This window comes from Paenibacillus cremeus, assembly GCF_007786445.1.
Taxonomy (GTDB): domain Bacteria; phylum Bacillota; class Bacilli; order Paenibacillales; family NBRC-103111; genus Paenibacillus_G; species Paenibacillus_G cremeus.
In genome coordinates, this window is sequence record NZ_VNJI01000016.1 from 1 (window position 1) to 57671 (window position 57671).

Sequence of the window (57671 nt, forward strand, 5' to 3'; positions counted from 1 at the left end):
TGGCATGCAGTTGCAAGGTGCGATGGCCATATTTGCGGTGAATCTAAAGCGGATATTGAGAATAGCCGACTAAGGATCATTGAGGAATACAACCGAATAGGGTCAAAAAAAGAAGACATCTCCTCTACAAAATGGGAATAAATGTCTTCTTTTTGGTTGAACTCGCCGGCCAGGAAAAAAACGTAAGTTCTTCAGTGGCCTCGAATTGACGAGTAGGCTTTTTCTCCGACAGGACACTGCCGACAAATACAAAGCCTTGATTGATCGCATCCGCAAACGAGTGCATCGCAGAAGCAAACATCGCGCCGCTGCCGCTGTAGGCTGCAGCTACCCCTTTAATGGCCGCAATGACGGCGTTGCCGATCATCGCCACTGCAGAGGATTTATTTCCTTTCTTGATCAGCTGTACTAAACTTTCTTCTTCCGGTTCCGATTCCATAATTCCTCCTAAGCCTTGGTCATGGTTGGGTTAGTTTTCCACCATTGCTCCAGAATATTTACGCCTTGCGCGGAAGACGGTTTCAAGATGTCCGAAATCCTCACTTTTCGAGCCCACAATTGTATTCAAACCGGCCCGCGACTCTTCTAGTATCGATGATAGGGAGGAAGGTGCCTAGCCTCATGAAATTATTTTCCATTAAAAAGCTGATTTCGCCCACGGGCAGCATTCAAGGAAAAATCTTCGTCGCGTTCAGCTTAGTTACGCTGCTCGGAATTGCGGCCGTGACCAGCATCGTTTATTTGTACATGAGAGAAAATGTTAAAAACAACGCGTTTACGTCCGTTACGGACAGCATCCGGCAGGCGGACGAATCGTTAAATCTTCGGCTGGAGGAAATCAATCGGTTAAATACGGTGGTCGCCACTAATAACACGGTGCTCTCCACCTTGCAAAGCGATACCGAGGAGCCTAGCTACGAATGGTTTCAAGAGCAGAAGCGAATCGAGGAATTTCTATCCGCGGTGATAGCCTATAAGCCGTATATTTCGCGGGTAGCCGTCATTGGACTCAGCGGGAAGGTGTTTCACGTCGGGTCCCCTTGGCTCGATAAGAGCATTATCAAGACGCCGATGATGCAATATTTTCTGGAGCATGGCTCAGGCCGCGCTTATTTTCATCAAACCGGCAGCAGCTCCATTGTGACCGGCCGCGAGCTGAGGTATAACATGAAGACGATCGGGATCGTCATGTTTGATCTCAATGATGACTTCATTAAGAAGATCTATGATGTGAAGCCGACACCGGACAGTATGCTGTACGTGGTGGACGAGAAGAACGAGTTCATCTATGAGCCCAAGACCAGCGCAATGGATAAGGATACGATTCTGAAGCTCAATCAGGAGCTGGCCGGCTCGAGCGGCTCGGTGGAACGGGTTATTCACGGGAAAAGCTATCTGGCCGTCAGCCGGACATCGGATTATACCGGATGGTCTACGCTGGCGTTAATTCCGATGAAATCGCTTTTAAATGAAACGGTGCGGATCCGCAATGTGTTGGCTGAGGTCGCCATTATCGTGTTTGTCATTATCGTCATCGGGACGCTGCAGGTCTCCTCCAGAATTACGAAAAATATTCGGATGCTGCGATCCATGATGATGCGGGTGATGGAGGGCAATTTGACGCTGCCGGCAGCCGAAATTCATTCCAGGGACGAAATCGGCCAGCTCTATCAGGCGTTCAAACGAATGGTAGAGGAGCTGAGGCGCTCACTCGAAGGGATTGTGCGAACCGAGAGGGAGAAGCGGGAGGCGGAGCTCGCTGTCCTGCAGGCGCAAATTCGACCGCATTTTCTATACAACACGCTCAATACGGTCAAATATTTGGCCAAGCTCAACGGGGTTCCGAACATTGTGGAGGTATCCGAATCGCTGATCGAGCTGATGCGCGGCGTATTGGGTAATTCGAATGAGTATCTCTCGCTGGAAGACGAGCTTCAGTATGTCCGAAGCTACGTCACGATTGAAAAATACAAATATGTAGAGCCGATCCACCTTCATATCGACGTCGAGCAGGAGGAGCTGCTGCAATGCCGGGTATTAAAGCTGATGCTGCAGCCCATCGTGGAAAATGCCATTATTCACGGCATCTCTTCCTCCGAGCAGAGCGGCTTGGTACACATTCGAATCGAGCGGCAGCACCATGAGCTGAGAATCGAGGTCAGAGATAATGGCAAGGGGATGTCGAAGGAGCAGATCGAGGCGTTGTTTGAGGCGAGAGGCGGCCAGAACAACACGCGCTTCAGCGGGATGGGAGTCCGCAATGTACATGAACGCATCGTCCGATTGCACGGAGAGCCTTACGGTGTGTCCGTCCATAGCGAGCCGGATTTATATACAAAGGTGCTAATTCGTTTTCCATTACTCGAGGAATAGACCATGTTTCAAGTACTATTGGTGGACGACGATGCCTTGGCGCGCAACGACGTCAAGAGCATGCTGAACTGGGAAAAGCACGGGTTCACTCTAAGCGGCGAAGCGCATAACGGCGCGATGGCGCTGTCACTGATGGAGCGGCTGACCCCACAAATTGTCATTATGGATGTGAGCATGCCGGTCATGGATGGCGTGGAGCTTAGCCGAATTATCCACGATCAATACCCCAGGGTAAAAATGATCATGCTGAGCAGCTTCGACGATTACGACTATGTTCGCACTTGTCTCAAGAACGGAGCGATGGACTATTTGCTTAAGCACCGGCTGAACCCGGCGTCCCTGCTGTCGCTGCTGAATCGAGCGGCTCAAGATTTGCAGGTGGAAGAACGGGAGCAGGAAGCCCGCACGGCGCAAACCAAAATGATGGAACGGCTCAGTCCCGTCATGCATCGCGAGCACGTCGCTAAGCTGGCGCGGGCTGGACAGGAAGCGGGAGAAGAGCTGCAGTCTTATGCGCGGGACAACAGGCTTTATACGGATTCCGTGAATTATGGGGCCGCAGCCGTACAGATCGTTCCCTTCTTGCTGTTGACGGAAACGCTTACCGACGTAGAGAAGAACCGGTTCGTAGAGCGGGCGATGGATGTCATGCAGATGGTGATCGGCGACATTCATTCGCGAACGGTAGCCTATGTGGGAGAAGGACGCTATATCATCCTGTTTTCTTCAGCGGATCGAAGCGAGCACACGGTGACGACCCAGATGAATCAGGCGCTCAGCAGCCTTTGTCATTCCCTCGAGAAGTTCCTTAACCTCAAATGTGTCTACGCTACAGGGCCGCTATGCGGAAGCTTGAGGCAGGTCGGAGTCAGCTACAGCAAGGCCGAGCAGTCGATTCAGGAGCTTCTCCACCAAGGCTCGGGGGCAATAGTCCAGCGCGATTCCTTGTTTATGGAAGAGCAGAAGCAGCTGCTGCTGTTCGTGGAGCAATTAAATGAAGAGCGAATCAACCAGATCCTCTCGACGATATTTGCATCGCTTCGCCATCATCCTGTCTACGCGATGACCGTACAGCTGATCGTCAGTGAAATGCTGCACTCGGTCGACATGGTGATGAAGCGTCATCTTCCTCATGCCTTCACAGAAGACAACCGGCTCCTTCCTTCGCGGAGTGAGCTGGGGCGAATGGGAAGCGCGGCCGAGCTGGAGCCATGGCTGCAGCAATACTACGCTCGTGTCGTAGAGGCGCTCAAGCAGCAGCATGCAGGAGGCGCTTATTCGCGGCATATTGCGAAAGCTGTGCAATTCATTACGGACAACTATGCGTCCAATATTTCTTTAGAGCTTACAGCGAGCGCCCTGAGTCTGAGTCCTTCCTACTTAAGCCGATTGTTCAAAGAGGAAACCCAGATGACGTTCACCGAGTTTTTAAACCACGTTCGGATTAAAACCAGCTGCCAGCTCATGGAGTCCGGCTCTTATGCGTTGAAGCAAATTAGCAGTCAGGTCGGCTTTTTGAATTATACGTACTTTTTTAAAGTGTTCAAGCTGATTACAGGGATGACGCCGCAGGCTTACATCGATCACCTGAAACCGTCAAATAAGTAGAATGGAAAGTCAAATATTTGGAATCTCCGCTGGGGGAACATTTTCTATAATAAAATCAACCGATAGAAAGCGCTTTCTTAATATCTTTCTGGAGGGACAACAACTCGATCGGAGGAACAGACAATGAAAAAAAATTGGGGGACGGTACTGCTTTCCACTTTGGTTGTTTCCGGCTTGACGCTTACCGCATGCAATTCGGGTACGGAGAGCAAGGCAAGCGGGGACAAGGGTAAGGCAGATGCCGCAAATAGTGTATCTACAGCAGGCTTTCCGATTGTCAAAGAACCGCTGAAGCTGAAAATGTTCACCCGAATCGCGCCAACCAATGGGCCGTTCAAGGATATGCCGGTGTTCCAGGACTATGAAAAAATGAGCAATATCCAAGTGGAATTCATCGAGGCGCCGACGGACGGCTTTAACGAGAAAAAGAACCTGTTGTTTGCTTCAAACGAGCTGCCTGATGCGTTGTACCGCTCAGGACTGACGCCTCTGGAAGCGATTCGCTATGGCTCCGGCGGTCAACTAATTCCACTGGAAAAGCTAATTGATCAGTACGCCCCGAACCTGAAAAAGCTCATGGACGCCTACCCGGAAATTCGTCCTGCGATTACAACACCGGAAGGTCATATTTATGCCATCCCAGGCATCGTGACCGTGGGCTCTGCAAGAACGGATAAGAAGTGGATCAATCAAGCCTGGCTGAAAAAGCTGAACCTGAAGGAGCCGGAGACGACGGACGACCTGTACGAAGTATTGAAAGCGTTCCGCGACAAAGATCCGAACGGCAACGGCAAGCAAGACGAGATTCCGATGACCGCACGTAACGGCCTCAGCATTGTTCCGATCATGGCCGGCTCGTTTGGTCTGGACTTCCAGCTGGGGTATAACATTAACCTTGAGAACGATAAGGTCAATATTTGGATGGGCAGTGACCGCAATAAAGAGCTGCTGATGTATTTGAACAAGCTGTATTCGGAAAAGCTGCTCGATCAGGAGCTGTTTACTCAGAAGGAAGCTCAATATTTGGCTAAGCAAGGGTCAGGCAATACGGGCTTCTTCTTCGATCAAACGAACAACCCGATGCTGGATGGCAAAGTGGAGAGCCAGTATATCGGGATCGCTCCGCTCAAAGGACCGCACGGCGACCGATTGCAGCTGGCTTCTCCGGTGCCAAGGGATTTTGGCGCGTTTGCGATCACCTCGGTGAACAAGAATCCGGAGGCGACGATGCGTTGGGTGGATTATTTCTTCGGTGACGAAGGCTCCACGATGCTGCGTTTTGGCCGGAAAGGCGACAACTATGAGCTGCGCGACGGCATTCCTTATTATACGGATGCGTTCCTTGCGACGGGCAATCAGTCCAAAATCACTCCGTACGCCGGAGGCGGGGCGCCGCACATCATCAGTGAGAAGGTAGCGTCTTACATCAATCCGCCGCAGGTTCAGGAAGCACAGAAGAAGCTCGATCCGTTCATGCCGAAGGTTCGCTACGCCTCTCCGATGTTCGACGAGCAAACGGCTCAGAAAATAAACGTGCTGCGCAACGATATCGATAAGTATTACGAAGAGCAAAGCACCAAGTTTATCGCAGGCGCGCTTCCGTTCGATAAGTGGGGCGAGTTCCAGGCGACACTCAAAAAAATGAAGATTGACGAGCTGCAAAAGCTGTACCAGGACGCTTACGACAGCCTCAAGAAGCAAAAATAAGAACCCGCGATGGCTGGAGGGTTATAAATGAAAAGTACAGCTAGTACGCTAGGCGCTGCGTCTCGATCCCGATCGAGGCGCTCCAGCCTCTGGAAATCCATTGTCAGTCGCTACGATCTCTACCTGATGCTGCTTATCCCGATTGTTTGGTACCTGGTATTCCACTATGGACCTCTATACGGATTGCAAATCGCGTTTAAAAATTTCAGTCCCGCCAAGGGGATTATGGGCAGCAAATGGGTGGGTCTGGAGCATTTCCAGCGGTTTGTGGAATCCTACTATTTCTGGCGACTGCTCTGGAACACCGTTTCGATTAACTTGTTTTCACTGTTGTTTGCTTTCCCGATTCCGATCATACTGGCTTTGATTATTAGTGAAGTCCGGAACAAGGCCTTTAGCAAACTCGTGCAAAACATCACCTACATTCCCCATTTTATTTCCATCGTCGTTATGGTGGGGATGATCATGCTGTTTTTATCTCCGCGGGGAGGTCCTTTGAATTCGATCATTCATGCGTTCGGCGGGTCACCGGTTCGTTTTCTGGACTCGGCGGCTTGGTTCAAAACGATCTTCATCAGTACGAACATTTGGCAAAATATGGGGTGGCAGTCGATCATCTACATTGCCGCGCTCAGCGGAGTCAATCCGCAGCTGTATGAAGCGGCCAAGATGGACGGCGCCAGCCGGCTCCGGCGCATTTGGCATGTGTCCATCCCGGGCATTCTCCCGGTCATCGTCATCCTGCTCATTCTGGATGTCGGACATTTCATGAATGTCGGCTTCGAGAAGATTTTGTTACTGCAAAATAATTTGAATTTGGAATCCAGCGATGTCATCTCAACCTTCGTGTATACCACAGGGATTCTGAAAGGCGAATACAGCTACACAGCGGCCATCGGCTTGTTTAATTCCTTGGTGAACCTGGCGCTGCTGATTCTTGTCAATCGCTTTGCCCGGAAGAAGGCCGAGACAAGCTTATGGTAAGGAGGGCCAAGGATGAGGGAACAACCAATCAAGAAAAGGAAGTCGGATGAGCAAGTATTCGATGCCGTCGTGAACCTATTAGCCCTGCTAATTTTAGTTGTGGTGCTGTACCCGCTCATTTTCATCGTCAGTGCATCGTTCAGTGATCCTGCCCTCGTATTGAATGGCGAGGTGCTGCTGCTTCCGAAGCAAATTACGCTTGAGGCGTACAAGAACGTGTTTGAGAACGAGAAAATATGGAATGGCTATTTGAACAGCATTATCTATACGACGGTCGGTACGGCGATCAATTTGATTATGACGACCCTAGCCGCTTACCCGCTTTCCAGACCGGATCTGCGTGGGCGGGGCGGCATTATGTTTTTCGTTACGTTGACGATGTTTTTCAGCGGGGGGCTTATTCCGTCGTATCTCCTAGTAAAAAGCTTGGGTATGGTCGATACGATGTGGTCGCTCATTATCCCGGGGGCGATTGCTACCTATAATTTGATCGTCATGCGGACCTATTTTCAAACCAGCATTCCTTGGGAAATTCAAGAAGCCGCTCATATCGACGGCTGCTCGAACTGGAAGCTGCTCACTCATGTGATTCTGCCGCTGTCGAAGCCGATTTTGGCGGTCATGGTGCTCTTCTATGCCGTGGGACATTGGAATTCGTACTTCAATGCGCTGATCTATATTCGCAGCAAAAATTTGTATCCGCTGCAGCTCGTGCTGCGCGAAGTGCTGCTGGTTAGCCAGGCGGATGCGGTGGATAGCAACGTCGGGATGGAATCCAAGATTCTGCTGGCGGAGAGCGTCAAATATGTCGTGATCATCATTTCCAGCTTGCCGGTGCTGCTTATGTATCCGTTTGTGCAGAGGCATTTTGTGAAGGGCGTTATGATCGGTTCGTTAAAAGGATAAAAAATGGAAGGAAGCGTTCCTATATATGTCGCAATCCAGAGCTAGCATCAAGATCAATACGAAGCAAGTCGGTCCCAATCGGATCAACCCTTATATTTTCGGGCATTTTGTGGAAGATATTCGCGATCATATGGATGCCATGCTGGCTTATCCGCTGTCGGATATGGATTTTGAAAGCACGGACGTGACGTACCGAGGGCTTTCTGGAAGCTGGCGTCCTTATACGAACGGGAAAAGCACTCGCTATGCCCTTGAGCCTGCGGCTACGAGGCATTCCGGCCATAGTCAGATGATCCGGATTTTTAGCGATGACGAAGCGTATGCAGGCGTTAGCCAGGCCGTCGCTGTGAAGCAGGATCGGGATGGCTATTCGCTCGAGCTGTATGCCAGAGCTTCGGTGGAAATCAAGTTCGTTGTAGCCGAGCTCGTGGATCGGAACAGCGGAGATGTGTTAGGTTCTACGAGGATCGATCTGGTCAGCCATAACTGGAAGTATTATGAGTCGCGTCTTCCGGTGAAGCGGACTTGTGAGCATGCGGAGTTCAGGCTGTACGTACCTACGGAGCATGAGCGATGGCTGGACCATGTCTCGACCGGGATGCTGTGGCTGGATCATATTTCGCTGCTGCCTTCCGATAGCAAAGGAATCGTTCGCGAAGAAGTCGTGGAGCTGACAAGGGACTTAAACGCCGGGATGATGCGGCTTGCGGGGAACTACATCAGCGCCTATCATTGGCAGCAAGCGATTGGTCCGATGTACGAGCGGCCTTGTGTGATGAATGAGGCATGGGGAGGCTGGACGAGTAAGTATTTCGGTACGGATGAGTTCATTCAATTTTGCCGCGAGCTGAAGGTGGAGCCGCTGATTTGTGTCAATGATGGTTCGGGAACACCGGAGGAAGCTGCCGAGTGGGTTGAATATTGCAACGGCGATGTCGATACGCCGATGGGAAGATTGAGAGCCGCTCATGGGCATGCCGAGCCGTTTGGCGTGAAATATTGGGAGATCGGCAATGAGGTTTGGGGACCTTGGCAGGTCGGCCATTGCAGCGCGGAGCAGTTCGCAGAGCGCTACGTGCAATTTGCGCAAGCGATGAAGGCTGTCGATCCCGAGATCAAGCTGCTGGCCTGCGGACACACCAAGATGGAGTGGAACAAGCCTTTGCTGGAGCAGGGCGCCGAGCATATGGATTACTTAACGCTGCATCTGTATCACGGCTACAATCGGTTTGGGATGAATGCCAGCACTCCGAAGGAGGAGCGCTATAAGGCGATGGTCTCTTATCCGGAATGGACAGGGGAATCGATCCGTCAATTGCGGGAAGTGTTCAGCTCCGATACGCGGTATGCTCATCTGAAATTGGCGATCACGGAATACAACACGATGTACTATCCGAATACGATCCGCAAAGGGCTCCCGAACGAGCACACCTTGGAAGCGGCAGTGGCGAATGCGGCGAATTTGAATGAATTTATCCGCAACAGCGATTTGGTCGAGATTGGCAGCTTCTCCGATCTGGTCAACGGCTGGCTTGGCGGCTGCATTCGAGTAGGCGATTACTTCGCAGATCAGTTCCGCGGCAAATCGGCAGGCTGGAGCGGTCAATCGTTAACCGTGTATGGGACGCCGACCTATGAAGTGATGAAAATGTACGCCAACCGAGATTTGGGATATGTCGTTCCGAGTCAGACGGATTGCGGCAGCTTTAAGGTGAATAGCCATGTGCCAACGGCACCGCAGCTGGAGGATCTGTCCAATCTAGACGTTGTAGCATGCGTGAATGCGGGTGGAGATCGGCTGACGATCTTTATAGTCAATCGAGGCCTCCAACATACGCTGACCGATGTGGCGCTGGGCGGTTTTGCTGAATCGGGTACAGCCCGGCTGCTCGAATTAACCGCGGACGATTATGAAGCGATCAATAGTGTGCAGGCTCCGAACGCTGTGGTCAGCGCAGCCCATGAATTGCCGTTTGCAGAGGGACGAGTGAGCTGTGAGCTTAAGGCCCATTCTGTCTACGTGCTGGAAGTCGCTCGATAAGGTTCGTGGCTGATGAGAGGGAGACTACAGAGTAAAAAAGCATGGATGGGTATAGTCGCTGTTTGTGTTCTTCTTCTGGCGAGTGGCTCGCTTCAGCTTCCATGGGGAAAGAAGGGGGCGAACCGGATGGAGGTCACCTTGAAGCAAACGTATGAAAATCCGTTTGTCTTGAGTGGGGAATGGGAGGATTACGGCATCGGCGATCCGTTCATTCTTCGTTACGACGGCCAATATTATTTATACTGCAGTACGAAGGATCGAAAGGTCGGGGTCAAGGCATGGAGCTCCGACGATCTGGTCCACTGGCGGTACGAAGGCTTGGTTACGGAGGAGCCGATCAGCACCAGCGCTTACGCACCGGAGGTCGTCTATTGGAACGGATCGTTTTATATGTATACGTCTCCTGCGGGCAAAGGGCATTATGTGCTGCAAAGCGATAAGCCGACCGGGCCGTTCGTGAAGAAGACCGACAATCTGGGACTGACGATTGACGGCTCCGTCTTTATCGACGACGACGCGAAGTGGTATTTCACCCACGCCAAATTCGGGGGCATTATGGCGAGCCCGATGACCGATCCGTATACGATGGGACCCGATAAGCAGTTGAATGCCTCGCTCGGGCATTGGACGGAAGGCTCCACGATCATCAAGAGAAACGGCAGGTATTTCATCACCTACACGGGGAACCACGTGTTTAGCGCGGGCTACCGGGTCAATTATGGCGTGAATCACGATTCTCCGACGGGAACCTATACGATACCAGAGAATAACCCGATTCTGATCTCCACCGCGAAGGATTTCAACGGTCTTGGCCACAGCTCGACGGTGATGGGACCGGATATGGACGCTTATTACATCGTGTACCATAACTTGGTCGGTCGTTCCGCAGAAGGGCCTCCCGTGCGCAGACTGAACCTGGATCGGCTCGTATTTAACGGAGACAAAATGTCTGTGCTGGGCCCGACGCATGGCACACCGCAGGAGGCGCCTAGGCTGCCGGAGTTCCGGGACGTGCCGGGTGCAGCGCCAGCCGATGACATGTGGGAGCGTAAGGCTCCGGCCGGGGGAAGCGAAACGCTTCTGACACGTACGGGCACGGGGGACCGATATACGGCCGAATATAACTTCCGATTCGAGGATGCTCAGACACCTTCGCTCGATGCCATCTTTGCCTACAGCGATTCGGAGAATTATCGTGCAGCCCGCGTGGACGCTGCCAAGAAGGAGCTACTGCTGATCGACCGCACGGGTGGCAGTGAGACGGTTATTGCCAGAAAGCCGCTGCCGGATGCGGTTGGAATTGATCTCACCAAGCTGCATACGATCCGCATCGAGTCGGACAGCACCGGCACGAAGCTGTTCTGGGACGGGCTGCTGCGAATCGAGCAAGGCTCTATGGCTGCGAAGCCGGGCCGCATCGGCTATGGTTGGCCGCAAGGGGCGAAGCCGGAGCTGCATTATACGGCTTTTTCCAATGATGCAGGCGGCAGCAGCGATATGAAGGCGATCAAGCCGCTGCCTGGCGCGATGGAAGCCGTACATGGCGATCGCGAAGGCCATGCGAGCGTTCGCTCAGGCATTACACCGGATGGCAGCGATGCCGTCGTTTTGTCGAGCAAGGGGGATGGTGTTTCGTTCCCGGTGAATGTTCGGCAGGACGGCACCTATTTGCTCTCGGCGAACGTTTCCAAAGCTTCAGCGGGAGCCTCGCTGGTGCTTGAAGCCGGCGGAGTGACCAAGGAAATCAAGCTGGATGCCTCCTTGTTCGCAGACCGTGCGGAGTGGATGAAAGTGCCGCTGGGCGAGGTTCAGCTGAAGGCGGGGCCTCAGTGGCTGTCGCTGCACCGGGGCAAGGGCGAGATTTCTCTTCGGTACGTGGAGGCGAGTTTGACGGCGCCAGTGCCGGAGCAGTCGGCCATTAAACCGACGGCTGTCGGCATAGTGAATCGGTTCGGCGGCGACTCGGGCTGGACGGATTATACGGTTAGCTTCGACGTGACGCTGAAAGAAGCGACGAAGGACGAGATCGGCGTGCTGCTGCGGACGTCGAACGAATCCGATCACAAGGATCAGGTCAAGGATGCCTACATGGGCTATGCGCTTTCATTTCGCAGCGATAAGGTCGTGCTGAGCCGAGTGAGCTACGAGAATATCGGGGAAAAGGCATCGGGTACCCTTTCGTTTAAGCCCGGTGAAACGCACCGGCTGACGGTCAAGCTGCAGGGAGCCTCGATGGCGGTTTTCGCAGACAGCAGCAGCGAGCCCCTCCTCAAGTGGACAGATCCGAACGCGTTTCTGCTCGGCCGTGTAGGTCTGCGAGGGGGATCGACGGCGTGGACGGTCTCGCCTTTGACGGTGACCAAAAAATAGACGTAGTGCTTAGGAGCGACGAAACCATATGACAACCAAGAAATATATCAAAAACTATCCCAGACCCCAGTTCGTGAGGGACCAGTGGGTCGATCTCAATGGCGAGTGGCGCTTCGACTTCGACGACGAGGGCGCTGGAGAAGCCAGGGGGTGGCATCGGAGCTTCGGCGGCGAGCGCCAAATCACCGTTCCCTTCACCTATGAAACGAAGGCGAGCGGCATCGGTGAGGAAGCCCACCATCCTTTCGTGTGGTACAACCGATCGCTGGACATTCCTTCGGAAGTGGAGGGCAAACGCATGCTCCTGCATTTCCAAGCGGTCGATTATATCGCAACCGTATGGGTTAACGGCGAGTACGTCGGCAAGCATCGAGGCGGGTATACGGCCTTTTCGTTCGACATCTCCCCTTATGTGAAGATAGGATCGGCTAACGAGCTGACGCTAAAGGTCGAGGACAGCAAGGACGCGACCCAACCACGCGGCAAGCAGCGCTGGGTGGACGATAACTTCGAGTGCTTCTATGTGCAGACGACGGGCATTTGGCAGTCCGTTTGGCTCGAATATGTAGAGCGGGAATACGTCGATTCGGTCAAAATCACCCCGGATCTCGACGCTTCCTCCGTACGTTTCGATTACCAGGTGAAAGGCTTTGAACAAACGGGCAGCAAGCTGCGTCTGGAAACGATCATTTCCATGAAAGGCCGGCAGGTCAAGCAAACCAGCCTGATCATCGACCGCCCATGGCTTACGCTCGAGGTCGATCTCGTTCATGAAATGAACGGGCCGTGGAAGCGATGCTATTGGGCTCCGGGCCGTCCGAATTTGTACGATGTGGAATTTATTTTGTACCGCGACGATGTCGTCATTGACCATGTGTACTCTTACTTTGGAATGAGAAAAATATCGATCGAGAAGGGCAAAGTGCTGCTGAACAATGTGCCGGTCTATCAGCGGCTCATCCTGGATCAGGGCTATTGGCCGGACAGCCACCTGACGCCGCCTTCCGAGGAAGCGCTGATGGAGGATATCGATCTTATCATGCAGATGGGGTATAACGGGGTTCGAAAGCACATGAAGATTGAGGACGCCCGATTCTTGTATTGGTGCGATGTCAAAGGTGTGTTGGTCTGGTCCGAGATGGCGGCGACCTTCGAGTTTAACGATAACGCGGTCCAAACGTTCACCGAAGAGTGGATGGAGATTGTTCGTCAGCAATACAACCATCCTTCGATCATCACGTGGGTTCCTTTCAATGAATCGTGGGGGATCGGGAACATTTACAAGGATCGCAGCCAGCAGAAGTTCACGGAAGCGATCTATCATCTGACCAAAGCGTTTGATCCAAACCGACCTGTCATTACAAACGACGGCTGGGAGCATACGGTGTCCGATATTTTGACGCTGCATGATTACGTGGAAAAAGGGGAGCAGTTCCTTAAGCGCTATGCCAATAAGGACGAAATCGTGAACAACGAGACGACGTGCAACCAGTGGAAATACGCCTTCGCTGATGGCTACAGCTACAAAGGACAGCCGGTCATCGTGAGCGAATTTGGGGGCATCGCCTTCCAAACCGATAAAGGCTGGGGCTACGGCAAGCAGGTCGCATCGGAAGAAGCGTTCCTGGAACGCTTCCGCGGCATCCATGAAGCGATCAAGCAGACGGAATATATCGTAGGCTACTGCTACACGCAAATTACCGACGTTCAGCAGGAGGTCAACGGGCTGCTGACCGAGGAGCGCAAGCCGAAGCTGCCGATCGAGAAGATTCGGGAGATCAATCTCTCCTGAGACGAAAGTTACTCCTGCAATTGATCACTAAAACGGCTGCGAAACGTGGAGGGACGCATGCCGTTTTTTTGCTTAAACAGATTGGAGAAATAGTGGGCGTCGGAATAGCCCAATTGCTCTGAAATTTCGCTGACGGTTAACTGCGTATCGATCAGCATCAGCTTGGCCGACTCCATTTTTCGGGTTAGCACATAATTGTAAATTGTCGTTCCCATTTCTTTTTTGAACAGGCGGTTAAGCTGCTTGGCCGATAGGCCCATCGCTTTCACGAGCTGCTCCGTATGAAACGACTGCAGCAGCTGGTTATCCAGATGAAGCTTGATTTGCCGCACGGGTAAGGACAGCAGCTCCCCCCGGTTCCTCTGAATATCCGACAGACGGATGACAATTTGCATAAAAAGAAGCTGCAGCTCGGCCTGCATCTCCTCGTTCGTCTTGCTGTCGGCCCATGCAATCCCCTGCTGGAACAAAGATTCGAGGGAAGCGTCCGGAACAACGACCGTAGATAAGAGGCGATAAGCCTCCAGCACCTTAAGCGCCCAATGGCTGTGAACGTTATACCAGATGAACACCCAAGGATCATCCTGCTCGGCTACGGATTCGACCTCATGATAGCAGCCGCTTCGCATCAAGAAGACATCGCCTTGCTTTACTGAGATGGATTGCTCATTGACTTGAATCCGCCCGCGCCCTGACAATACGCACCCCATGACCGTAATTTGAGCCAGCTTCCTAATATTGCGGTACTGAGGGGAGCAATAGTTGATGCCGATGAACGGCACGCTGATAGGAGAAGGATGATCGCCGATTGGCGGAAAATGATAGATAGGTCCGTATTTGTCCATTATCCTCACCGGTACTTCCATAAATTTCTATTCCCTATAAGTGCCATTTGAAGGTATTGTAAAAGAGATGATTGTATTCTACCACATCAGTAGCAATTTTTATCGTTGCACAGTTCAAAAATGCTACATCAGACCAAGGAGTGCTTACTTATGAAAGGGAGGAACGTCATTGCCCTCGCTTGTGCTGCCACACTGCTGATGACTTCCGCTTGCAATAGTGCGAACCGGACACAGCAGACGCCAACCGATGGGGAGAGCAAGGAGCCGATCAAGCTGACCGTGCTGCAGTATTTGCTGAATGTGACCGATGAGGATTTCAGCAAGCTGATTGCGGAGCCGGTGAAAGAGAAGTTCCCGAATATTACGATGGAGCTGGTTCGGAAGCCCGCCAATCAGTCGTTCGAGGACATGCTGACGGCCGGGACGTTCCCGGATCTGATGCTTCAGGCCAACTTCGATATTTACAAATATACGCCGCTCGGACTAGCCGAGGATTTAAATGCGTTGGTGAAAAAGAACAACATCGACTTGACTAAATTCGACCCGAGCATTATCCAGACCTTGAAAAGCTACGGAGCGGGCGGCGAGCTGTATATGCTGCCTTTGTACAGCAATCCGGCGGCGTTATATTATAACAAAGACATTTTTGACCGGTTTGGGGTCCCGTATCCAAAGGATGGAATCACTTGGGAGGAGACGATTAACCTTGCGCGGCAATTGAGCAAAACCGACGGAGCTCAGCCGTATTACGGCCTCGACCTGATCGCGGCTCCGCGCATTTCGGCGTCCTTGCTGCTTCCGCTATTCGACTCCAAGACTGGGAAAGCGTCGTTGACGTCTGATAGCTGGAAGTCCTATTTTGAAATGTACAAATCGATCAAAGATATTCCCGGCAACCAGACGAAGGGCATCTTCAACGATTTTGAAAAAAACAAAAATTTGGCCATGATGGTCGCTTACAATCGGTTAAATCAGCTCGAGGAGCTGAATAAAAGCGGAACTGCGCCTAACTGGGATATCGTGACGTTCCCGAGCCGCAAGGAAGCTCCGCTGGTGAAAGAAACGGACGTCTCCGGCCTCCTGTTATCCACCAAGAGCCAGCATAAGAAAGAGGCGTTCAAGGTGATGGCCTTCTTGACCGAGAAGGAGAGCCAGGCCCGAATGGCGAGAAGAGGGCTGATTCCGGTTATCCAGGATCCCGAGGCGACGAAGGATTTCGGGGCCGATCTGGCCTCGCTCAAAGGAAAGAACGTGCAGGCGCTGCTGAAAATGAAGAGCTCGCCCAACCCGCAGCCGACGGAATACGAAGAAATCATCAAGGATGTCATCAATAAATCCATGAACGATTATCTGAAAGGGAAGTCGGATACGAATACGATTCTAAGACAGGCGGAAGACGAAGCCAATAAGCGAATCGCTGAGGCTAAGAGATAATGAATAAAAAAGATCGCCCAATGATCCATTTTAGCAAAATGGTTGGCGATCTTTTTGTCGTGCGGGGGCTCAACGTGCTTTCGCTTGGAATTGACGATGGAGCTCCTTGACTTGCTCTGCCAATTCAGGAACGGGACCGTCTGTCGGTGTATCTCGAATCACTTCGTGAATCGGCAAATTACGAACGCGGGATGGAGCAGCTCCCATTTCACCGAGCCATTGTGCCAGCTGCTCAGAGGAGCTCGCATAAACAATGCGGCCCAGTCCAACCCAGCCGTGAGCTGCAGCGCACATCGGGCAATGCTCTCCCGAGGTGTAGACCGTCGCCTTGCCTCGTTCTTCAACGGTCATGTTACTCACTGCCCAGCGCGCCAACGCAAATTCCGGATGCTGGGTATGGTCGCCGCCAGCTACATGGTTATGATCTTCTGCCAGCACAACTCCGCTCGCTGAGACTAGAATGGAGCCGAACGGCTCGTCTCCAGCCTCCAGTGCAGTCCTTGCAAGCTCGACACAGCGCTCTAGGTGCTTCAAATCCACAGCATTTATCATAAATCAACCTCCTCATCTATGAATTATGGTATCATAACTGAAACGACGAACAAAAGCAGCCTGCCGGAGGACAACATGATCATCACGATTATTAATATCGTTAACATCATTAACCAATTTATTGTGGCCGGAACCAAGCCCGTCATCACGTTGTATGCCTCCCAATTGGGCGCTACGCCATCGGAGATCGGTCTGCTTGTATCCGTATTCGCCTTTTTGCCTGCCTTTTTAGCGGTGCATATCGGCAAATGGATTGATAAATACGGGGTTCGGCGGCTCGTTGCTTTTGGAGGAACGGGCATTGTTGTCTCGCTGATTGTCCCCATCCTGATGCCCAACTTGATTACCTTTATTTTTTCGCAGGCGTTGATGGGCATTGCCTTCACCTGTCAGGTCGTCGCACTCCAGAAGAGAGTGGGCAATAATACGGATAATGTGGATAAGCGCATTGCGATGTTCGGGCTATATTCTTCGCTCGGGGCGATGCTCGGTCCTTTGGTAAGCACCTTTATTTATGAAAAAGCAGGCTTTTCACTTTCCTACGCGGCCAACGGGTTTGCGGCTTTGATCGCTGTGGGAACCATTTATGCGGTCAAAAAAGGGATCTGGGAAGTGTCCAAAGAAGCCCAAGCCCCGAAATTCGCCGATCATGAGAATAAGAGTGTGTGGAGCATGCTGCGGAACCGAGAGCTGCGCAACGCGGTCATCACCAGCGGCTTAGCCATTTCCAGCAAAGAAATTTTTTCGGCGTACTTTCCCCTGCTTGGGGAGAAGCTAGGTATGACTCCGACCACCATCGGCCTGATTCTGTCCATTATGGGCGGTGCAGCCATGATTATTCGCTTTGGACAGCATCCCTTGGTTCAACATTTTGGGAGGGGCCATGTCTTAACGTGGTCTTTGTACCTTAGCGGCCTCATCTATATTTTGACTGCCAATCTATCTGCCGTGCTTGTGATCGCGGTGCTGGTTACGGTGCTTGGGGCAAGTCTAGGCCTCGGACAGCCGCTAAGCTTGGCTTATGCCATCCAGGTCAGTCCGTTGGAACGCCGGGGCGAAGTCCTAGGGATGCGAATCACATTCAATCGCGTCTCCCAAACGCTAATCCCCGCCTTGTTCGGAGGAATCGGGGGGGTTGCTGGTCTTACGATCATTTTCGTAGCCAGTGGAGTCATGTTATTAGTCGGGGGATTCATGACTCGGCCAAAGATCGATCCCCAGAAGGTAGGGGCGTAGCTGTATCGCATTATACTTATAGTTGACCGTCGAGAGGGTGCTCGGTGGTCTTTATTTATTTCCCGGGGAATGCGCGGTACAATCATCCTAGGGTGACAGTAATTGATATACGTCTTTTTGTGGGCAGCAGTACAAGGATTGTCACTTACTTGCAGTGAACGGATCCTCCTATAATAAACCCGAAGACGCTGCTCCGTGCTTGTGTTAAGCAGGAACAGCGGTGATAAAGCATAACAGGGAGGGTATTATGAAAACATTCACGACAAAAAAAGTCAGTACGGTAATGTTGGCATCGCTTCTATTAGGCGTGCTGGCCGGCTGCGGCGGAGGAGAAACAAAGGAAGCGGCAAAAAGCGGTGCTGACAGCGCTGCGGCTCCCGCACAGAATTTGAAGGTTCAATTCATGGTTCCATCGTTTGCCGACGTTCCGGACATGAATAATGAGTATTGGTCCAAATTCCAAAAGGACAACAAAGTCCAATTGGATGTGGAATGGATTCCATCCGGCGATTATGATACGAAATTCGATCTCGTGCTCGCCTCCGGCAACCTTCCGGAAGTCATCGTAGCGAACAGCATCACCCGTCCGACGCTCCAAAATGCCGTGAAGCAGGGCGCGTTCTGGGATTTGACTCCGATCCTCGGTGACTTCAGCAAGTATCCGAATTTGAAGAACAACGGGTATAAGGATGTTTGGAACTATGTCCGTACCGACGGCAAAATCTTCGGCGTGCCGAGAAACCGTCCGCATATCGACCTCAGCCTCAAAATCCGGAAGGACTGGCTGGATAAGCTTAATATTCCAGTGCCAACGACGCTCGATGAATATACAGCAGCACTAAAAGCGATGGTCAACGGCGATCCGGACGGCAACGGGAAGAAGGATACGATCGGTTTGATCGGACATGGCACGACAGGCAACTTTTTCTCGGACAGTGACGGCAGCTTCTTGGCTGCGTTTGGTGGTCTGGATCCCGTGTACGCTAAGGACGGCGGTCTGATTAACAAGTACCTGACGCCGAATTACACGAACATGGTCGCTTACTTCCGTCAGCTGTATGCCGATGGCATCTTGGCCAAAGACTTCTCAGCGATCAAGCAGACGCAAGCGGAGGAAATTTTTACCACAGGTCGTGCGGCCTCGTATGGCAGAAATACATGGCGGGATTACAGCTTCGAGCAAACCATCAAGAAGGTGCAGCCGGAGGCGAACGTCATTTCGCTGCCGCCGATGAAAGGTCCGGGCGGTACCAGTGTTCAGCTGTCGGTTCCGTTCTCTGGAGCGTTCTATATCTCGAAGAAGGTGCCGGAAGCGAAAGTGAAGCAAATTTTGGACTTCTTCGAACGGACGACCACGCAGGAGCAGACTGATTTTAACTACTATGGAGTAGAAGGCGTAGACTACAAAATGGTCGAGGGTCAGCCGCAGCTTACCGAGCTGGGTGTCAAACAAGTTACTGCGAACGGGACGGGCGCGATTTTCCCACTCGCCTATAACAATAAAATGAAAGTCATCAATCCTGCGGCTCCGAAGGCGTATAACGATGCGAAAGAAAAATCGGTCGCCAGCTATGCCCAGGTGGGCAAGATTGATCCGTTCTCGATCATCAATTCGAATACTTGGACTTCGATCTGGCCGAAATACCAGTCCGATTGGCAATCGAATGTGGTGAAGGCGATTGTAGGCCAAATCTCGATGGACGACTATAAAGCTTATATCGAGAAGCTAAACGCCACCGCAGAGTTCCAAACGGCATACAAGGAATTTGCGGCCGACTACAAAGAGAAATTCCCGAAATAACAGCTCGGGCTTAACGAACAGGGAGGGCTTATGGTTAACTGGGGCAGCAAGCTTCTGAACAAACGACGAATGGCAAATCCGAGAACCTATTTGTACAGGCTCATCTGGCTTGGCTGTATTTCCGTGTGCATTCCGGTGTTTTTGGCCAGCCTGGTGTACTATCAGATCTCGACGAACCGGATGGAAAAATATATCCAGACGGAAAGCGATTCGTCCTTGACCATTATGAAGGACCGTGCTGAACGCGTCCTGCAAGAGATGGAGCAGGAGTCTCTCCAGTTAGCCAATGATCCCTTGATTCAGCAGGAGCTATCCGGGCCGATCGATGAAAGCGGTATTTTAAAGCTGGATATTTTGAAAAAAATCGCCCTGGTGAAAAATTTCAACAGCTTCATCAGCGAAATTTATCTCTATAGCAGCACGAATCAGCTTATTATTTCCAATGAATACGGGGCAATAGACAAAACTTATTACAAGTACAAAGATCAGCTCGATCAACTGCTGGCGAGCAAGCATCCGACCCAATGGACACAGCTGAAGGGCAAGGAAGGGTACATTACGTTTGCGAGGCAGCTGCCGTTAATCGGAACCGAAGGGCCTAAAGGGGTGCTGGCGTTTGAGATCGAAGCGTCCCAGCTGAGCAAGTTTATGGAAACCGACACCGTATTGCTCACGGGAGACCAGGATTTGTACATTGTGAAGCTGCACGATCCATTCGGGGTGGACCGGAAGCCGGGGGAAACTTTGGCGAAGCAGACCGCCGGGCTCAAGGGCATTGCGATCATCAAAGCTTCGGATCAAAGCTCAGGCCGATTTGTGGCGGAAGGCATTGACGGGAAGCCGGCCCAGTACCATTTTGTCAAAAATGTGTTCTCCCGAACATACGTCTCTGTCATTCCCGAGCAAGTCATCACCGACCAGCTCAGCTGGATTCGGAACATGACGGCGCTGATCCTGATCGTGTTCGTCGGCATCGGGATTCTCCTAACGTATATTACGTCCAAACGGGCGTACACGCCGATCGGACAACTGATGAACCACAGCCGAACGCTTCGGGGCAGCCGAACGAGTGGCATCGAGCTTAAAGGCAGCGAGCTGGATATCATCAAGGAATCGCTCGATTATTTGAGTCAAGAAAGCGAGAAGCTGCACACCGTCATGCAAAATATCGAGCCCTCCTTGCGCGAAAAGTTCCTTTTCAAGCTGCTGAGCGGGGACTATACGGCCAATCAAACGCTGCTTCAGGATTGCCAAACGTACGGGATTCAGATGGAGATGACGAACGTCGTGCTCATTGTGGATGCGGAAAATATTTACCGGGAGAAGCGCTTTTTGCCCGAGGAGAAAGGCATTGTAGCTTTTTCGCTGGCTAACGTGATGCAGGAGATTTTGAACGATCAGAAGCTGATGGGCTATGCGATTCCGTATCAGGGCAGAGGGGTGGCCATCCTGCAGTTTAAGCCGGATATGGTGCAGCAAACGATGCGGGACCTGACCTCGGACTATGTGTATGTGATGATCGATGCGTTCCACAAATATTTATCCTTTGAGGTGAACGTGGGGATCGGGAGGTTCTATCCTTCGATTGCGGACGTTCCGGTGTCCTACAAAGAGGCGGATCAAGCGCTGCAATACCGAATTTTTCGCGATGCGGAGCCGCTGTTATTTATTGATGACGTGGAGCACGTGAAAAAGCAGACCGTCCTGCGCTATCCGATCGAGCTGGAGCGGGAGATCCTTCATTCCCTCGAGCAGGAGGAGCTGGCTTCGGCGGTGCAGCATTTCAAGAAATTTACCGAAACGCTGCGAAATTCCCAATCGTACGTGTTCATTTACCAGAGCTATCATTTGTTTCTGTCGTCCTTTATTGTGTCGCTGGAGAAGGCGGGGGCGAATGTGTTCGATTTGATGGAGCAAAATTTGTTCGGCCAGCTCCGAAGCAAGCAAACGTCGAAGGAAATGCGCGACTGGTTTGAAGAATCGCTGTTTCCACTGTATCTGGAGTTAACACGCAATGACCGGGAAGCGGCAGGGGACTCGGCGATCCAATGGGTCTGCCAATATATTCATGAGCATTACGGCAGCGATGTCTCCTTGGTGCACTGCGCTGATCGCGTGGGGCTTAGCCCGTCGTATTTGAGCCGCTTATTTAAGAAGCAGGTAGGGAAGAACTTCCTCGAGTATGTGGTGGAAACGAAGATCGGCGAGGCCAAGCGGCTGCTCAAGGATACGGATCATAGCATCAGCGAGGTGGCAGAGGCGATCGGCTATTCCGAGCGCAACTTTATTCGCCTGTTTCAGCGTTATGTACAGATGACCCCGGGGCATTTTCGCTCCGAGCATCGTTAAATCGAATGGATTGGAGAACGATATCGATGAAAATCAAACGGATCGAGACGTTTACGACCCGGCAGCTGTCCGTCGTGCGTGTCACTTCGGAGGACGGACTGCAGGGCTATGGGCAAATCGCGCCATACCATGCCAATATTTCGGCGCTCGTGCTTCATCAGCAGGTCGCTCCCCATGCACTGGGGGCCGACGCCAACGACATCGAGGCGCTGGTTGAGAAGGTGGTCAGGGAAGAGCATAAATTTCCCGGCTCTTATATTTGCCGAGCGGTCGGTGGGCTAGACACGGCTTTGTGGGATTTGAAGGGGAAGCGTCTGGGAAAAAGCGTCAGCGAGCTGTTGGGCGGTACGCCCGGCAAAGTGAAAATTTATGGCTCCAGCATGAAGCGCAACATTTCACCGGCTGCGGAAGCCGAGCGGATTCAGCGTTTGATGGAAACGCAGGGCATCGAGGCGTTCAAAATCCGCATCGCCAACAATTTTGCAAACGATGTGGATGTGTATCCGGGCCGATCGGAGGAAGTGGTGCGGGCGGTACGGAAAGCCATCGGTAACCGCGCGGAGCTGTTTGTTGATGCGAACAGCGGACTGACGCCGGCCAAAGCGATTGAAACCGGCAAGATGCTGGCTGAGTACGGAGTGTGCCATTTTGAGGAGCCATGCCCCTATATGGAGTTAGAATGGACCAAGCAGGTAGCCGATGCCTTGGATATTCCGGTCACGGGCGGGGAGCAGGATACGGATTTGGCCCAGTTCCGCCGTATGATTTTGATGCGCGCCGTGGACATCGTCCAGCCGGATATTTGCTATGTAGGTGGAATCAGCCGTGCGCTGGAGGTTGCCAAAATGGCGGAGGCTGTTGGGATGCCTTGTATGCCGCATGCCGCCAATTTATCGATGCTGACCGTCTTTACGATGCACATGGTTTCGGCCATTCCGAATCCGGGCAAATACATGGAATTTACGATTGAAGACGACGCTTGGACAAACGGCTTGTTTACCGAGCCTCTGAAGGTGGAGGATGGTCAAGTTCAGGTTCCGCAGGGTCCAGGCTGGGGCATCACGGTGAATCCGGAATGGCTGGAAAAGGCGGAGTATCAAATCAGCGAATAAGCAATGGGCGAGGATGGAGGTACGGAGAGAATCATGCAGACACATACACCTGCACAGACTCAGACGAATCTGAGGATAGATAGAGAGCGCAGCCAGAGCTATTCGCGATTGTGGAGGGCGATGGTCCAATGCAAATGGATGTACGTGCTGGCGCTGCCAGGCATCCTGTATTTTATTTTGTTCAAATTCGTGCCCTTGTGGGGGCTGATGATTGCGTTTAAAGAATATAACCCGTTTCAAGGCTTCTGGGGCAGCCGGTGGATTGGCTTTACGAATTTTACGGATTTGTTTTCGAGCCAAATCTTTTATCTCATGCTCCGCAATACGTTTGCGGTTAATATTTTCAGCATTATCTTCATGTTTCCGCTGCCGATTCTGCTGGCTTTAATGCTCAACGAGGTCCGTCATGAGGCGTTTAAGCGGATCAACCAGTCGATAGTCTATTTGCCCCATTTTTTATCGTGGGTCGTGGTGGCCAGTATGACCTTCTTCATGCTGTCCACGGATGTGGGGCTGATCAATAAGCTGTTCTCGGCGGTGGGCATCGGGCCAGTGTCGTTTCTGTCCAACCCGGATTATTTCTGGGGATTGCTGACTGCGCAGAGCATGTGGAAGGAAGTCGGCTGGGGAACGATTATTTTCCTTGCAGCCATGGCCGGCGTAGATCCGCAGCAGTACGAGGCCGCCGTGATCGACGGGGCATCGCGAATGAAGCAAATCTGGCATGTGACGCTGCCGGCGATTCGTCCGACGATTATTATTTTGCTGATTCTGCGGCTCGGTCATATGGCGGATGTGGGCTTTGAGCAAATTTTGTTGATGAACAATCCGCTGGTCACCTCCGTATCCCAGGTGTTTGACACGTATGCGTATACGATCGGGATCTTGGGAGGGAAAGTGAGTGTCGGTGTCACGGTAGGGATGTTCAAGGGCGTCGTGGGGCTAGTCTTAGTGATGATATCCAACTACGCCGTGAAGAAGCTGGGGCAAGAGGGGATTTATTAAGGAGAAGGAGGGGAGCTCACTTGAGTTTTGTAGCTACCAAGAAGCTGACGGTCTTCGATTATATAAACTACTCGCTGCTTGCCGTCATTTCCATCGCGTGCGTGTTTCCGTTTATTTATGTGTTCAGCGTGTCGTTTACCGACCCGGCCGTGTATGTGCCATTGGAATTTTATCTGGTTCCCGAAAAATGGTCGTTAGCCGCCTACAAGTACATTTTATCCACCAACAGCTTTATTAACGCGCTTAATAGCACGGTGTACGTTACGGGCATCGGGACAGCACTTAGTATCGTGCTCTCGTTTACGTTTGCGTACGTGTTAACCAAAAAGCACGTGCCCGGCCGCAAGCTGATGCTTGGCGGGGTGGTGTTCACGCTCGTTTTCAACGCGGGGATCCTGCCGAACTACTTGTTAATGAAGGAAATGAATTTGTTAAATTCCCATTGGTCGTTGATCTTGTCCGGTCTAACGAACGCGTGGAGCTTGCTGGTCATCAAAGGGTTTCTGGATTCGCTCCCCCCAGAGCTGGAGGAGGCGGCGCGCATTGACGGCTGCTCGGACATCGGCGTCTTTTGGCGCATCGTGATCCCATTATCCATGCCCGCCATCGCCGCGTTCTTCCTGTTCTTCGCGGTGTCGTACTGGAACACGTACTTCAACGCCCTAGTTTATTTGAGCGACGCGAAAAAATGGACCCTGCAGGTGCTGGTGAAATCGCTGGTCATCGATTCCGAATCGAACGGCGTCGGCGCGGGCGGAGGCAGTGACGACCGGGTGCTCCCGCAGGAAACGATCCGCATGGCGTCCATTGTACTGGCGATGGTGCCGATCTTGATCGTGTACCCGTTTTTGCAGAAGCATTTTGCCAAGGGCGTTATGCTCGGCTCGGTTAAGGGGTAGTGGAAAGGGCTGTGTGTGGAGTTCGAGTATACTAAGGCTAAGGAAACCGCAGGATGCATGACAGAAATGTCATACCTTGCGGTTTCTTTTATAAGATTCGCTTCTGCTGCCGGAAGTAGAGTATAGTAGGAATAGTTGAAAATATATTCCAGGAGGCTACTGCCATGGTACAGGAGATTTGGATTAACCTGCCGGTCAAAGATGTTGGGAGGTCAGCTGCCTTTTTCAATGAGATTGGAATCCATGCGGTGAGCTTTGGTAACGAGAGAGCCAAGCTTGCCATAGGCCAAACAACGATTCTGCTGTTCCCGGATGCGGCGTTTGAGAAATTTACAGGTTCAAAAATCGCAGATACGTCCCATAGCGCAGAAGTAATATTTTCCATTGGCGCTGATAGCAGAGAAGAAATCGATGCCTTTATTCAAAAAGTAGAGCTTGCCGGAGGAAGCATCTTTGGCAAGCCGAGTGAGGTTGACGGCTGGATGTACGGCGCAGGATTTGCCGACCTGGACGGTCACCGCTGGAACCTGCTGTACATGGATAAGAGCAAAATGCCGAAAAGCTAATATGGAAACGCCGGTCACCTGCTTTAGGTTACCGGCGTTTTTTACACCCCGCATAATCTCATATCTGCAAGTGTCAAAGCGGCGTGTGCTTCACGACCAAACGACCAACGACGCCCAACAACGAGCGGCTAGTCCATCCAAAGCGCATCATAAGCTCGTATTAAATCCAGCTCCGAGCACATTTGCTTGAGGCTCTCCATCACATGCGATTGAAGCGGAATGCCGTTCACGCTACGCTCCTTGTACGTCTGGTTTTCCTTTTCCCCGGGGTATTTCATCGGATCGGCGCCGGCGGCAACAGGGGCTTCATGGATCCTCCCGATCATCTCATCCATTAGCTCGTGGAAGTCTCCAGCCGAAGGAAACGCGTCTATGCGCAGGGCGCAGAAGGCATGGCTTTCCTCGCCCTTTCGGCGAAACATGCTGCCTCCGTCGCCCGACAGCAAGCCGGTGAGAATATCCGTCATGAGCAGCAGACCGAACCCTTTATGCACGCCATGAGTGGCGGTGCTTCCAAGGGGAAGAATCGCACCCTTTTCCGCAAAATAGACGCTAGGGTCGGTAATCGGCTGCCCTTCAGCGTCCACCGCCCAGCCTTCCGGCATAGGCTTGCCCGCCCAATCGAGCATGTGCAGCTTATTGGCGATTGCCATCGTAGGGGCCATGTCGAGCACGAACGGACCGTGCTTCCCGCCGGGAGCGGCAAACGCCATCACGTTATTGCCGATGAGCCGGCTCCGCCCGCCGGGCCCGGTGACTGTGGTGCCGCCGGTGGAGTACATGATGCCGATCATGTTGTGCTCGGCCGCCATCAGCGTGTAGTAGGCACCCGCACCGCAGTGGTTGCTGTTATACACGGTAGCCCATCCGGTCCCGTACTGCTGAGCCATCTGAATCGCCTCGCTCATCGCCCTGTGGCTCACTACAAAGCCAAGGCCGTTGTCCCCGTCCACGGACGCCGTGGTCGGACTGCCGCAGGCTACCTTGATATCCGGACGACGGTTGATTTTACCGGATTGGATGCCCTTAATGTAGTTGTTGTACAGGTTGATGACCCCATGGGAGTCAATGCCGCGCAGATCAGCGTCGACGAGAATGCGTGCCGTCAAATCGGCGTCTTCAACCGGTATGCCTGTTTGCTGCAAAGCTAGCGATACCAAATGCTCCAGCTGCTTAGGATTTGCTTTTTGACGCGATGGTTCCATTATTGATCCGCTCCCGTTGCCCATAGTGACGTACCCAATGTTCGATGCGATTGTATCATAGATCCCGTGATTCCGCTTGAAATTGAATTAGCGCGCCAGCGGCTCGGAGTTTGGCCGGTATACCGCTTGAACACGGTAGCAAAATGCTGGCTTGACGGGTACCCGAGCTGGTGGGCGATGTGTGTGATCGGCTCTGTGCTTTCTTCCAGCCAGCGGCAAGCTTCTTTGAGCCGAAGCCGCTCCATGTAGGAATTCGGCGACAATCCGCTGTAGGCCTGAAACGTCCGGTAAAAATGCGACTCGCTGACCCCAGCCTCCTCTGCGAGCTGAGCTACGGCGGGCCTCCATTCCGGTTCCCTGCGCATCCGCTCGATCAGGGATTCGAACCGATGGACCAAATCATCGGCTACGGAAGCGGCGACGGTTTCCGGCCGGACGAAATGGAGCAGAAGCTCGACGATGGATTGGCGAATGAACGTGGAGCGGAGCGGACTTTCGGTCATCAGGGCTTGCTGCAGCCGGATGAAAGTGTCAACAGGCCGCAAGCCGGTATGGACAACGCGGGGAAGCGCCGCTAGAGCGCTTTCCAAAGCGGCGATTTCGTTCGGAGGCAGCCGCAGCCAATCTTTCGATTGCGGGGTGGGGGAGCTGACGATCAGCCACCAAATTTTGCTCGGCTCGATGACGTTGAACCCTCCGCGGTGCCGCTCTCCCGGGCGCGTGTGAAACACGTCGCCGCCTTTCGTTTCGTACACGGTACCGTCCAGCTCCCAGCCCGCTTTTCCACGTTCCACCAAGACGAATTCGAAGCAGCCCGGATGTGCGTGGTCACGGAGCGGATGTGCCTTGCGAAACTCATCGCAGCCGAACATGACCAGCTCCGGTACGTCCTCGATGGGACCTTTATTTTCTGCCTCGTAAGTCCATCGGGAAGATGCCCCGCCGCCTTTCACGGTTGAGCTTTTTTTCATTCGTTGCTCCGCCATGGAAAACTCCCTTTCTTAAGCTTAAAAAAAATGTTTCCGATAATCCCTCATGTTTCTGATCCTACTTCAGATTCTCTTGAACGTCAACGCGGGCTGCAGTCAGTTATGCTGGCATTAAACCCGTTTGAGGAGGCACCTAACTATGACGGAAACCGCATTACGCAGCTACAAAATCACACCGGAGGATAAGCAAACCTTCGAACGCGATGGCTACTGGATCAGCCCGAAGCTGCTTACAGATGAGCAAATCGAGCGTCTTCGCCGCGCTCACGAACGGATCTGGTCGGGACAGTATGACGGGGACAACTTCCCGATGAACCATAGGCCGCCAAACAAGAACCCGGATGCGCTCAGGAAGCTGGATAACGGCTGGTGGATCAATGATGATATTCGCACGACCGTCACCGATCCTGTGATGGGTGAATGGGCGGCCGATCTGCTGGGGGTGGACGAAATCCGGCTGTGGCACGATCAAGTGATTTACAAGCCGGGCGTCGGCGATCAGGAGACGAGCGCGGGCAACGTTGGTTGGCATCAGGACTTCGGCTACTGGCAGTGCTCCAGCACGACGAATATGGTGACCGTATGGATCGCGCTGCAGGATACGGACTTGACGAATGGGGGCATGTCGACCATCCTCGGCTCACACCATTGGGGGCTAGTGCCGGACAGCAATACGTTCTTCGACCAAGACATGGATGCGCTGAAAAAGAAATACACGTCGGGTGGACGAGAGTGGGTCGAGGAGCCGTGCATCCTAAAAGCAGGGCAGGCAAGCTTTCATCATGCGCTGACGTTCCACGGATCGGGTGCGAACCGAACAACGGAGCCGCGGCTCTCGATCGTGGCGCACTTGATGCCCGGAGGCACCCACTACAAAGCCCGTGTGCAGCGCCACGACAATATTCGGCTGCTCGGGCCGCGTCCATCTGACGGCCAGCTGTTCGAGGGCGTCTACTTCCCGAGCTTGTACAAGCGGAGATAGAGGCTCCGATCAGAGCCAAAAGGCTTGCTGTGCTCAGCAGGCCTTTTTCCGCATTCCTTCAGCCTCGCTACCTCCCCCTCCGCACCATCCAACCGATGCCGGCCAAGATCAGAAAAATACCGCCCCCTACGGCTCCCCAGAGGAGGGAGCCCTGACGCACTCCAGCATAAATGCCGCTCATCGCGATCGTGTACGGCAGAATCCCCAAGGCGGTCGTCCAGGTAAACGCCCAAATATTCACGTCCAAGAGCCCCGCGGCATAGTTCACAAAATGATACGGAACCAGCGGGATGAACCGAATGAGCAGCAATCCAAGCTGCTCTCGCTTCTTAAGCCACTCCTCGACCTTGGCCACATAAGGGGCCGCCAGAGCGCTGAAGAATGGCTTGGCAACCCAACGGGAAAGATACAGCCCGCCCAGCGCCCCGATGATGCCGCCGATGAACGAATAGACGCCCCCCATGACGGGGCCGTAGATTTCCATCAAAGCGATGGAGGTAAATTCGCCCGGCACTGGAAGAATATTGACCATTGCTTGAAACACGATACCGATCAAGATGCCGCTGTAGCCAAAATGCCGAATCGAGCTCATGAGCCGCTGGGCTTCGCCGATCCGGAGCAGATAAATATAATACGCAATCATGCCGCCGATGAGGAGCAAGCCAATGACGCTGATCCAGCGCTTATACAGCATCACGTTTGTCGATTCCATAGACTTTACCCTTTCCGGTATGTGCTTTGAATTATTGTGGCAGGATAACCATAATCTATTCTGAATTTCCACGCTGGAAGACCCTCACGGAGGTAAACGAGATGGAAAAGTCCAAGCTAAGCATCATGATTTTAACAGCCCGATTCGGGGAGGGACACCTTCAGGCTTCCCGGGCGCTCATGCAAAGCTTTTTAGATCAAGGGATTGAAGACATTTGGATGATTGACTTGCTGGAAGAAGCGCACCCGCTACTCAATAATATTTCCAAAAAAATGTATATTACCAGCACGAAAGCTATCAAATACGGAATTGACTACTACGGGTGGAGCTACTACATGACTCGCAAATATAGGCAGCATAACCCTTGGCGCAGATATTTTAATTATTTGGGCGAAAAAAAGCTGCGGGAAATGATCGAAGAGAAGCGACCGAATGCGATTATTAATGTATTTCCTTTCGCGGCCGCGCCAGAGATTGCCCATGGCTCGGACATTTTAAGCTTTACCGTCTTGACCGACTATGCGCTGCATTCGCGCTGGGTCCATCCGGGAACCGATAAATATTATGTAGCTACTCCAGAGCTTAAAGCCGAGTTGCTTACCAAAGGGTTTGAGCAGGATCAAATCGAAGTGACCGGAATTCCGATACGCCCTTCGTTCTACCATATTTCAAACCAAGACAATCCATTCAAGAAGGTGCTCCATCCGGATAAAAAAACCGTCCTCATTGCCGGGGGAGCCTATGGGGTGCTAAGTGAAATCGAAGGGATGATCCAATCGCTGCTTTCCCGAACCGATTGTCAGATGGCGATCGTTTGCGGCCGGAACGAAAGGATGGCTTCGCAGCTGAGGGAGGATTTTGCCGGCGATCCGAATGTTCATATCTTTGGATTTATTGACAATATGCAAGAGCTCATGGCGCTCTCCTCCTGTATCGTAACCAAGGCGGGGGGGCTGACCCTCACGGAAGCCTTGACCTTGTCGCTTCCCGTCTTTATTTACAAGCCCTTCGGGGGGCAGGAGAAAGAGAACGCGTTATTTTTTGAAGGGAAAGGGATCGCCAGAATCTCCTATAGTGTGGAAGAGCTGGAAGCGCAGCTCTTAACGTTCTTATCCGACGGGGCGAAGGCCAACGCCATGCAGCTTCGAATGGCGCCGCTTCATCAAGCGCATGCAGCAGACCGTATTGTCAAAGATATTCTCCAAACGATGACTCAGAGCCTGCTTCAGCCGGTTTGAGTTCCATAGCTACAAAGCCACTTTAACGTGGCTTTTTTTCGTTTGAGCATACACGAATGCTTGATTTAATAAATATTTAATTAGAGGAATGAGGAGGGCTGAACCCATGGGACGCAGGACGCGTGTATTAATCATTACCGCAAGCTATGGAGATGGACACCTGCAAGCCGCCCGTTCGCTGATGCAAGCCTTTGTAGCTCAAGGGTCTGAGGACGTTTTGGTCATGGATCTCATGAAAGAGGCCCATCCGGTAATTCATAAAATTTCGACCACCCTTTATATCCAAAGCATGCTGATCTCCCGGTTTGGATTGGATTATTACGGCTGGAGCTACTACTTGACTCGAAACGCCAAATTCGATGTGGGCTTCAACCGGTATGTGAATCACTTTGGTCTCGGAAAAATGGAGGAGACGCTCGAGCAGTTTCGTCCTGACGCCGTGGTCAGCACGTTTCCGTTCGGCGTTGTACCGGAGCTGTGCAGCCGGAAGGGCATCCCGAATTACACGGTCATAACGGATTTTACCTTGCATGCCCGTTGGGTGCATCCCGCAGTCGATAAGTACTATGTGGCGGCAAAGGAATTGAAAATGCAGTTAATAAACAAAGGAATACGGCCGGATCGGATTGAGGTTAGCGGCATCCCTATTCGTAAAGCGTTTGATCAAGCCAGCCAGGAAAAGTCGGAGCTCATGCCCGAATCGCCTGATCCCCTCATTTTGGTGCTCGCGGGCTCGTATGGTGTGCTCGGGAATGTGGACGACATCCTGGAGTCGCTGCTGCGCATCGAGGGATGCCGGCTGGCAGTCGTGTGCGGACGTAACCAGAAGCTGGAGAAAAAGCTGCGCATGAAGTACAAGGATGCCCCGGAGGTGGAGGTGCTCGGATTTGTCGAGCACATTCACGAGCTTATGAAGCGCTGCACCTGTATGGTCACGAAGGCCGGCGGGCTTACCTTATCTGAGGCTATCGCACTGAAGAAGCCGGTGTTTATTTACAAACCGTTTGCAGGACAAGAGAAGGAGAACGCCTTGTTTTTATCCAGCAAGGGGATTGCGTTTATTTCGGAGCAGGTGAAGCAATTAGAGCTGCAGATGGAGGCGTTCCTAGCCGGGAAGTATGACCCTTCGGAGCTGGAGTCCCGGCTGGAGGAGCTGCGAAAGTCGAGCGCGTCGGCGTTGATCACCGAGGATATTGTGCTGCATACGCAGGAGCGACAATTGCTTTTTCGCTAACTGTATAGCAGCTTCTTTTTTTTGGAAAGGTAAGTATTATTGGTCACGATCGACGCGTATATAAAATTTAGAACGCTCTTTCACTTGAAGGAGGCATGACATGAATCTGGTCATAGGCTATATGATCGGTGCGCTCGCCGTCTATTCCGTGATTCCGACCATGCTGATTCGGCTTTTTGGAGTAGGGGTGTATCGAAAAGGGGACGGGGGCCGCTTGATCGCCTTAACGTTCGATGACGGTCCGGATCCGTTATACACGTCCCAATTGCTCGATTTATTGCAGCGCTACGGCATCTCATCGACCTTCTTTGTCCTGGGATCCAGCGCGGAAAGGCATCCGGAGCTTATTAAACGTATGCATCGCGAAGGCCATCTGATCGGGATCCATAATTATGAGCATAAGGCGAACGCCTTAATGACGCCGAAGCGGGTGATGCGGCAATTAAGCCGATCGGTGGAAGCGGTAGAGCGGATTACCGGTGTGAAGCCGGAATTTTATCGGCCGCCTTGGGGCGTGATCAATATCTTTGATTTTTTGCTGCTTCGGCGGTTTCGGTTCATTCTTTGGTCGATCATTGTGGGGGATTGGAGCAGCCGCGGCGGCAAGCACAAGATCAAGAGCCGCTTGGAATCGAAGCTGAAGGACGGTGCCGTGATTGTTTTGCATGACAGCGGGCAGACACTGGGGGCGGATCAAGATGCGCCTTCTCATATGCTTCAAGCGTTGGAGGAATTCGTTAGGGAGGCATTAGCGAAAGGCTATTCCTTCTTGAGAGTAGATGAGAAAATGAAGCTGGAAGTGAAGGCAAAGCAGCACAAACGCGGCTATTATCGGAGAATCTTAGCTTATCTATGGCATAAGTCGGATGAAATCTTTCATCATTGCTTTGGTGTAAAACCGATCAGACATGCAAACCCGCCCTTTTTTCTTTACCGGGTGCGCAGATACCTCGGAGGCGACCTAGAGCTAGCGGATCAAAGCACCTTAAGGCGCGGGGATCAGGTGATGGAGCTGCATTTCAATAATGCGATGCTGGTCCGCCTCGTCTCCGAATCCCGGTCGCTCGTTCAAGTTGCGGTGCAGATGCTCCAAATGGTGAGGCAAGCCTTGCCTTACATGGCTGAGATTTTAGCCCAGGATCCTCGGTACAGCGAGGTAAAGGCGATCTACGGCATTACGATGATTCATCGCGGCGCCGAGCGGCTTGGCTTCACCGTCATGAATTTGCCGGAGGGCTGGTTTTCCACCCTCACTCGAATGTACCTGCGAGCCCAGCTTTCGGCGATTCATCCGGAAGGCCGTCTCAGGCTAAAAGGGAAGCAAGATGTGCTGATCCCGAAGCTCGTCGTCTTATCGGTGCAGGCGCTGAAGCAGCAGTATCCAATTTCGACGGAAGAAAATGAGCGTGAATGCAGCTGTCTCTCTTAGGGAGGGCTGCATTTTTTTATGCGCATAAATCCGTAGGTTCCTCAGGGAGGATAAATATGCCGAGAAATCGAAGTATAGGGAAAAATCATTCCAGAAAGCGTAGGAAATCATCCATGTTTGTTTCTGTTTCTGAGGAAGTTCAAACCTATACGGCTCGCGATGGGAGCTTGCTGCCGTATCGCTATTTTGAGGGCCCCGCTGATGCTGCGCTTATCTTTTTGCATGGGATTACCGAGCCGAGCCTGTATCTAAGCACGCTGGGCAGATACTTGGCGGACCAAGGCCTTGCGACCGTGTATTTGCCGGATTTGCGCGGCTATGGGGCAACCCCGATTCGCCGGGGCGATATCGACTACATCGGGCAGCTTGATGACGACCTCGAGGACTTGATCCGTCATGTACAGGCACGCCAACCAGGCGCCCGCATCGTGTTCGGCGGACATTCCGCAGGCGGGGCGACCGCACTTCGCCAGACGGTCCGGCCGATTCATGACGACGTGCATGCCTATTTGCTCCTCGCACCGGCGCTCAGTCCGAGCTCTCCTCTCGACCGCAAGGACAAGCTGGTGAATGAATCGAAGGTGAACGTCCCCAAATACGCCTTGCTCATGGCGTTAAATGCGCTGGGGATTCACCGCTGGGATCATACCGTGGTCTACCGTCGACTGACGCCCAAGGAGCGTCTGCATGGTACCGAATCCTGCAGCCTAAGCTACAGATTGGCCTTATCACGCATGGTGGGGAGCGATTATGCGAAGCATCTTTCCCGTCTGGCCAAACCGACCTTTGTTCTCATCGGAGAAGACGACGAAGTGTTTCGGGCGGAAGCTTACGAGCCGTTGTACAGGCAATACTGCAGTGCCGACGTCCGCGTGCTGCCTGGCCATAACCACGATCAAATCATCCAAACGGAGCAAGCCTTGGCTATCGTCGGTGAGTGGCTGAAGGAGCAGCTTGTTAAAGCAGAAGCGATCCAATAAAGCGCTTTACAAACGAACATATATTCGGTATGATGTTAATGGGTTATTTTACCATATGGGGTGATGCAGAATGAAGAGTTCTATTTCTAAGGGACGTTTATGGACAGCCAGAGTGCTTAGCGGTCTTGCCGTATTGTTTATGCTCATGGACAGTATTATGAAATTATTCAAGCCCTCGTTTGTTGTTGAGTCTACGGTTGCGCTCGGTTATCAGGAGCACCATATTGTATTAATCGGGATACTGGGGCTTGTGTCCACGATTCTCTATGTGATCCCGAGCACCTCGATTTTGGGGGCTGTGGTGCTGACCGGTTACTTTGGTGGAGTGATGGCGACACACATCCGTCTGGATGCGCCTCTGTTTTCTAACATCCTGTTTCCGGTTTATCTTGCAGTCATGCTTTGGGGAAGCCTTTGGTTAAGGAATGAGCAGGTACGCAGACTTTTTTCATTCCGCAACTGAAAAACTTTGATACAATAAAGAAGTGCTACTAAACCTGTGACGATAAGGAGAGTTGAAGGACGTATGAATCGAATGGACTCCCGATTAACTCCGCTGCTGAAGAGCTTGGTCGAAATGAATCATGGACCTGCTGGATGTGCTTGCACAGTTATTCAAAATGGTGAGGTATTGTATCAGGAAGGCTTCGGCTATGCCGATCTGGACAAGGGCACCCCTATCGCCCAAGATACCATCTACCGAATTTATTCGATGACCAAAGTCGTTACTTGTGTAGCCGCCCTCATGCTTTATGAGAAAGGGCATTTTTTGCTGAACGATCCGGTGGAGGAGTATTTGCCGGAGTTTAAAAATTTGTCGGTCTACCGTTATAACGAATTCGGCGTGCGAACCGCTTCCCCAGCGGCTGGGTCGATTCGGATCAAGGATTTGTTCATGATGACCTCGGGGCTTACCTACGGAGGAGATATCCTCGAAACGGAGCGCCAGACCCGTACCATTATGGAAAATGCCGTACATACGATGGACATGCGTGCTCTTTCCCAAGCGCTCGCGACCGTTCCCCTCGCCTTCGACCCGGGGACACACTGGAAATACGGAACAAGCCACGATGTTCTGGCTGCATTAATTGAAGTGATCTCAGGTGAATCGTTCGGAGAATTTTTGAGAACGAACATCTTCGAGCCGCTCGCCATGAACGATACTGCGTTCCGGATTTCAGATGACAAACGTGACCGCTTATGCGTCATGTATGACCGCAAGGAAGACGGCACACTGACCCCGAATGTCGATCGAGATGCTCCTTACCAGCCGGGATGCAAGTACGAAAGTGGAGGAGGCGGTCTGCTTTCCACGATCGGCGACTACAGCCGTTTCGCTCAAATGCTGGCCAGAGGCGGCGAATTGGACGGCGTTCGCATTCTCAGCCGCAAAACGATCGAGTTAATGGCCCAGAATCACTTGGGACCTGAGCAACTGAAAGACTTCAACTGGCCTCAAATGAAAGGCTATGGGTACGGTCTAGGAGTTCGCGTGATGATCGATCCAGCTGAAGGCGGTATTAACGGCACGATCGGCGAATTTGGCTGGGCGGGCTTGGCCGGTTCTTGGGTGTTGATCGATCCGAAGGAGCAATTATCCGTCGTATATATGCAGCAAATGCTGCCAAGCAATGAGCCGTATATCCACCCGCGCCTGCGCGCCGTTATTTACGGGGCGCTGGAGTAAGGCAAGTCAAGGGGCGCCCTCGTGGCGCTCTTTTTATCAACCCACAATTAGGAGGCTCATTTGGTGGAACACTTCATTCCAAGAATCTCAGCCATTGAAATTCCTGTCTCGAATATAGAGAGATCAATCCATTGGTACGTTAAAATGTTTGGTTTAGAGGTGCAATATCAAGGTTCAAAGGATGCAATGTTAACGTTCAATGAGGTTGGTGTGCCGGGCATTTTCCTTTGTCAAACGGAAGATAGTCAAAGGCTGCAATTTGTTAATACTTCGAATGGCATAACCCACAGTGTAATCGATTTTTATACATCTAATCTTGAAGCGTATCGAGATTTCCTGATAGAACAACGAGGACAGGTTTCGAGTAAGTTTAATTAAGAAGCTAAACTGGCAAGTGACCATCCAATATTGATACAATTGAGATATGCAAATAACCTACACTAAGAGAGGCGATTACTATGGAGCTTGGATTACGAGGAAAAACAGCAATTATTACCGGTGGAAGTAAGGGGATCGGACTGGCCACTGCAATAGCTCTGGCATCCGAAGGGGCGCAGGTGTCCATCGTTGCACGGAATATCGAGCCTTTAAAGCAAGCCGCGCAGCTTATCTTGGAGAAAACCGGGGTAGAACCACTCATCGTAGCCTCTGATGTTTCGGTAGAGGAGGACGTTCGCCGTGCGGTGGAGCAGACGGTCGAACGGTTCGGCGGCATCGACATTTTGGTCAATAATGCTGGAACTTCGGCTGCCAAGCCTTTTGAATCCGTCACCACAGACTCATGGGAAGCCGACCTGGATTTAAAGCTGTTTGGTGCCGTACATTTTGCCCGGGCCGTCATTCCATTCATGCGTAAGCGTGGCGGCGGTGCCATACTCAACGTAACCGCAATCGGCGGTAAAACCCCATCGGCCTCTTCCTTGCCGACTTCTGTAAGCCGTGCTGCAGGACTGGCCCTGACCAAAGCGATGAGTAAAGATTTGGCAGGAGACAATATCAGAGTCAACGCCGTATGTATCGGGCTCATCCGAAGCGATCAGATTGAGCGCATGTGGCAAGCCAAGGCTCCGGAACTAACTTGGGAGCAATTTGCAACCGCTCCGCAGCATGATATTCCGCTTGGCCGAATAGGGCGAACGGAAGAAGCCGCCAATGTGATTACTTTCCTTGTATCTGAAGCAGCATCTTTCGTTACGGGAACGTCGGTAAACATTGACGGAGGTAAGGCAGCAGTTCTGTAGCAGTGTGATCCATTACCCATGACTAGAATTAGGAAGCCTTTATTTTAATCACCGGCTCAGTTATTATAGTCACATTCCTAAGAGTGGGAGGTGATACTGATGGCAATCAGAGATTGCCGGATTGGAACAGCCTCATGCAAAGCCTGAATTGGAGGCGATACTTTGCATGGGCAGGCCGGGATTCACGAATGTCGCCCAAACAAGCATTCATCGTTTTCTAATACTTGGCTTTGCACCTTATTTTGCTTTCAAATAATAAAAATAAGGGGCTACGTCCAATGCGCGAACCATTTATTAGAAACCATCAATATAATTTTATCAAAAACCAAGCAGACTCCGTGTTACAAGCACTCCGAACGGTCGGCGATCCGAAAATACTGGAATCCGTTCGACTCAACGCACAAACCAAGGTGGCGGGGCTGTTTCCTGACATAAGAGACGACCGGAAATCCATGCTGGAATCGATTTCGGATATGAAAACTGCAGACGATTTTAAAATATACTTGCAGGCGCTCGAGCCGTATCGGGTCGCGTTTTCTCCCATTACCGAACAGCAGATTCGGAAGCTTTTCCCGAAAAACAAAAAGCTGAAGCTGCCGGATCTTACACAAATCGACTTTCGCTCTGTATCCTATTTGAGCTGGATCGATATATCAACCAATAAAATGTTTGTCGTGTATCATGCAGGCGGACAATTCGTCGGCATAGAAGGCCGATACACTGCGACCCATAAGAAAAGCTATTGTTTTGCTTGCAATAGATATGAAGAATTGGTTTTATTTTCAGCCGTATCCAAAAAAAGGCCGGCACATGCTGTGCCTGACTATTACAAATCTGTCGGCAATTATGTATGCATGAACGGCCACGAGTGCAACAAAAACATGACCGACGTTTCTTCTTTGGAGAAGTTCATCGACTCGGTTCTAGGATAGAATCGAGAACACAATGCAAGTCAGGGGCGGCTCGGGCCGCCTCTTTTTCTTTTTCAACCGAATCCTTACCGAGTCCAAGACGTAGTATATATTAATATGCTCTTTACCAAATGAGGTGTGATGAATGTACATTTTGGCGATTTTACTGCCACCGGTGGCGGTCTTGTTTTGCGGCAAACCCATTCAAGCGGTATTGAATTTAATTTTAACCTTATTCTTCTGGATTCCCGGAGTGATTCATGCCATTCTGGTGGTCAACGAGAGGAAGCAGGATAAGCGGATGGAAAAGATGGTCAACCGGATGAAAAAATAATGAGCAGCGCTGAATGCGACTGCTCTTTTTTTACCAGCGAATTGTCCTATGACACCAAAAGCAAGGCGCCGATGCCTAGCAGTACAAGAGCACTTCCGAGGATAGTGCGGAGCTGAAGGGCCTCTTGATTTTTCAATAAAAAGTAGCTGAGAGGGATGACCAGCAGCGGTTGGGCGGTCGTGATTAAGGTGGCAATGGAAATCGGAATGTAATGCATTGCCGCGATATGGCCGATTTGGGCAGAAATCGTGAGTCCCCCGCTTAACGCGTACAGCCAAACGCCCCGGCGATCCGCCGTTCGGAGACTGCTGACTACAGTTCTCGCTTGTTTGTTCAACAACAGGTGCAGGAGCAAGCCGGTCAGCGCTCCGAAAAAACCGCCGAGTATCGGCTCATTCCAGTCGCGGATTCCTGCCCCGCGGGTAATGTTGCCTAAAGCGTAAGATAAGGCTCCGAGCAGAGCGAACCAGGCTCCGGGTTGAATCAGGTTTTTCCAGCTGGCTTGACGTTGGTCGTTTCGTTTGGGAGAATAGCTCACCAAAAATAAACCAGTAAGGACTACCACGATGGCGATGAGCTCCTGCCAAGAAAGCATTTCCCTTAAAAATAACCACGAAATGACAAACGTAAACAGCGGGCTGCTCACCATATACGTGCTGGCCTTGGATGGCCCAAGCTTGGCAATCGAATCAAAATAGAGCGACCTCCCGAGATAAGAGGACAGCAAGCCGGACACCATGAACATCAGGAGGCCGAACCCATGAAACCCCACAGGCTGCGAAGACGTGAGCAATCGAATGATCAGAAGGAGTCCTGAGAACACCACGTTGACAAAAATGGAGATCACAAACCCCACATCGAGATGTACTCGCCCGCTTGCGGCCTTGGTAACGATGACATTGACGGAAAACAATACAAGTGCTAATAAGGCTAAAAACTCACCCAGTTGTCTCACCCCCAGTAGAAGCTTACAAATTGACCTCATCGTACCATCCGACCGTGCTCGTTTCAACCCGTTTTTATTAAGTTGAATTTGGTCTATAGCTTACAATCCTTTCATTGGGTAATCTGAATCTAAGGAAGTGTGGTTAAATTCAATCGCAAAGGACTGCAGTCATGGAAGCATGGAGACGGAATTTATACGTATTGTGGATCGGATGTTTTTTGTGTTCTAGCGGAACCAGTATGATTTTGCCGTTCCTATCGGTATTCGTTCAGGAGTTGGGCGTCCGGGACATTCAAGAGGCGGCGGTATGGTCGGCGATGATCTTCGGCTCCAACCACCTGATGGTTACGCTCACCTCCTCCTTCTGGGGCCGGCTGTCCGATACCTATGGCCAAAAGGTGATGCTGATCCGTGGCATATAGGCCGGCGAATCCCAGCCTCCGTGACATCGTGAAGCAGGCCCCAGTGCTGCTGACCATTATGCTGGCCACGTACTTGGTCAACGTCAGCCTGCAAAGTGTAAGTCCCATCATCACGCTGTACGTCAAAAGCATGAATATCGTTAATCACGCCGAGATCATCAGCGGATTGATTTTTGCCTCGAGCGCACTGGGAAGCATGTTTGCCGCACCAATTTTAGGTAGGTTGGGAGACCGTGTTGGACATCATAAGGTATTGCTGGGCTCGGTGCTTCTATTGGCCGTACTTAATATTCCTCAGGCGCTGGTCCATGACCCTTGGTCGCTGCTGGGAATCCGGTTCCTCAGCGGGCTGTGTGTCGGCGGCTTAATGCCCTCGATCAGCGCACTCCTGCGTAGAATGTCGCCAGCCTCGGTGCAGGGCAGTGTTTTCGGCTATAACTCGAGCGCAACCTCGTTCGGGAACGTGTGCGGTTCTTTCTTAGGCGGCGTAGTTTCGAATTATTTGGGCATCGGGAGCGTGTTCTATTTCGTTGCGGGGATGCTTTTGGTGTTTTTTATGCTCATGCTACCTCAACTCAAGGCGTTGGACCGAAACGTACGTTATTCCAGTGAGTCACGGGGAGAAAAAATGGGGTTGGATTAAAAACAACGCACGATATCCTTGCTGCCTCGATGGAAGAACATGTAATATAATGCTGCAGACATGTGAAAAAGAGCTAGTGACGGTACTAAAGCTCTAAATGCCGCTTGATCTAGCAACAAGATGAGCTGTCCAAGCAGGTCCTCGAACGGATTCATATACTAGATTGACATATGGATCGGAGGGCGTAAGTGCTGCACTCACATGCCTCATAGCAAATGGATTCAATCTTGTTGAATTCCAATTCAATCAATTTAGGTTAGAACGCAATCGCAGTTCAAGGCGTAAGCGTGGTTGTTAGCATTATAAGTCGCATGTGAGTGCGGCTTTTTTAATATAAGGGAGAAGCGAAATGGCCGAGGTTCTATTATTTCATCACGCATTGGGTTTGACCGAGGGAATTCACACCTTCGCCGATGAGCTTAGGGAGGCCGGGCACACAGTACACGTTCCGGACCTTTTTGAGGGTCACTTGTTTACCACGATCGAGGATGGCATGGCTTGTGTCAAGGAAGTCGGCTTCGAAGAAATGGTTGACCGTGGTATACGTGCGGCAAGCTGGCTTCCGCGGGAGATCGTCTATGCGGGGTTTTCGCTCGGTGTAGTGGCGGCCCAGAAGCTCGCCCAGACCCGTGAAGGCGCACGTGGTGCACTGTTCTTTTACTCCTGTGTTCCGGTGTCGATGTTCGGATCCCCCTGGCCGGCAGATTTGCCGGTGCAGATTCATGGTATGGACACGGATCCCTATTTTGCCGATGAGGGAGACCTTGAAGCGGCACGTGAGCTCGCAGCGTCGGCCCATCATGCCGAACTCTTTTTATACCCAGGGGATCAACACTTTTTTGCCGATAGCAGTTTGTCTTCGTATGACGCGGAGGCGGCGGCGTTGCTGATGCAGCGCGTGCTCCAATTTCTCAAGCATTTGGATGAGCAGTAAGGGGGAGACAATCCATGATCACTCACTTTTCTCAGCTTCAGTTACAAACGGTTTCAATTCAAGGCGTTAAACAATTTTATCATGACCAGCTACGGTTCCCTGTCGTTTATGAGTCTGACGTTGAAATCTGGTTTCAACCGACGGAATCCTTTACATTATCTTTTACGGAAGCTGCAGAACCGCTGGTTCCTGTCCATTTTGCATTCGAGGTGCCTTATTCTGAGTTTGAGAACGCAGTACATTGGCTCCAAAGCACCGGAAATATTACACTCTTAAAATGGTCCGATGGCCGGATGATTGATGATTTTGAAACGGGAAAGAATGTTTACTTCCGGGATGGCGACGGTAACTTGCTGGAAATCATCGCCCATCATTACATCACAGAAGGGATATTGCCTGCGAGCGGAGAGTTAAAAATTTTGTATCTTAGAGAAGTTGGGTTTCCGGTAGATTCTGTAACTGATTTTAGAGAGTTGTTAGTTGAGCTTTTTAACTTCAGTCTGGATAAGGTATATGAGAACTTTACTTTTGCTATTGGCGGAACTGCACATGCGGTGATTACTTCTAAAAAGCGAAAATGGATTCCGATCGCCATGACCGCTTTATCACCAACGATGAACATCATTTTTGGGACCAGCAGTTCCGATTTTATGGAAGAGGTTAAAACCAAATTAACTGCCAAAGGCATCCATCATGAAAGTACTGAAGTCGGTCAGCTGCATTTTAGATTAAATGGGTACAGTTTTTACTTGAAACTTACAAACTTTCCGGCCAACATGCCTGCGTTATTAAACCTGCCTTATTCAAAGTTACCAAAGCATTCCTAAGAATGCCCCAGCCGCAAGGGAAGGGGACGAATGCTTCCGAGTAGCGATCCCAATAAATCGATCAGGCAATGGAACTACCGTGAGAAGCTCCAATAAAGACCCGCTCATAAGACGTGACGCAACTAAGGCCCGCGGCAAGAAAGCTGCTCCATATCCTCGTTCGGCAAATTCGGTGAGCATTTCCAGGCTGTTCAGTTCGAAATCCGCTTCCACCTCTACGCCTTGCGCACGGAACCACCCTTCGATAAATGAACGTGTCGTACTGCCGGGAGAGAGCATTAAGAGAGGCAGCTCGGTCAACCGTTCTGTTTGCACGGGCTCCTGTGAGAAGTTCGCGAACGCGGTTCCAACAACGATGCAAAAAGGCGAGGCGTGGGAGCTAACAACCTCGATTTCTTCGTCAGTAACGGGAAGATAGACGTAGCCGAGATCAAGCGATCCTCGCTTCAAGCGCTCCAAGATATGGCTAGTCTTCTCCTGTGATAATTGAATGCGGACTTCGGGATAACGGGCATGAAAACGATCGAGTACAGGGAGAAGAAAGTCTTTGACGATCGCACCATTCGCGCCGATCCGTAGCGTTCCTTCACTAAACTGCTTTAGTCTCTTCATGTGGCGCTCGCCTAAACTAAGTTCATCAAACGCTTGCCGGACATGCATATACAGGGCTTGTCCTTCTTCTGTTAGCCGAACCCCCTTGGAGAAACGGTCGAACAGCACAATCCCGAGAGCCTCTTCTAGCTGTTTGATCGCATAGCTCACGGAAGGTTGTGTCATATGAAGAATTTGTGCAGCCTTAGTCAAATTAGATGATTCGGCGGCATGGAGGAAAATGCGATACCATTCGGTGTTGGCAATCACTTGTCATCAATCCATTCTATGTCAAAGTACTAAAATGCTGATTTCATTTATTTCAAGTATACCCCTAAACTAAAACGTAGGAACATAAAAAAAGTTGGGGTGTGTTTATATGGCTGGAAGTACGTTCGGAGAGCGCTTTAAAATGACCACATTTGGGGAATCCCATGGTGAGGCGGTAGGCGTTATTGTGGAGGGAGTCACACCAGGCGTTGAGTTGGACGAAGCATACATCCAGGTGCAAATGGACCGCAGGAGACCAGGCCAATCCTCGGTCACGACCCCACGGAAAGAATATGATAAGATCCGAATCTTATCAGGCCTCTTCGAGGGGCGAACGACGGGGACGCCGCTATGCATCATGTTGAACAACACAGACATGCGTCCGTCCGCGTACGATGAAATCAAATCGATGTACCGACCCGGACATGCGGACTACTCTTACGATAAGAAATATGGGGTACGAGACTATCGCGGGAGTGGCAGGGCCTCGGGCAGAGAAACTGCAGCGCGAGTGGCTGCGGGAGCAATAGCCCGTAAGCTGCTGGAGCGCCGGAGTGTTTCGATATTGGCTTATACAACCGAAATCGGCGGCATCCGCTGCGAAACGTTTGATGAAGATGCTATTGAACATAACGCGGTGCGTGCATGCGACCCCCTGGCAGCTAAACGCATGATTGAACGAATTGAACAGCTAGCTGCAAAGGGCGACAGTTGTGGGGGGATTGTGGAATGTAGGATTAGCGGCGTGTCTGCGGGGCTAGGGGAGCCCGTGTTTGACAAGTTGGACGCTGATCTGGCCAAGGCCATGCTGTCTATCGGTGCGGTTAAGGGGATTGAATTCGGTGCAGGCTTCCAAGCTGCTTCGATGCTAGGAAGCGAACATAACGATCAGATGGACAGCAAGGGGTTTCAGACGAATGATGCGGGTGGAATGATCGGGGGGATTAGCACCGGTGCGGATATCGTTTTCCGAGTTGTGGTCAAACCGACCTCATCCATTTCAGTTCCACAGCAGACCGTCGATATGTACGGCAACGAACAGGAAATTGTGACGATAGGCAGGCATGATCCTTGCATCTGCCCACGCATTGTGCCGGTCATTGAAGCGATGGCTTGCGTAGTAATCGAGGATCACTACAAGCGACAAGCAGCCTTGTTGGATGAATAACTCATAGGAAGTAAGGTTACGCATGGTAATTACAGCGACAGTCTCGGACACCAATTTCTCGTCCATTGACTGCCGCTGTTTGTTGTGTTAGGGAGGGCATATGCGGGGCAAATTGTTTTAATGACCAAACTGCTAATTGATCATGAGGAAAATATTACTGGGACGTTTCATTAGCATTTAATTAATTGGACAAAATAACCCCCAATAGCAATAACTTCCCTGCGAGGGGGTGGTTACGATGTGGCATAACACGTGCCGGGGGGCCACTTTTACTAACATAACTGGAAATCTGTACATCGATTTGGCCATCCTGATGATCATAGGCTTGGGCTTCATGGGATTGAGTTTCCCTGCAATAAGAACCGAGTACAGGCAAGTAAGGCAGGAACAGAAACGAATCCTGATAATCTTAGGGGCGTTGTTGATGACGGTATCGCTTAGTATGGGGACCTTCGTTTTGGGCTGCATTTTGTTCTTAATCTCGCTTGTAAGCTTGATTGCAGAATGGACATGCTAGCGGCCGAAGTGACACGAAAAATCATGGGACTACTCGAGAATCTAACTCGGTGGTCCTTTCTTTTTGTGTATAATCATAGTAAAGCGTGAAGCTGAGAGATGGGGCGACTGAGGGTGTGCATAGTGTCAGATCACCGCTAAAAGTACGCGGCAGATGGGAGGAATTAACGACTATGGAAATAGAAGCAAAAGAACACCTCAGACAGCTAAAGCATACAGATGTGCTGGTCGCGGGCGGCGGCATATCCGGTGTCTTGGCTGCCCTTGCGGCGGGGCGCAATGGAGCGAAAGTGATTCTATGCCAGGACCGGCCTGTCCTGGGAGGTAACGCCTCGTCGGAAATTCGGATGCACATCGTTGGTGCTTCGCACTCCAAGCGAGGGCAAGTGTTGGCGACGGAGGCCAGGGAGGGTGGCATTCTGGAGGAAATTCTGCTGGAATGTGCAGTCCGCAATCCGCAGCGAAGCGCTTCGGTGTTCGATCTCCTGTTATATGAAAAATGCCGGGCTGAACCGAACCTGACGCTGATGCTCAATACGACGGTGACCGGGGTGCGTATGGACGGCAGCCGGATTGTCTCCGTTCAGGCTGTGAGGGAGAGCACGGAGCATGCTTTTGACATTTTTGCCCACATCTTCATGGACTGTACGGGAGACGGCCGTCTCGGGAAAGAGGCGGGAGCGCTTTTCACGACCGGCCGGGAGTCTTCGCGGCAATACGGGGAGTCCCATGCGGGAGAAGAAGCCGATTCGTATCGACTCGGTTCTTCCCTGCTGTTTACGGCCCGTAATATGGGCAAGCCGATGAAGTTTACTCCCCCAGTCTGGGCGAAGTCGTTTACGGAGGAGGATTTGAGGTACCGCAGCCACACCTCCTGGGAGTATGGCTATTGGTGGGTAGAGTTCGGCGGCCAGCTGAATACGATTGCCGATAATGAGCTGATTCGCGATGAGCTGCTCGCCATCATGATGGGCGTATGGGACCACATCAAGAACAGCGGCCATCATCCGGAGTCGGAGAACTGGGCGCTGGATTGGTTCGGCTTCGTGCCGGGCAAGCGGGAATCGCGCCGATTTATCGGCAAGCATCTGCTCACTCAGAGGGATTTGGAGCACGCCATCCATTTTGAAGACGTGATGGCTTATGGTGGCTGGCCGATGGATACGCACCCTCCCCAGGGGATCGAGGCCAAGGACAGCGATCCTTGCTCGCAGCCGGTGACCAACTTCGTGTACGGGATTCCGCTGCGCTCCCTGATCAGCGCCAACGTGGATAATCTGATGTTTGCCGGGCGCAATATTTCCGCTACGCACATTGCGTTTTCCAGCACGAGGGTGATGGCGACCTGCGGTGTGATGGGGCAAGGCGCCGGCACGTTCGCGGCCATGGCGATTCAGGAAGGGCTGCCGTTGGAGAAGGCGTGGCCAAACCAGGAGCTGATCCGCCGAACGCAGCAGCAGCTGATCCGGCAGGATGCGTTTCTGCCCGGCATTGCTGCGGGCCGCAACCTGGCAAGTGAAGCCCAGGTGCGGGCCTCGTCCGAGCAGCCGGAAGGGCCGGCAGCGAATGTGATCGACGGGCACACCCGGTCCATGAATGGTGCAAGGGGCCTGCGTCCCGATCTGGTCACCAGCCCCGGCACTCACCGCTGGATGTCTCTTCCCGACGACCCGCAGCCCTGGATCGAGCTGGAATGGGAAACGCCAGTGTCTCTAAGCGAAATCACCATCGTGCTCGACACGGGCATGCACCGGAGAGTGACGCTGACGCATGATGAGGCGCTGCAAAAGCAGCTCGTCTGGGGACCGCAGCCGGAAACGCTGAAGGAGTTCCGGGTCTTGGCGGAGTGCCAGCAGGTAAAGGCGCAGGTGATGCACATCAAGGATAACTACCAGCGGCAGGTGACTTGCCAAACGCAGCTGGAGCAAGTGCGCAAGCTTCGCGTGGAGGTATGGGGTACGAACGGATTGGATCACGCTCGTATTTTCGAAATTCGATGCTACTGATGCTAGAGAAGGGGCGACTGCCGCATGGACATTTAGCACACATCCGGCAGGGTATGTGGAGCTTACGAATTAACGCCAATAATTAGAGGTGGCACGAGTTTGCAGAAGCATTTGCGGCGCATGGAACGAAGCTCAAGCGGAAACGCGAAGTAAAATAAAACCTGCCTCGGCTTAACGACCGGGGCAGGTTTTTTGCTTACGACTTCGCACATTCAACTCTTCCTAGTGGGTACTCTTCGCCATTTTCTTGCGGAAGCTTGCCACGAGCAGTAATATCAGCGGTAGCAGCAGCATGTACATGGGGATATCGATTGGTGCTACTAGTCTTCCTTGTAATCCCAAAGTGAGATAATTTGGAAACCCCCACAAGCTAAAGACCAGAATCAGCAAACCAACCGGAAATACGATCGGCCGAACATCTGAAAGCTTCATCCATTGACCGATAGAATAAGTAGACACATAATAAAACACCGCGATCTTCACGAAGTTTCCGGCAATCCACATGGCCAGAAGCAAGGCCTCTAAATTCTCAAAGAAGTCTGCGATGCTGAGATAACGAAAGGCCGTCAGCATGGGATACGTTTTGTTTCCTACATCCACACCAAACAAAAATAAGGTGATCAGGTTGATAAATACCATACTAGCTATGATAGCAGCTAGAGAAAGCAAGGCCCATTTCTTTCCCTTTTGAGGATCCTTTAAGCAGGGCAAAAAGAAGGACATAAGAAAAAGCTGAGATACCCACGCCTGAGGGCCGATGGCTCCCTTAAGGACAGGGGTAATCCCATGGCCTAGAATGGGAAATATATTTTTAATGTGCATGTCAGGAATTAGCAAAAGGAGAAAGAAAATCGGCGAAATAAAGATGGGAGTTAGAATCACGGCACTCCTAGCGATCATCTCCGCTCCTCCTAGAACGGCAAAGGCTGCGAGCAGCAGCATCAAGCCTATGATTAACAATATCGGTGTATTGAACAGGAAGTTGCCCTTAACAAATTCAGCATATTGCCTGGCAATAGCACCAGTGGAGAAAAGCATATCTAAGATGAAAAATAGAGCTACAAGTTTCCCTAGGATTTTCCCGAGGATTTGCTCCATGTATTCCGCTATGGTCTTTTTGGGGTATATTTTATGGAGCTGGACTGCAGAAGCAATGGATAGATAACCGGACACAATGGTAAACAGACCTGTCATCCAAAAATCATTTCTGGCATAGTACGCCGAACTGGCGGGCAGGATTAAGAAACCTGTGGCGAGTACGGTCGGATAAAGTAATATCCCAAGTTGGAATGATGAAATTTGTCCTTTCTCCAGCATCCGTTGTCACCTTCCTCAATAATTGACTGTCCTCACGGTTCTAAAAGTACCCTAATCAGCGGTTCATAAAGGTTGTGAAGCAGCTGTGTAGGACCGGGTGTGTGAGGCAGATCAAAATAGAACATCACCCAGGACACAAGGAGTATTGTTACGAACGTGGCCCGATCTTGGAACGGTTTTTGTTTCAGCTTCGGCCATTCTATGCAAAAGATCAATAGGACGGTCACCGTAGCTCCCCAGAAAACCCAATTCATTGCTCCACCTCTTCCTTGGGTACTCCCCCCGGATAATTGGTAAGACCAGGTCTCAATATACGGGCCTCAATTTCCGTACGTACTTCAACTTTAGGGAACAAGTCCGCCCAATGGTTTTTTACCTTTTCCCACTCTTTGGGATATTTTTCATGAAACTCCTTAGCAAAGCCCAGTACGTCTACCTTTACCTCTTGCTGCACTACGTGAAGAGCAAGCTCGATCCGCTCACGGACATCTTCCTTGAATGCCTTTTCTATCTTATTAAAAGCTTCAGGCTTCATGGGATTCAGCATGGAACCGTTTTGAACAATGTCTCCTTCCGTCTTTACTTTCACCGTGATGATCCAATGATCCCCTTCAATGGAGGGAATTAGCTTTACGCTGGCTTTAACCGGATTTAAAGACACCTTTTCCTTTCCATCATTCAGCTTAAAGGTGCTTGTATATTCTTCGATTTCATTTCGGATCCACATGACACCTCGAGTCACTTTATCTGAAATCTCCGCGACCATTCGATCTTTCTTGAAAATGGCGGTTCCAAAAATATAAGGAATGGTTTCATAGGATTTCATCGTTTCTTCCGGCTGAAGAATTTTAATCAACGGAATGATGGCTGATTGAGATTCTCCTTTTAACATCATGGATACTTGTTCCATCGTGGTTCCGATGCCCGTCTTGTTTTTGGCTAGCTTTCGCAGTGCTGTGGCCGAGGTGCGTTCAAGCGGAGGAAGCACTTTTAGGGCTTCTGATGCCATTCCTTCACTGACAAAAATAAAGGCACGCTCTCTTGGCTGAGGGTGACGCACCAAAAAATCGAATTGCTCCCGGATTCCCTTCTTCGCGAAGCCTTCGCTGAATATGAATGCCTTGCATTGACCCCAAAATAATTTCCGGGGAATTTTCGCTTGAAGCTTCGCCAAAGCATCGGCCGTATCTTCCCCTTTTTCAGCGCGTACGAGGGTCTGTCGTTCCCCGCCGCCGCCACCTTCACCGGATGAGCCTTTTTGACTTTTAGGGATGAAAATTTGTGCGCTGATTTGAACTTGATTATTGCCCGCGGTATCGAAAGCTAATGCTGTAACCAAAGCCAAATCGTTGATTTCCATCCGGTCCCAGCAGCCGCTAATCATCAAACAAGTCAGGAGGGTGATCACTAAGCTCAGTTTTTTTTTCATATAGCTTGGTTCCTTCTAAAGAAATTATCCCTCATCTTCTCTTCCTGGGGCCGGTTTTTGGTTGGGTGCTTGACGGTATGGATTGCTCCCTCCCGTAAGGTGTGGACGTGTATCCAGCATCCACAAAGGAGACCTGATCAGTACGTCTCTCAGCTCCTTCGATCTTGGGGTAGCCAGGGAGGAGAGATAGGGAACGCCGAAGGAGGTTAACTGGCACATGTGAAGAATAATGGCGATAAAACCCGTCATGACCCCCAGAAGCCCTAGCGTTCCTGCCAGGATCATCATTGGAAAACGTAAAATTCGGAGGGCAATCCCCGTGATATATCTTGGAATCATAAAGGAAGAGATGCCACCGATCGCAACCACGATCACCATCGGAGCCGAAATGAGGCCGGCCTGTACGGCCGCTTGTCCGATGACAAGCGCACCGACAATACTGACGGCAGCACCAATTTGTTTCGGCAATCGCACCCCAGCCTCACGCAGCGCTTCAAAGAAAACCTCCATGATCAACGCCTCAACCAGTGCCGGAAAGGGGATCGCTTCTCTGGAGCTTGACATAGAGAAGAGCAGGGATCCAGGGATCATCTCTTGATGAAAACTTAGAATCGCCACATACAACGACGGAAGAAAGAGAGAGATAAAGGTAAATCCGTAACGCATCCACCGCGTGAACGTACCGATCAAATACCCTTGATAATAATCCTCTTGACTCTGCATGATGGACATAAAGGTAATGGGAGCGATTAAGACAAAAGGAGTGCCTTCCGTAATAATAGCAATTCTTCCTTCTAACAAATTGGCGCATGTTACATCAGGGCGTTCCGTATTAAGCATTTGCGGAAATGGAGAATAGTGGTGCTCCTGAAGCAGCTCCTGAATATAACCGCTCTCCAGAACTCCATCGATCTTGATACTCTGGATCCGCTGCTTTATTTTTTCCACCACGGTCATATCCGCGATTCCGTCGATATAAGCGATGGCGATATTGGTTTGAGTGTATTCACCTACAACTATGGATTCCATTTTTAAATGAGGACTTTTGATAATCCGGCGTATTTGAGAGGTATTGACCCGGAGGGTTTCCGTAAAGCCCTCCCGCGGACCTCTAATTCCGGCCTCTGCCGAAGGCTCCTCGACCGCACGTTTTTCCCATTTGCTTAATCCTAAGGCGAGCCCTTGAGTCTCGTTATCCATGAGCAAAATCGGAAGGCCATTGGAAAGGCACTCGATGCATTTGGCAATGGTACTAAATGGTTTTACCTGCGTAACGGTTAAGCGCTGCTCGACAGCCTTCAAAAAATCGGCGCTTTCCTCTAGTTCATCCCGTAGGAGAGGAGTAAAAACATGCTCTTCGATCCCTTCAGAATCCGATAACCCATCAATATAAACTAAGATGGCTTTCGTATTTTTCCCAATGATAAAAGAACGGAACACCACATCCGAGCAATTGGCATAAATGGAGCACAGGAGATTCTCATTGCGCTTCAAGCTAGGGGAAAGCTCCTGTTCCAATAGGTGATTGCTAGGTGTTTGCGGTGGCTGCTGATCCATCTTCTCGGTTTGTTTCTTTCCTGACTGTTTCAATAGGTATTTGATAAAACCGAGCTTCAACATTGAGGCAGATTCCCTCCAAATCATTCCTTTGTCTTATCATGCCTTGTCCTTCCTTAATTATGCAAAAAAAAGAAGGCTTGCTAAAATATAGCAGACCTTCCTATAGCCGATGCGTTCCGCATCAGTGGCATTTTTTTGCACTATGCCATGGCGCAATAACACACCTCTCCTCAGGAGGGAAATATGGTAATATGAATTACAAAATCCCCGGGAGCAGGAGAGTAAATCATGAACTATCACCGCCGCAACCGTTTTCTTTTCTTTACGGACTCTGTGTTATTTATGAACGCGATGACCTTTATGTCGGTGAATGCCGTCATTACGTATTTTCTCGCCAATCTGAAGGCAAGCACCTTTGAGATCGGGCTGGTGAACGCCTTGGTATCGATCGGCAGCGTTGTCAGTCAGCCCTTGTTCGCCAAGCTGGTCATGAAGCTCACGCACAAAGGGAAGGTGTTCGCTAAAATATTGTTCACTCAGCGCATCAGCTTCCTGTTGGTTGTAGCGGCGGTCCCGCTGTTAGCCGAAGCGCATCCACGGCTGATGGTCGTGACGTTCTTGATCGGCTGGGCCGTGTTCAACCTGTTCGTCGGCTCGTACGGGATCTTTTACATGAGTCTGTTTGCGAAGCTGGTCGCGCCAAGCGAACGAGGACGGCTTCGCGGCTTCAGCAGTGGAACCGGCAGCGTGCTTGCGCTAGGGTCTGCGGCGGTATGCGGGTTGATTTTGAACCGGGTGCCGTATCCATATAACTACACAGTCATTTTCGCAATCGGCGTAACTTTGCTGCTGGCGGATGTGCTGATGTTTCAGCTGATGCAGGAGCAGGAGGCGGATGAGGTAGCGAAGGCGGACCTGAATTATTTTCAATACTTCAAAACGATTCCCACGATGTTCCGGGAGTATCCGGGCTATAAGCGCATCGTGATGGGGTTTGCATTGATGGTGGCCGCCCAATCCGCGTTGGCGTATTATACGCTCTATGCTGTGCGGACGTTTCAAGCGGGGAGCTCGACGATTGCCTTGTTTACCGCTATCACCGGGCTGGCCAATATCGCGGGGAGTGTGATTTTCGGGATGCTGTCGGACCGGATCGGACATCGGCAGGTGCTGATGGCAGCATCGGCCGCCGGCGGGCTGGGCAGTCTGCTGGTCGTGCTGTTCCCCGGACTGTGGTCGGTTTACGCCGCATTTGCCTTAACGAATATGTGTATCATCGGCTACAACCTGAGCAGCGGTATCCTGATTCTGGAGCAAATTTCACGAGCGCGGCTGCCGATGGCGATCAGTATTAATTCGATGATTTCCTTATGCACCAGTGCGATCGTGATGATCGGCAGCAGCTGGCTGGCGGACCTTTCGTTTCAGGTGGTGTTTCTGATCACCGGACTTTGCGGTATCCTGGGAGTGCTGATGATCAGGGATCGACACACGGCTGCAGCTGCGCGGCAATCCTCGGAGCTCGACTCGTCCACGTAGCTAGGGGTAAATGGGTATATTCTCCTTGGGGCTGGGTATATTATGCCAAAAAAAGGATGATACCCGACATGTCCATGCAGGATGAATCACCTATAGACCTCCCGCAGTTTCCGGAATCCTATTGGCGAGCCTCGTCGAGCTTTCCCGAATTCCCTAAGCTGACCGGCAGCATCGAAGCCGATGTAGCGATCGTCGGAGCAGGCATCTCCGGAATTACAACCGCGTACCTGCTCTCCAAGCAAGGCTTAAGCGTGGTATTAATTGAAGCTGGGCGCATTCTCAGCGGAACGAGCGGACATACCACGGCGAAAGTTACGGCCCAGCATGACTTGATTTACGACGAATTGATCTCTAACTTCGGAGTAGAGCAGGCGGCGCTTTATTATGAGGCCAACTGGGAAGCCCTGAGCTTCATCAAGCAAACGGTGCAGGAGCAGCAAATCGCTTGCGATTTTACAGAAGAAGATGCCTACGTCTATACCAGTTCCGATGAGTATATAGCCAAGCTGGCTGCAGAATTCAAAGCCTATCAAAATTTGCATATCCCCGGAGCCTTTGTCAAGCAAACTCCGCTTCCTTTTCCAACCAAAGCGGCCATTATCATGAAAAATCAGGCCCGTTTTAACCCGATCCCCTATTTATTGCACTTACTGGAGCAAGCCGCCGCTCACGGTGTACAAATCTTCGAAAACACCACGGCCATTTCCGTTGAAAAAGGGGACCGCACAGCGGTTGTCACCAGCGAGGGTCATACCATCACCTGTAAGCATGTCGTGTCCTGCTCGCACTTTCCGTTTATTGATGGACTGAGCTTTTATTTTGCCCGAATGCATTCGGAACGTTCTTATGTGCTGGGTGTAAAAACCGCCCAAGACTACCCCGGCGGGATGTATTTAAGTGCCGAGGACCCGAAACGCTCGATTCGAGCTACGACGTATAATGGAACGAAAATGGTTCTGATCGGTGGAGAAAATCACAAAACAGGGCAGGGCATCTGCACGATCCAGCACTATGAGGCTTTGAAGCAATTCGCAAGGGAGCATTTTGGACTAGAGCGGATCTGCTATCGCTGGTCGGCGCAAGACCTGATCACGGCGGACAAGCTTCCTTTTATCGGGCAAACGACGGCAGATTCCCCTCAAATTCTGGTTGCCACGGGATACAAAAAATGGGGCATGACGACCGGCACAGCGGCAGCGTTATTGCTTGAAAGGCTGGTGCTGGGAAAGGAAAGCCGGTACCGCGAACTGTTTAGCCCAGTACGATTTCATCTCGATCCGAGCCTGAAAACGATGATCGTGCAAAATGCGGACGTAGCGAAGCACCTGGTAGCCGGCAAGCTGGAGCTGCTCCATCACACGCCGGAGGAGCTCGCGAACGATGAAGGGGCCGTGGTTAAGGTCAATGGAAGCCGGGCGGGAGCTTACCGGGATCCGCAGGGGACACTGCATATCGTAGATACCACCTGTACCCACATGGGCTGTGAGGTCGAGTGGAACCACGGGGAACGAACCTGGGATTGCCCGTGTCACGGCTCCAGATTTTCGTACAAGGGAGAAGTGCTTGAAGGTCCAGCGAAGCGTCCTTTGAAGGTTTTAACGAACTCCAGCAGCTTTAATGTTTAAGGGTCCTATTCTAGGAGCGGCTCCTCACCAGGGGTCGCTCTTACTTTATTTGGCCATCATTCCATCGACCGTCATATTGAACAGACATGACGAATAAGAATGGTAAAAGCAAAAAGCATGTCCGCGCAGGATGAGCTAGATTATTGCACGGAGGGTGGAAGACGGATATGGAACATGGGGATCGCAGCATTGCAATCTTAGGCATAGGTACGGCCGTGCCGGCTTACCGGCTCGAACAAGGCGAGACAGCCCAGAGGTTAGCGGAAGCACTCAAAGACAATCCGAACTCCGCGCGCTGGGCCAAACGCATATTCAAGCAATGCGGCGTGGAGAGCCGGTTTACCTGCGAACCGAATTTGCTGGAGCCAGCTGAAAGCTGCCGATATTTTCCGAGCGTATCGAATACATCCGTGCCCACCACGGCTGAGCGGATGAAAACCTACAAAGAAGCATCCGTTCCGCTAGGGCTGGAGGCGGCTAGAAAGGCGCTTTCCGATGCGGATGCGCAACCCTCTGATATTACGCATCTGATTACCGTCAGCTGCACCGGTCAATTTCTTCCGGGCATGGATGCAGCGCTGATCAGGCAGCTAGAGCTCTCAGACACCGTAAATCGCATACCGCTTCAATTTTTGGGCTGCGCCGCAGGGTTAAAGGCGGTTTGCTTATCCAAACAAATTGTGGCGGGCAACCCGCACGCAAAAGTCTTAGTGGTCTGCGTTGAATTGTGCACGCTGCACATCCAACCTTCCACGGAACGGGAAGCGTTATTCGCCGCCTCCTTTTTCGGTGATGGGGCTTCCGCTTGTGTCGTCGGCTCAGCGGGGGCGGAGCATAGAGGCATATTTCAATTAGGCCAAGCTCACTCGGTTCTGTTGCCGGACTCCGCCGAGGACATGGTGTGGGAGCTAGGGAATCACGGGTTTGATCTGTATCTTTCTCCGGATATCCCGAAGCAAATCGGACGGTTGGTTCCCCAAGAAGTCGAGCGCTTGCTAAAAGGAGACACTCATCCACCGGAGCTGGAGCTTTGGGCGATTCATCCCGGCGGCCGAGGCATAGTCGATACGCTTCAGGATATTTTTGAGCTTACGGAGGAGCAGACGCAGCCAAGTCTTAGCGTTCTTCGCAACTACGGCAATGTCTCGTCCGCCACTATCTTGTTCGTGCTTAACGAGATGAGGCAGCAGCTGGAGGGACGGGGATCAGAACGTGCTGGAGGCATCGCGCTCGCTTTCGGTCCGGGCCTCACGGTCGAGATGATCCAAATCGCTTATGCGCCAAGCACAAGCGCCATCATTCAAGCGCAGCTTTCAGGGAGCATCGGCACTAGTGTTTAGACGTCTGCGACAGCGGGCTGCAGAGCCGGAGCTGATGGACGACTTTACAACCGGAGGAATCGAGCTGACCGAAGCGCTGCAGCACCTGCGAAGGCTGAACCGGATTTTCGGTGCGGCGGGACCTACCCTTTACGGCGTGAAGCGGCTATGGGCGGAAGCGAAGAAGCCGGGCAGCCTGTCGATCTTGGATGTCGGAGCCGGATCTGGAGATGTGAACCGGCGTCTGCTGCGCTGGGCGGATCAGAATCGAATCGAGCTTCGGATTACGCTCGTTGACATCACTGATGAAGCTTGTGAGGAAGCGAAGCTGTTATTTCAAGATGAACCGCGGGTCCAGGTGATGAAAAGCGACTTGTTCGCGCTGCCGGCCGGCTCTGCAGACATTGTCACAGGCACTCAGTTTGTGCATCATTTTACGGAACAAGAGCTTCCCGGCGTGCTGGAGTGTATGCTGAAAGCGTCTCGGCTGGGCGTCGTCATCAATGACATTCACCGGCATTGGATGGCCTGGGTGGCCGTCTGGCTCATGGCACGGATCGTCTCCAATAATCGATATATTGTACACGATGGGCCTTTGTCCGTGGCCAAAGGGTTTCGGTCGGCCGATTGGCTTAAGCTCCGAGCCTCCCTTGGAAATTCTGAAATGGTGCACAGCTGGAGGCCGCTGTTTCGTTATGCCGTCGTGATCGGCAAGCACCGGATATAATTTACAAAGCGTAGCTGGGAGTTGAATGCGATGAGCCGCATCCTGGATGCAGCAGTTCTTGGTGCCGGGATTGCCGGCAGCAGCTTGGCCAAAGCCTTAGCGGACCGGGGCTGGGAAACCGTAGTGCTGGATCGGCAGCGGTTCCCCCGGCATAAAGTGTGCGGAGAATTTCTATCTCCGGAATCGCAGCAGATGCTTACAGCTTTTGGGCTGCGCGATGCGGTACAATCGCTTCAACCCAGCAGTATCACCAAGATTCGGTTGATCTTGGGCCGTGGCGACCCGCTGGAAATTCCTTTGCCTGGCATGGCGTTAGGGGTTAGCCGGCACGCCTTAGACCTCGCTCTACATCGTGAGGCAGCGAGCTCGGGCGCCGAAGTGCAGACGGCAGCGACGGTGACAGCCGTATACCCCGATGCTGAGGGCTATACGATCGAAACGAAGCGGGAGACGGGGATTCATACCTTGAAGGCGCGCACCGTCATCGCGGCATGGGGCGCCAATCGTCGGTCAGGACTTCCCGGCCAAGCCCCTAAGCGGGAATCCGCTGCGAAGAGGAAGACGTACATGGGCGTGAAATCCCATTTTAGTGGCATTGAGATGGAGCCTGTGGTGGAGCTTTATTTTTTCCCCGGTGGCTATTTGGGGATTTGTCCTGTGGAAGGCGGCAGCATCAATGCTGCGGCACTGGTGTCGCCCAAGGCTTTCGGTATCCATGAGAAAACGATCCTGGGTTTGATCGAAGCCGCTGGACGCAGCAATCCCAGACTGGAACAAAGACTGGCGGGAGCCGTCCCGATTCCGGGAACGCAAGCGGCCGTTGCCCCGGTCGATCTTGCCCGTAATCCGGTGGCGTGGGATATGATCCCCCATGTGGGCGATGCCGCAATGATGCTGCCGCCGCTCTGCGGAGACGGCATGTCGCTGGCCCTGCGGTCGGCGCTGCGCTGTGCCTCTTTTGCCGATCGCTATTTGCAAGGGAGCATTTCCCTTTCCCAGTGGGAGTATGAGTACTCGCAATCCTTGGTGCGCGAATTCCAGGGACCACTGCGGTGGGGACGCCTTTTATCCTGGCTGCTAAGCAGCTCCACGCTCTCCTCGCCTTTGCTGAGTTTAGCCCAGTTCACTCCTCGTTTGACCTCCAGCTTAGTTAGGGCAACCCGATTGAAAGAGCTCGAGTAGCAATTCCCACTACCATTTCAATCCACACATGAGAGGGGCATAGCATGGTCATGGGCTTACGGAAGCTTGCCGTCCTCTCTTTTCGATATCCCAAAGCTATACTTGTGTTTTGGACCATGTTCTTGGTC

At 51.8% G+C, this 57671-nt stretch carries 49 protein-coding genes and 1 pseudogene (1 of these 50 running past the window's edge); 39 read left to right on the plus strand and 11 right to left on the minus strand.

The window, feature by feature from the left end; genetic code table 11:
- Positions 1-202 precede the first annotated feature (202 nt).
- Positions 203-439, minus strand: a pseudogene (locus FPZ49_RS14430) (cation transporter); the annotation flags it as partial.
- Positions 440-621: 182 nt separating this feature from the next.
- Here FPZ49_RS14430 and FPZ49_RS14435 point away from each other — a divergent pair.
- The 8 genes from FPZ49_RS14435 to FPZ49_RS14470 all read left to right on the plus strand — a co-directional run bounded on the left by FPZ49_RS14435 (position 622) and on the right by FPZ49_RS14470 (position 13781).
- Positions 622-2373 carry a sensor histidine kinase gene (locus tag FPZ49_RS14435; protein ID WP_144847830.1) on the plus strand — a complete coding sequence of 584 codons (1752 nt, stop codon included), beginning with the start codon at positions 622-624 and terminating at the stop codon, positions 2371-2373.
- Positions 2374-2376: 3 nt separating this feature from the next.
- Positions 2377-3981, plus strand: a complete 1605-nt coding sequence (locus tag FPZ49_RS14440; RefSeq protein WP_144847832.1) for a response regulator — start codon at positions 2377-2379, stop codon at positions 3979-3981.
- A gap of 123 nt (positions 3982-4104) precedes the next feature.
- Positions 4105-5688, plus strand: a complete 1584-nt coding sequence (locus FPZ49_RS14445) for an extracellular solute-binding protein (protein ID WP_144847834.1) — start codon at positions 4105-4107, stop codon at positions 5686-5688.
- A 27-nt stretch (positions 5689-5715) separates the two neighbouring features.
- Positions 5716-6672 carry an ABC transporter permease gene (locus FPZ49_RS14450; RefSeq protein WP_144847836.1) on the plus strand — a complete coding sequence of 319 codons (957 nt, stop codon included), beginning with the start codon at positions 5716-5718 and terminating at the stop codon, positions 6670-6672.
- Between the two features lie 12 nt (positions 6673-6684).
- Positions 6685-7578, plus strand: coding sequence for a carbohydrate ABC transporter permease (locus tag FPZ49_RS14455; RefSeq protein ID WP_144847838.1), 894 nt, complete (start codon positions 6685-6687; stop codon positions 7576-7578).
- A gap of 25 nt (positions 7579-7603) precedes the next feature.
- Complete coding sequence (locus FPZ49_RS14460; protein ID WP_144847840.1) at positions 7604-9619, plus strand: alpha-L-arabinofuranosidase C-terminal domain-containing protein; 2016 nt, start codon at positions 7604-7606, stop codon at positions 9617-9619.
- 126 nt (positions 9620-9745) lie between these two features.
- A complete protein-coding gene (locus FPZ49_RS14465; protein ID WP_261381412.1) occupies positions 9746-11989 on the plus strand; it encodes a family 43 glycosylhydrolase in 2244 nt (747 codons plus the stop codon).
- 28 nt (positions 11990-12017) lie between these two features.
- The gene (locus FPZ49_RS14470; RefSeq protein ID WP_144847845.1) at positions 12018-13781 is read left to right on the plus strand and encodes a glycoside hydrolase family 2 protein; all 1764 of its coding nucleotides are present in this window, start codon (positions 12018-12020) and stop codon (positions 13779-13781) included.
- Between the two features lie 8 nt (positions 13782-13789).
- Here FPZ49_RS14470 and FPZ49_RS14475 read toward each other — a convergent pair whose 3' ends face one another.
- On the minus strand, positions 13790-14647 hold the full coding sequence (locus FPZ49_RS14475; protein WP_144847847.1) for an AraC family transcriptional regulator: 858 nt from the start codon (positions 14645-14647) through the stop codon (positions 13790-13792).
- A gap of 129 nt (positions 14648-14776) precedes the next feature.
- Here FPZ49_RS14475 and FPZ49_RS14480 point away from each other — a divergent pair, with 129 nt between their 5' ends.
- Positions 14777-16060 carry an ABC transporter substrate-binding protein gene (locus FPZ49_RS14480; protein ID WP_186445822.1) on the plus strand — a complete coding sequence of 428 codons (1284 nt, stop codon included), beginning with the start codon at positions 14777-14779 and terminating at the stop codon, positions 16058-16060.
- 69 nt (positions 16061-16129) lie between these two features.
- Here FPZ49_RS14480 and FPZ49_RS14485 read toward each other — a convergent pair whose 3' ends face one another.
- On the minus strand, positions 16130-16612 hold the full coding sequence (locus FPZ49_RS14485) for a nucleoside deaminase (protein ID WP_144847851.1): 483 nt from the start codon (positions 16610-16612) through the stop codon (positions 16130-16132).
- A 75-nt stretch (positions 16613-16687) separates the two neighbouring features.
- On the opposite strand from FPZ49_RS14485, the gene FPZ49_RS14490 reads away from it, so the two are divergent.
- From FPZ49_RS14490 to FPZ49_RS14520, 7 genes are all read left to right on the plus strand, one after another.
- Complete coding sequence (locus tag FPZ49_RS14490; RefSeq protein WP_222429911.1) at positions 16688-17848, plus strand: MFS transporter; 1161 nt, start codon at positions 16688-16690, stop codon at positions 17846-17848.
- A 247-nt stretch (positions 17849-18095) separates the two neighbouring features.
- On the plus strand, positions 18096-19649 hold the full coding sequence (locus tag FPZ49_RS14495) for an extracellular solute-binding protein (protein WP_144847855.1): 1554 nt from the start codon (positions 18096-18098) through the stop codon (positions 19647-19649).
- A gap of 30 nt (positions 19650-19679) precedes the next feature.
- Complete coding sequence (locus FPZ49_RS14500; RefSeq protein ID WP_144847857.1) at positions 19680-21998, plus strand: helix-turn-helix domain-containing protein; 2319 nt, start codon at positions 19680-19682, stop codon at positions 21996-21998.
- Between the two features lie 26 nt (positions 21999-22024).
- Entirely contained in the window at positions 22025-23110 is a 1086-nt protein-coding gene (locus FPZ49_RS14505; RefSeq protein WP_144847859.1) for a mandelate racemase/muconate lactonizing enzyme family protein, read from the plus strand.
- 33 nt (positions 23111-23143) lie between these two features.
- Positions 23144-24115, plus strand: a complete 972-nt coding sequence (locus FPZ49_RS14510) for an ABC transporter permease (RefSeq protein WP_261381413.1) — start codon at positions 23144-23146, stop codon at positions 24113-24115.
- A 20-nt stretch (positions 24116-24135) separates the two neighbouring features.
- Positions 24136-25014, plus strand: coding sequence for a carbohydrate ABC transporter permease (locus FPZ49_RS14515; RefSeq protein ID WP_144847861.1), 879 nt, complete (start codon positions 24136-24138; stop codon positions 25012-25014).
- Positions 25015-25178: 164 nt separating this feature from the next.
- Complete coding sequence (locus FPZ49_RS14520) at positions 25179-25580, plus strand: VOC family protein (RefSeq protein ID WP_144847863.1); 402 nt, start codon at positions 25179-25181, stop codon at positions 25578-25580.
- A 128-nt stretch (positions 25581-25708) separates the two neighbouring features.
- Here FPZ49_RS14520 and FPZ49_RS14525 read toward each other — a convergent pair whose 3' ends face one another.
- Positions 25709-26785, minus strand: a complete 1077-nt coding sequence (locus FPZ49_RS14525; protein WP_186445823.1) for an Ldh family oxidoreductase — start codon at positions 26783-26785, stop codon at positions 25709-25711.
- Positions 26785-27771 carry a helix-turn-helix transcriptional regulator gene (locus tag FPZ49_RS14530; protein ID WP_144847867.1) on the minus strand — a complete coding sequence of 329 codons (987 nt, stop codon included), beginning with the start codon at positions 27769-27771 and terminating at the stop codon, positions 26785-26787. The genes FPZ49_RS14525 and FPZ49_RS14530 overlap by 1 nt, the downstream gene beginning before the upstream one ends.
- Positions 27772-27913: 142 nt before the next feature.
- Here FPZ49_RS14530 and FPZ49_RS14535 point away from each other — a divergent pair, with 142 nt between their 5' ends.
- On the plus strand, positions 27914-28756 hold the full coding sequence (locus FPZ49_RS14535; RefSeq protein WP_144847869.1) for a phytanoyl-CoA dioxygenase family protein: 843 nt from the start codon (positions 27914-27916) through the stop codon (positions 28754-28756).
- Between the two features lie 67 nt (positions 28757-28823).
- Here FPZ49_RS14535 and FPZ49_RS14540 read toward each other — a convergent pair whose 3' ends face one another.
- Positions 28824-29468, minus strand: a complete 645-nt coding sequence (locus FPZ49_RS14540) for a TVP38/TMEM64 family protein (protein ID WP_144847871.1) — start codon at positions 29466-29468, stop codon at positions 28824-28826.
- 101 nt (positions 29469-29569) lie between these two features.
- Between FPZ49_RS14540 and FPZ49_RS14545 the strand changes: the two genes are divergently transcribed.
- From FPZ49_RS14545 to FPZ49_RS14590, 10 genes are all read left to right on the plus strand, one after another.
- Positions 29570-30706 carry an MGDG synthase family glycosyltransferase gene (locus FPZ49_RS14545; protein ID WP_144847873.1) on the plus strand — a complete coding sequence of 379 codons (1137 nt, stop codon included), beginning with the start codon at positions 29570-29572 and terminating at the stop codon, positions 30704-30706.
- Positions 30707-30812: 106 nt separating this feature from the next.
- Positions 30813-31940, plus strand: a complete 1128-nt coding sequence (locus FPZ49_RS14550; RefSeq protein WP_186445824.1) for an MGDG synthase family glycosyltransferase — start codon at positions 30813-30815, stop codon at positions 31938-31940.
- A 100-nt stretch (positions 31941-32040) separates the two neighbouring features.
- The gene (locus FPZ49_RS14555; RefSeq protein ID WP_144847877.1) at positions 32041-33369 is read left to right on the plus strand and encodes a polysaccharide deacetylase family protein; all 1329 of its coding nucleotides are present in this window, start codon (positions 32041-32043) and stop codon (positions 33367-33369) included.
- 56 nt (positions 33370-33425) lie between these two features.
- Positions 33426-34349, plus strand: coding sequence for an alpha/beta hydrolase (locus tag FPZ49_RS14560; protein WP_186445825.1), 924 nt, complete (start codon positions 33426-33428; stop codon positions 34347-34349).
- A gap of 70 nt (positions 34350-34419) precedes the next feature.
- On the plus strand, positions 34420-34812 hold the full coding sequence (locus FPZ49_RS14565) for a DoxX family protein (protein WP_144847881.1): 393 nt from the start codon (positions 34420-34422) through the stop codon (positions 34810-34812).
- Between the two features lie 63 nt (positions 34813-34875).
- Complete coding sequence (locus tag FPZ49_RS14570; RefSeq protein ID WP_144847883.1) at positions 34876-36036, plus strand: serine hydrolase domain-containing protein; 1161 nt, start codon at positions 34876-34878, stop codon at positions 36034-36036.
- Between the two features lie 63 nt (positions 36037-36099).
- Positions 36100-36414, plus strand: coding sequence for a VOC family protein (locus tag FPZ49_RS14575; protein ID WP_144847885.1), 315 nt, complete (start codon positions 36100-36102; stop codon positions 36412-36414).
- Positions 36415-36494: 80 nt separating this feature from the next.
- Complete coding sequence (locus FPZ49_RS14580) at positions 36495-37277, plus strand: SDR family NAD(P)-dependent oxidoreductase (RefSeq protein ID WP_144847887.1); 783 nt, start codon at positions 36495-36497, stop codon at positions 37275-37277.
- Positions 37278-37555: 278 nt separating this feature from the next.
- Complete coding sequence (locus tag FPZ49_RS14585; RefSeq protein ID WP_144847889.1) at positions 37556-38209, plus strand: FusB/FusC family EF-G-binding protein; 654 nt, start codon at positions 37556-37558, stop codon at positions 38207-38209.
- Between the two features lie 124 nt (positions 38210-38333).
- The gene (locus FPZ49_RS14590; protein ID WP_144847891.1) at positions 38334-38522 is read left to right on the plus strand and encodes a YqaE/Pmp3 family membrane protein; all 189 of its coding nucleotides are present in this window, start codon (positions 38334-38336) and stop codon (positions 38520-38522) included.
- Positions 38523-38568: 46 nt separating this feature from the next.
- Here the strand turns inward: FPZ49_RS14590 and FPZ49_RS14595 are convergent, their stop codons facing one another.
- Positions 38569-39507: a DMT family transporter gene (locus FPZ49_RS14595; RefSeq protein WP_144847893.1), complete on the minus strand. Its 939-nt coding sequence runs from the start codon at positions 39505-39507 to the stop codon at positions 38569-38571.
- Positions 39508-39707: 200 nt separating this feature from the next.
- On the opposite strand from FPZ49_RS14595, the gene FPZ49_RS14600 reads away from it, so the two are divergent.
- The 4 genes from FPZ49_RS14600 (at position 39708) to FPZ49_RS14615 (ending at position 42294) form a co-directional block, all read left to right on the plus strand.
- Positions 39708-39890 carry a multidrug efflux MFS transporter gene (locus FPZ49_RS14600; RefSeq protein WP_144847895.1) on the plus strand — a complete coding sequence of 61 codons (183 nt, stop codon included), beginning with the start codon at positions 39708-39710 and terminating at the stop codon, positions 39888-39890.
- Complete coding sequence (locus FPZ49_RS14605) at positions 39880-40533, plus strand: MFS transporter (protein ID WP_144847897.1); 654 nt, start codon at positions 39880-39882, stop codon at positions 40531-40533. The genes FPZ49_RS14600 and FPZ49_RS14605 overlap by 11 nt, the downstream gene beginning before the upstream one ends.
- A 349-nt stretch (positions 40534-40882) precedes the next feature.
- Positions 40883-41467 carry a dienelactone hydrolase family protein gene (locus FPZ49_RS14610; RefSeq protein ID WP_144847899.1) on the plus strand — a complete coding sequence of 195 codons (585 nt, stop codon included), beginning with the start codon at positions 40883-40885 and terminating at the stop codon, positions 41465-41467.
- Positions 41468-41481: 14 nt separating this feature from the next.
- Entirely contained in the window at positions 41482-42294 is an 813-nt protein-coding gene (locus tag FPZ49_RS14615) for a VOC family protein (RefSeq protein ID WP_144847900.1), read from the plus strand.
- On the opposite strand, the gene FPZ49_RS14620 is transcribed toward FPZ49_RS14615, so the two are convergent.
- Positions 42277-43155: a LysR family transcriptional regulator gene (locus tag FPZ49_RS14620; protein WP_144847902.1), complete on the minus strand. Its 879-nt coding sequence runs from the start codon at positions 43153-43155 to the stop codon at positions 42277-42279. The genes FPZ49_RS14615 and FPZ49_RS14620 overlap by 18 nt on opposite strands.
- Positions 43156-43264: 109 nt before the next feature.
- Here FPZ49_RS14620 and aroC point away from each other — a divergent pair, with 109 nt between their 5' ends.
- Positions 43265-44323: a chorismate synthase gene (gene aroC, locus FPZ49_RS14625; RefSeq protein WP_144847904.1), complete on the plus strand. Its 1059-nt coding sequence runs from the start codon at positions 43265-43267 to the stop codon at positions 44321-44323.
- A 689-nt stretch (positions 44324-45012) separates the two neighbouring features.
- Positions 45013-46845 (plus strand): FAD-dependent oxidoreductase, encoded by a 1833-nt coding sequence (locus FPZ49_RS14630; RefSeq protein ID WP_144847906.1) that lies wholly within the window; start codon positions 45013-45015, stop codon positions 46843-46845.
- 222 nt (positions 46846-47067) lie between these two features.
- Here the strand turns inward: FPZ49_RS14630 and FPZ49_RS14635 are convergent, their stop codons facing one another.
- The 3 genes from FPZ49_RS14635 to FPZ49_RS14650 form a co-directional block, all read right to left on the minus strand.
- Positions 47068-48162: a GerAB/ArcD/ProY family transporter gene (locus tag FPZ49_RS14635; RefSeq protein WP_144847908.1), complete on the minus strand. Its 1095-nt coding sequence runs from the start codon at positions 48160-48162 to the stop codon at positions 47068-47070.
- Positions 48163-48412: 250 nt separating this feature from the next.
- Positions 48413-49591 carry a Ger(x)C family spore germination protein gene (locus FPZ49_RS14645; RefSeq protein WP_144847912.1) on the minus strand — a complete coding sequence of 393 codons (1179 nt, stop codon included), beginning with the start codon at positions 49589-49591 and terminating at the stop codon, positions 48413-48415.
- 24 nt (positions 49592-49615) lie between these two features.
- On the minus strand, positions 49616-51148 hold the full coding sequence (locus FPZ49_RS14650) for a spore germination protein (RefSeq protein ID WP_144848037.1): 1533 nt from the start codon (positions 51146-51148) through the stop codon (positions 49616-49618).
- A gap of 291 nt (positions 51149-51439) precedes the next feature.
- Between FPZ49_RS14650 and FPZ49_RS14655 the strand changes: the two genes are divergently transcribed.
- The 6 genes from FPZ49_RS14655 to FPZ49_RS14680 form a co-directional block, all read left to right on the plus strand.
- A complete protein-coding gene (locus tag FPZ49_RS14655) occupies positions 51440-52690 on the plus strand; it encodes an MFS transporter (protein WP_144847914.1) in 1251 nt (416 codons plus the stop codon).
- A 68-nt stretch (positions 52691-52758) separates the two neighbouring features.
- Positions 52759-54315 (plus strand): FAD-dependent oxidoreductase, encoded by a 1557-nt coding sequence (locus FPZ49_RS14660; RefSeq protein WP_391563823.1) that lies wholly within the window; start codon positions 52759-52761, stop codon positions 54313-54315.
- Between the two features lie 167 nt (positions 54316-54482).
- Positions 54483-55655, plus strand: coding sequence for a type III polyketide synthase (locus FPZ49_RS14665; RefSeq protein ID WP_144847915.1), 1173 nt, complete (start codon positions 54483-54485; stop codon positions 55653-55655).
- The gene (locus FPZ49_RS14670) at positions 55648-56361 is read left to right on the plus strand and encodes a methyltransferase domain-containing protein (RefSeq protein WP_261381414.1); all 714 of its coding nucleotides are present in this window, start codon (positions 55648-55650) and stop codon (positions 56359-56361) included. Before FPZ49_RS14665 ends, FPZ49_RS14670 begins: the two co-directional genes overlap by 8 nt.
- Positions 56362-56391: 30 nt before the next feature.
- Positions 56392-57543, plus strand: coding sequence for an NAD(P)/FAD-dependent oxidoreductase (locus FPZ49_RS14675; protein ID WP_144847919.1), 1152 nt, complete (start codon positions 56392-56394; stop codon positions 57541-57543).
- Between the two features lie 44 nt (positions 57544-57587).
- On the plus strand, positions 57588-57671 hold the start of the coding sequence (locus tag FPZ49_RS14680) for an MMPL family transporter (protein WP_261381415.1). 2061 nt of this gene lie beyond the right edge of the window; 84 of the gene's 2145 nt are visible here — the first part of the coding sequence; its start codon is at positions 57588-57590; its stop codon lies beyond the right edge, outside the window.

Coding starts and splice junctions, on each gene's coding strand:
- FPZ49_RS14435 (WP_144847830.1), top strand. CDS start 622: ATGAAATTATTTTCCATTAAAAAGCTGATTTCGCCCACGGGCAGCATT.
- FPZ49_RS14440 (WP_144847832.1), top strand. CDS start 2,377: ATGTTTCAAGTACTATTGGTGGACGACGATGCCTTGGCGCGCAACGAC.
- FPZ49_RS14445 (WP_144847834.1), top strand. CDS start 4,105: ATGAAAAAAAATTGGGGGACGGTACTGCTTTCCACTTTGGTTGTTTCC.
- FPZ49_RS14450 (WP_144847836.1), top strand. CDS start 5,716: ATGAAAAGTACAGCTAGTACGCTAGGCGCTGCGTCTCGATCCCGATCG.
- FPZ49_RS14455 (WP_144847838.1), top strand. CDS start 6,685: ATGAGGGAACAACCAATCAAGAAAAGGAAGTCGGATGAGCAAGTATTC.
- FPZ49_RS14460 (WP_144847840.1), top strand. CDS start 7,604: ATGTCGCAATCCAGAGCTAGCATCAAGATCAATACGAAGCAAGTCGGT.
- FPZ49_RS14465 (WP_261381412.1), top strand. CDS start 9,746: ATGGAGGTCACCTTGAAGCAAACGTATGAAAATCCGTTTGTCTTGAGT.
- FPZ49_RS14470 (WP_144847845.1), top strand. CDS start 12,018: ATGACAACCAAGAAATATATCAAAAACTATCCCAGACCCCAGTTCGTG.
- FPZ49_RS14475 (WP_144847847.1), bottom strand. CDS start 14,647: ATGGAAGTACCGGTGAGGATAATGGACAAATACGGACCTATCTATCAT.
- FPZ49_RS14480 (WP_186445822.1), top strand. CDS start 14,777: ATGAAAGGGAGGAACGTCATTGCCCTCGCTTGTGCTGCCACACTGCTG.
- FPZ49_RS14485 (WP_144847851.1), bottom strand. CDS start 16,612: ATGATAAATGCTGTGGATTTGAAGCACCTAGAGCGCTGTGTCGAGCTT.
- FPZ49_RS14490 (WP_222429911.1), top strand. CDS start 16,688: ATGATCATCACGATTATTAATATCGTTAACATCATTAACCAATTTATT.
- FPZ49_RS14495 (WP_144847855.1), top strand. CDS start 18,096: ATGAAAACATTCACGACAAAAAAAGTCAGTACGGTAATGTTGGCATCG.
- FPZ49_RS14500 (WP_144847857.1), top strand. CDS start 19,680: ATGGTTAACTGGGGCAGCAAGCTTCTGAACAAACGACGAATGGCAAAT.
- FPZ49_RS14505 (WP_144847859.1), top strand. CDS start 22,025: ATGAAAATCAAACGGATCGAGACGTTTACGACCCGGCAGCTGTCCGTC.
- FPZ49_RS14510 (WP_261381413.1), top strand. CDS start 23,144: ATGCAGACACATACACCTGCACAGACTCAGACGAATCTGAGGATAGAT.
- FPZ49_RS14520 (WP_144847863.1), top strand. CDS start 25,179: ATGGTACAGGAGATTTGGATTAACCTGCCGGTCAAAGATGTTGGGAGG.
- FPZ49_RS14525 (WP_186445823.1), bottom strand. CDS start 26,785: ATGGAACCATCGCGTCAAAAAGCAAATCCTAAGCAGCTGGAGCATTTG.
- FPZ49_RS14530 (WP_144847867.1), bottom strand. CDS start 27,771: ATGGCGGAGCAACGAATGAAAAAAAGCTCAACCGTGAAAGGCGGCGGG.
- FPZ49_RS14535 (WP_144847869.1), top strand. CDS start 27,914: ATGACGGAAACCGCATTACGCAGCTACAAAATCACACCGGAGGATAAG.
- FPZ49_RS14540 (WP_144847871.1), bottom strand. CDS start 29,468: ATGGAATCGACAAACGTGATGCTGTATAAGCGCTGGATCAGCGTCATT.
- FPZ49_RS14545 (WP_144847873.1), top strand. CDS start 29,570: ATGGAAAAGTCCAAGCTAAGCATCATGATTTTAACAGCCCGATTCGGG.
- FPZ49_RS14550 (WP_186445824.1), top strand. CDS start 30,813: ATGGGACGCAGGACGCGTGTATTAATCATTACCGCAAGCTATGGAGAT.
- FPZ49_RS14555 (WP_144847877.1), top strand. CDS start 32,041: ATGAATCTGGTCATAGGCTATATGATCGGTGCGCTCGCCGTCTATTCC.
- FPZ49_RS14560 (WP_186445825.1), top strand. CDS start 33,426: ATGCCGAGAAATCGAAGTATAGGGAAAAATCATTCCAGAAAGCGTAGG.
- FPZ49_RS14565 (WP_144847881.1), top strand. CDS start 34,420: ATGAAGAGTTCTATTTCTAAGGGACGTTTATGGACAGCCAGAGTGCTT.
- FPZ49_RS14570 (WP_144847883.1), top strand. CDS start 34,876: ATGAATCGAATGGACTCCCGATTAACTCCGCTGCTGAAGAGCTTGGTC.
- FPZ49_RS14580 (WP_144847887.1), top strand. CDS start 36,495: ATGGAGCTTGGATTACGAGGAAAAACAGCAATTATTACCGGTGGAAGT.
- FPZ49_RS14585 (WP_144847889.1), top strand. CDS start 37,556: ATGCGCGAACCATTTATTAGAAACCATCAATATAATTTTATCAAAAAC.
- FPZ49_RS14590 (WP_144847891.1), top strand. CDS start 38,334: ATGTACATTTTGGCGATTTTACTGCCACCGGTGGCGGTCTTGTTTTGC.
- FPZ49_RS14595 (WP_144847893.1), bottom strand. CDS start 39,507: ATGAGGTCAATTTGTAAGCTTCTACTGGGGGTGAGACAACTGGGTGAG.
- FPZ49_RS14600 (WP_144847895.1), top strand. CDS start 39,708: ATGATTTTGCCGTTCCTATCGGTATTCGTTCAGGAGTTGGGCGTCCGG.
- FPZ49_RS14610 (WP_144847899.1), top strand. CDS start 40,883: ATGGCCGAGGTTCTATTATTTCATCACGCATTGGGTTTGACCGAGGGA.
- FPZ49_RS14615 (WP_144847900.1), top strand. CDS start 41,482: ATGATCACTCACTTTTCTCAGCTTCAGTTACAAACGGTTTCAATTCAA.
- aroC (WP_144847904.1), top strand. CDS start 43,265: ATGGCTGGAAGTACGTTCGGAGAGCGCTTTAAAATGACCACATTTGGG.
- FPZ49_RS14630 (WP_144847906.1), top strand. CDS start 45,013: ATGGAAATAGAAGCAAAAGAACACCTCAGACAGCTAAAGCATACAGAT.
- FPZ49_RS14635 (WP_144847908.1), bottom strand. CDS start 48,162: ATGCTGGAGAAAGGACAAATTTCATCATTCCAACTTGGGATATTACTT.
- FPZ49_RS14645 (WP_144847912.1), bottom strand. CDS start 49,591: ATGAAAAAAAAACTGAGCTTAGTGATCACCCTCCTGACTTGTTTGATG.
- FPZ49_RS14650 (WP_144848037.1), bottom strand. CDS start 51,148: ATGGATCAGCAGCCACCGCAAACACCTAGCAATCACCTATTGGAACAG.
- FPZ49_RS14655 (WP_144847914.1), top strand. CDS start 51,440: ATGAACTATCACCGCCGCAACCGTTTTCTTTTCTTTACGGACTCTGTG.
- FPZ49_RS14660 (WP_391563823.1), top strand. CDS start 52,759: ATGTCCATGCAGGATGAATCACCTATAGACCTCCCGCAGTTTCCGGAA.
- FPZ49_RS14665 (WP_144847915.1), top strand. CDS start 54,483: ATGGAACATGGGGATCGCAGCATTGCAATCTTAGGCATAGGTACGGCC.
- FPZ49_RS14675 (WP_144847919.1), top strand. CDS start 56,392: ATGAGCCGCATCCTGGATGCAGCAGTTCTTGGTGCCGGGATTGCCGGC.